General features: G+C 59.9%; 60 protein-coding genes and 1 tRNA gene (2 of these 61 cut by a window edge). 22 read left to right on the top strand and 39 right to left on the bottom strand.

The annotated features are described in order from the left end of the window. A protein-coding gene (ligD, locus tag AC1DK3_RS07605; RefSeq protein WP_477191634.1) for a non-homologous end-joining DNA ligase crosses the window boundary here: on the top strand, window positions 1-555 show its 3' portion. 516 nt of this gene lie to the left of the window's left edge; only the last 555 of its 1071 coding nucleotides appear in the window; its start codon lies off the left edge, out of view; it ends in the stop codon at window positions 553-555. 240 nt (window positions 556-795) lie between these two features. Here the strand turns inward: ligD and ku are convergent, their stop codons facing one another. The 4 genes from ku to betB all read right to left on the bottom strand — a co-directional run bounded on the left by ku (window position 796) and on the right by betB (window position 5284). Next, the gene (ku, locus tag AC1DK3_RS07600; protein ID WP_477191633.1) at window positions 796-1701 is read right to left on the bottom strand and encodes a non-homologous end joining protein Ku; all 906 of its coding nucleotides are present in this window, start codon (window positions 1699-1701) and stop codon (window positions 796-798) included. Window positions 1702-1809: 108 nt separating this feature from the next. After that, window positions 1810-2004, bottom strand: a complete 195-nt coding sequence (locus AC1DK3_RS07595; RefSeq protein ID WP_477191632.1) for a hypothetical protein — start codon at window positions 2002-2004, stop codon at window positions 1810-1812. A 111-nt stretch (window positions 2005-2115) separates the two neighbouring features. Beyond that, window positions 2116-3777 carry a choline dehydrogenase gene (betA, locus tag AC1DK3_RS07590; RefSeq protein ID WP_477191631.1) on the bottom strand — a complete coding sequence of 554 codons (1662 nt, stop codon included), beginning with the start codon at window positions 3775-3777 and terminating at the stop codon, window positions 2116-2118. Window positions 3778-3823: 46 nt separating this feature from the next. Continuing rightward, window positions 3824-5284: a betaine-aldehyde dehydrogenase gene (gene betB / locus AC1DK3_RS07585; RefSeq protein ID WP_477191630.1), complete on the bottom strand. Its 1461-nt coding sequence runs from the start codon at window positions 5282-5284 to the stop codon at window positions 3824-3826. Window positions 5285-5704: 420 nt separating this feature from the next. Between betB and AC1DK3_RS07580 the strand changes: the two genes are divergently transcribed. The 4 genes from AC1DK3_RS07580 to choV all read left to right on the top strand — a co-directional run bounded on the left by AC1DK3_RS07580 (window position 5705) and on the right by choV (window position 10035). Then, window positions 5705-6700 (top strand): GlxA family transcriptional regulator, encoded by a 996-nt coding sequence (locus tag AC1DK3_RS07580; protein ID WP_477191629.1) that lies wholly within the window; start codon window positions 5705-5707, stop codon window positions 6698-6700. Between the two features lie 272 nt (window positions 6701-6972). Continuing rightward, complete coding sequence (choX, locus tag AC1DK3_RS07575) at window positions 6973-7902, top strand: choline ABC transporter substrate-binding protein (protein WP_477191628.1); 930 nt, start codon at window positions 6973-6975, stop codon at window positions 7900-7902. Between the two features lie 91 nt (window positions 7903-7993). Then, window positions 7994-8848 (top strand): choline ABC transporter permease subunit, encoded by an 855-nt coding sequence (gene choW, locus AC1DK3_RS07570; RefSeq protein ID WP_477191627.1) that lies wholly within the window; start codon window positions 7994-7996, stop codon window positions 8846-8848. Beyond that, a complete protein-coding gene (choV, locus tag AC1DK3_RS07565) occupies window positions 8845-10035 on the top strand; it encodes a choline ABC transporter ATP-binding protein (protein WP_477191626.1) in 1191 nt (396 codons plus the stop codon). Before choW ends, choV begins: the two co-directional genes overlap by 4 nt. 10 nt (window positions 10036-10045) lie before the next feature. Here the strand turns inward: choV and AC1DK3_RS07560 are convergent, their stop codons facing one another. The 11 genes from AC1DK3_RS07560 to AC1DK3_RS07510 form a co-directional block, all read right to left on the bottom strand. Continuing rightward, a complete protein-coding gene (locus AC1DK3_RS07560) occupies window positions 10046-11161 on the bottom strand; it encodes an FAD-binding oxidoreductase (RefSeq protein ID WP_477191625.1) in 1116 nt (371 codons plus the stop codon). Window positions 11162-11167: 6 nt separating this feature from the next. Then, window positions 11168-12448 (bottom strand): aromatic ring-hydroxylating oxygenase subunit alpha, encoded by a 1281-nt coding sequence (locus AC1DK3_RS07555; protein ID WP_477191624.1) that lies wholly within the window; start codon window positions 12446-12448, stop codon window positions 11168-11170. A 25-nt stretch (window positions 12449-12473) separates the two neighbouring features. Beyond that, window positions 12474-13259, bottom strand: coding sequence for a hypothetical protein (locus AC1DK3_RS07550; RefSeq protein ID WP_477191623.1), 786 nt, complete (start codon window positions 13257-13259; stop codon window positions 12474-12476). After that, window positions 13256-14389 (bottom strand): electron transfer flavoprotein subunit alpha/FixB family protein, encoded by a 1134-nt coding sequence (locus AC1DK3_RS07545; RefSeq protein ID WP_477191622.1) that lies wholly within the window; start codon window positions 14387-14389, stop codon window positions 13256-13258. The genes AC1DK3_RS07550 and AC1DK3_RS07545 overlap by 4 nt, the downstream gene beginning before the upstream one ends. Further along, window positions 14386-16266: a (Fe-S)-binding protein gene (locus tag AC1DK3_RS07540; RefSeq protein ID WP_477191621.1), complete on the bottom strand. Its 1881-nt coding sequence runs from the start codon at window positions 16264-16266 to the stop codon at window positions 14386-14388. Before AC1DK3_RS07540 ends, AC1DK3_RS07545 begins: the two co-directional genes overlap by 4 nt. Window positions 16267-16268: 2 nt before the next feature. After that, a complete protein-coding gene (locus AC1DK3_RS07535; protein WP_477191620.1) occupies window positions 16269-18335 on the bottom strand; it encodes an oxidoreductase in 2067 nt (688 codons plus the stop codon). Further along, window positions 18335-18967 carry a sarcosine oxidase subunit gamma gene (locus tag AC1DK3_RS07530; protein WP_477191619.1) on the bottom strand — a complete coding sequence of 211 codons (633 nt, stop codon included), beginning with the start codon at window positions 18965-18967 and terminating at the stop codon, window positions 18335-18337. Before AC1DK3_RS07530 ends, AC1DK3_RS07535 begins: the two co-directional genes overlap by 1 nt. Then, a complete protein-coding gene (locus AC1DK3_RS07525) occupies window positions 18960-22007 on the bottom strand; it encodes a sarcosine oxidase subunit alpha family protein (RefSeq protein ID WP_477191618.1) in 3048 nt (1015 codons plus the stop codon). The genes AC1DK3_RS07530 and AC1DK3_RS07525 overlap by 8 nt, the downstream gene beginning before the upstream one ends. Further along, complete coding sequence (locus AC1DK3_RS07520; RefSeq protein ID WP_477191617.1) at window positions 22004-22303, bottom strand: sarcosine oxidase subunit delta; 300 nt, start codon at window positions 22301-22303, stop codon at window positions 22004-22006. The genes AC1DK3_RS07525 and AC1DK3_RS07520 overlap by 4 nt, the downstream gene beginning before the upstream one ends. A gap of 14 nt (window positions 22304-22317) precedes the next feature. Then, window positions 22318-23571 carry a sarcosine oxidase subunit beta family protein gene (locus AC1DK3_RS07515; protein ID WP_477191616.1) on the bottom strand — a complete coding sequence of 418 codons (1254 nt, stop codon included), beginning with the start codon at window positions 23569-23571 and terminating at the stop codon, window positions 22318-22320. Window positions 23572-23751: 180 nt separating this feature from the next. Next, complete coding sequence (locus AC1DK3_RS07510; RefSeq protein WP_477191615.1) at window positions 23752-24240, bottom strand: hypothetical protein; 489 nt, start codon at window positions 24238-24240, stop codon at window positions 23752-23754. A gap of 749 nt (window positions 24241-24989) precedes the next feature. Between AC1DK3_RS07510 and AC1DK3_RS07505 the strand changes: the two genes are divergently transcribed. Both AC1DK3_RS07505 and AC1DK3_RS07500 read left to right on the top strand, forming a co-directional pair. Next, on the top strand, window positions 24990-27029 hold the full coding sequence (locus AC1DK3_RS07505; RefSeq protein ID WP_477191614.1) for a TonB-dependent receptor family protein: 2040 nt from the start codon (window positions 24990-24992) through the stop codon (window positions 27027-27029). Between the two features lie 76 nt (window positions 27030-27105). Further along, window positions 27106-27282 carry a hypothetical protein gene (locus AC1DK3_RS07500; protein WP_477191613.1) on the top strand — a complete coding sequence of 59 codons (177 nt, stop codon included), beginning with the start codon at window positions 27106-27108 and terminating at the stop codon, window positions 27280-27282. On the opposite strand, the gene AC1DK3_RS07495 is transcribed toward AC1DK3_RS07500, so the two are convergent. The 8 genes from AC1DK3_RS07495 to AC1DK3_RS07460 form a co-directional block, all read right to left on the bottom strand. After that, window positions 27261-27337 (bottom strand) — tRNA-Arg (locus AC1DK3_RS07495). The genes AC1DK3_RS07500 and AC1DK3_RS07495 overlap by 22 nt on opposite strands. Window positions 27338-27447: 110 nt before the next feature. Then, window positions 27448-28236, bottom strand: a complete 789-nt coding sequence (locus tag AC1DK3_RS07490; protein WP_477191612.1) for a glycosyltransferase family 2 protein — start codon at window positions 28234-28236, stop codon at window positions 27448-27450. A 199-nt stretch (window positions 28237-28435) separates the two neighbouring features. Continuing rightward, a complete protein-coding gene (locus tag AC1DK3_RS07485; RefSeq protein WP_092866680.1) occupies window positions 28436-28690 on the bottom strand; it encodes a GlsB/YeaQ/YmgE family stress response membrane protein in 255 nt (84 codons plus the stop codon). 268 nt (window positions 28691-28958) lie between these two features. Further along, entirely contained in the window at window positions 28959-29462 is a 504-nt protein-coding gene (locus tag AC1DK3_RS07480) for a TlpA family protein disulfide reductase (RefSeq protein WP_477191611.1), read from the bottom strand. Between the two features lie 10 nt (window positions 29463-29472). Continuing rightward, window positions 29473-30693, bottom strand: a complete 1221-nt coding sequence (locus AC1DK3_RS07475) for a sialidase family protein (protein WP_477191610.1) — start codon at window positions 30691-30693, stop codon at window positions 29473-29475. A 3-nt stretch (window positions 30694-30696) separates the two neighbouring features. Then, the gene (locus AC1DK3_RS07470; protein ID WP_477191609.1) at window positions 30697-33147 is read right to left on the bottom strand and encodes a TonB-dependent receptor family protein; all 2451 of its coding nucleotides are present in this window, start codon (window positions 33145-33147) and stop codon (window positions 30697-30699) included. Between the two features lie 150 nt (window positions 33148-33297). After that, window positions 33298-33672, bottom strand: coding sequence for a DUF2946 family protein (locus tag AC1DK3_RS07465; RefSeq protein WP_477191608.1), 375 nt, complete (start codon window positions 33670-33672; stop codon window positions 33298-33300). 129 nt (window positions 33673-33801) lie between these two features. Then, window positions 33802-34314 (bottom strand): hypothetical protein, encoded by a 513-nt coding sequence (locus AC1DK3_RS07460; protein ID WP_477191607.1) that lies wholly within the window; start codon window positions 34312-34314, stop codon window positions 33802-33804. 377 nt (window positions 34315-34691) lie between these two features. Here AC1DK3_RS07460 and AC1DK3_RS07455 point away from each other — a divergent pair, with 377 nt between their 5' ends. The 5 genes from AC1DK3_RS07455 (at window position 34692) to AC1DK3_RS07435 (ending at window position 38722) form a co-directional block, all read left to right on the top strand. Further along, window positions 34692-35207 carry a hypothetical protein gene (locus tag AC1DK3_RS07455; RefSeq protein WP_477191606.1) on the top strand — a complete coding sequence of 172 codons (516 nt, stop codon included), beginning with the start codon at window positions 34692-34694 and terminating at the stop codon, window positions 35205-35207. A gap of 76 nt (window positions 35208-35283) precedes the next feature. Then, window positions 35284-35805: an isopentenyl-diphosphate Delta-isomerase gene (gene idi / locus AC1DK3_RS07450; RefSeq protein WP_477191605.1), complete on the top strand. Its 522-nt coding sequence runs from the start codon at window positions 35284-35286 to the stop codon at window positions 35803-35805. Between the two features lie 238 nt (window positions 35806-36043). Continuing rightward, entirely contained in the window at window positions 36044-37399 is a 1356-nt protein-coding gene (locus AC1DK3_RS07445) for an ammonium transporter (RefSeq protein ID WP_477191604.1), read from the top strand. Window positions 37400-37607: 208 nt separating this feature from the next. Continuing rightward, entirely contained in the window at window positions 37608-38273 is a 666-nt protein-coding gene (locus AC1DK3_RS07440; RefSeq protein ID WP_477191603.1) for a UdgX family uracil-DNA binding protein, read from the top strand. Between the two features lie 80 nt (window positions 38274-38353). After that, complete coding sequence (locus AC1DK3_RS07435) at window positions 38354-38722, top strand: response regulator (protein ID WP_477191602.1); 369 nt, start codon at window positions 38354-38356, stop codon at window positions 38720-38722. A 24-nt stretch (window positions 38723-38746) separates the two neighbouring features. On the opposite strand, the gene AC1DK3_RS07430 is transcribed toward AC1DK3_RS07435, so the two are convergent. Both AC1DK3_RS07430 and AC1DK3_RS07425 read right to left on the bottom strand, forming a co-directional pair. Next, window positions 38747-39112, bottom strand: a complete 366-nt coding sequence (locus AC1DK3_RS07430) for a hypothetical protein (RefSeq protein WP_477191601.1) — start codon at window positions 39110-39112, stop codon at window positions 38747-38749. 113 nt (window positions 39113-39225) lie between these two features. Beyond that, window positions 39226-39423: a CsbD family protein gene (locus tag AC1DK3_RS07425; protein ID WP_339084392.1), complete on the bottom strand. Its 198-nt coding sequence runs from the start codon at window positions 39421-39423 to the stop codon at window positions 39226-39228. A gap of 205 nt (window positions 39424-39628) precedes the next feature. Here AC1DK3_RS07425 and AC1DK3_RS07420 point away from each other — a divergent pair, with 205 nt between their 5' ends. Together AC1DK3_RS07420 and AC1DK3_RS07415 are read left to right on the top strand one after the other, a co-directional pair. Beyond that, entirely contained in the window at window positions 39629-39883 is a 255-nt protein-coding gene (locus tag AC1DK3_RS07420) for a hypothetical protein (RefSeq protein ID WP_477191600.1), read from the top strand. A 620-nt stretch (window positions 39884-40503) separates the two neighbouring features. Then, complete coding sequence (locus tag AC1DK3_RS07415) at window positions 40504-40794, top strand: hypothetical protein (RefSeq protein ID WP_143111363.1); 291 nt, start codon at window positions 40504-40506, stop codon at window positions 40792-40794. Here the strand turns inward: AC1DK3_RS07415 and AC1DK3_RS07410 are convergent. From AC1DK3_RS07410 to AC1DK3_RS07380, 7 genes are all read right to left on the bottom strand, one after another. Continuing rightward, window positions 40778-40933, bottom strand: a complete 156-nt coding sequence (locus AC1DK3_RS07410; RefSeq protein WP_477191599.1) for a hypothetical protein — start codon at window positions 40931-40933, stop codon at window positions 40778-40780. The genes AC1DK3_RS07415 and AC1DK3_RS07410 overlap by 17 nt on opposite strands. Before the next feature lie 127 nt (window positions 40934-41060). Then, window positions 41061-41276 carry a hypothetical protein gene (locus AC1DK3_RS07405; protein ID WP_477191598.1) on the bottom strand — a complete coding sequence of 72 codons (216 nt, stop codon included), beginning with the start codon at window positions 41274-41276 and terminating at the stop codon, window positions 41061-41063. 655 nt (window positions 41277-41931) lie between these two features. Then, entirely contained in the window at window positions 41932-42213 is a 282-nt protein-coding gene (locus AC1DK3_RS07400; RefSeq protein ID WP_477191597.1) for a hypothetical protein, read from the bottom strand. A 30-nt stretch (window positions 42214-42243) separates the two neighbouring features. Continuing rightward, entirely contained in the window at window positions 42244-42771 is a 528-nt protein-coding gene (locus tag AC1DK3_RS07395) for an HD domain-containing protein (protein ID WP_477191596.1), read from the bottom strand. Window positions 42772-43023: 252 nt separating this feature from the next. Further along, window positions 43024-43983, bottom strand: coding sequence for a patatin-like phospholipase family protein (locus tag AC1DK3_RS07390; protein ID WP_477191595.1), 960 nt, complete (start codon window positions 43981-43983; stop codon window positions 43024-43026). A 153-nt stretch (window positions 43984-44136) separates the two neighbouring features. After that, window positions 44137-44343 carry a hypothetical protein gene (locus tag AC1DK3_RS07385; protein WP_477191594.1) on the bottom strand — a complete coding sequence of 69 codons (207 nt, stop codon included), beginning with the start codon at window positions 44341-44343 and terminating at the stop codon, window positions 44137-44139. A gap of 77 nt (window positions 44344-44420) precedes the next feature. Further along, a complete protein-coding gene (locus AC1DK3_RS07380; protein ID WP_477191593.1) occupies window positions 44421-44615 on the bottom strand; it encodes a hypothetical protein in 195 nt (64 codons plus the stop codon). 273 nt (window positions 44616-44888) lie between these two features. On the opposite strand from AC1DK3_RS07380, the gene AC1DK3_RS07375 reads away from it, so the two are divergent. Continuing rightward, window positions 44889-45119 carry a hypothetical protein gene (locus AC1DK3_RS07375; RefSeq protein WP_477191592.1) on the top strand — a complete coding sequence of 77 codons (231 nt, stop codon included), beginning with the start codon at window positions 44889-44891 and terminating at the stop codon, window positions 45117-45119. Between the two features lie 16 nt (window positions 45120-45135). Here AC1DK3_RS07375 and AC1DK3_RS07370 read toward each other — a convergent pair whose 3' ends face one another. The 6 genes from AC1DK3_RS07370 to AC1DK3_RS07345 form a co-directional block, all read right to left on the bottom strand. Continuing rightward, on the bottom strand, window positions 45136-45378 hold the full coding sequence (locus AC1DK3_RS07370; RefSeq protein WP_477191591.1) for a hypothetical protein: 243 nt from the start codon (window positions 45376-45378) through the stop codon (window positions 45136-45138). Between the two features lie 94 nt (window positions 45379-45472). Then, complete coding sequence (locus AC1DK3_RS07365) at window positions 45473-45817, bottom strand: cupin domain-containing protein (RefSeq protein ID WP_477191590.1); 345 nt, start codon at window positions 45815-45817, stop codon at window positions 45473-45475. 25 nt (window positions 45818-45842) lie between these two features. After that, complete coding sequence (locus tag AC1DK3_RS07360; protein WP_477191589.1) at window positions 45843-46202, bottom strand: PRC-barrel domain-containing protein; 360 nt, start codon at window positions 46200-46202, stop codon at window positions 45843-45845. A gap of 76 nt (window positions 46203-46278) precedes the next feature. Continuing rightward, on the bottom strand, window positions 46279-46632 hold the full coding sequence (locus tag AC1DK3_RS07355) for a low affinity iron permease family protein (RefSeq protein WP_477191588.1): 354 nt from the start codon (window positions 46630-46632) through the stop codon (window positions 46279-46281). 266 nt (window positions 46633-46898) lie between these two features. Next, window positions 46899-47234, bottom strand: a complete 336-nt coding sequence (locus AC1DK3_RS07350) for a hypothetical protein (protein WP_477191587.1) — start codon at window positions 47232-47234, stop codon at window positions 46899-46901. Window positions 47235-47317: 83 nt separating this feature from the next. Then, window positions 47318-47647: a hypothetical protein gene (locus AC1DK3_RS07345; RefSeq protein ID WP_477191586.1), complete on the bottom strand. Its 330-nt coding sequence runs from the start codon at window positions 47645-47647 to the stop codon at window positions 47318-47320. Between the two features lie 770 nt (window positions 47648-48417). On the opposite strand from AC1DK3_RS07345, the gene AC1DK3_RS07340 reads away from it, so the two are divergent. Continuing rightward, window positions 48418-48768, top strand: coding sequence for a hypothetical protein (locus AC1DK3_RS07340; protein ID WP_477191585.1), 351 nt, complete (start codon window positions 48418-48420; stop codon window positions 48766-48768). Window positions 48769-48838: 70 nt separating this feature from the next. Then, the gene (locus AC1DK3_RS07335) at window positions 48839-49102 is read left to right on the top strand and encodes a hypothetical protein (RefSeq protein WP_477191584.1); all 264 of its coding nucleotides are present in this window, start codon (window positions 48839-48841) and stop codon (window positions 49100-49102) included. 51 nt (window positions 49103-49153) lie between these two features. Here AC1DK3_RS07335 and AC1DK3_RS07330 read toward each other — a convergent pair whose 3' ends face one another. After that, a complete protein-coding gene (locus tag AC1DK3_RS07330; protein WP_477191583.1) occupies window positions 49154-49507 on the bottom strand; it encodes a hypothetical protein in 354 nt (117 codons plus the stop codon). 559 nt (window positions 49508-50066) lie between these two features. Here AC1DK3_RS07330 and AC1DK3_RS07325 point away from each other — a divergent pair. The 5 genes in view from AC1DK3_RS07325 to AC1DK3_RS07305 are tightly spaced (at most 37 nt apart) and all read left to right on the top strand, a layout consistent with a single transcriptional unit that may run on beyond the window. Then, on the top strand, window positions 50067-50156 hold the full coding sequence (locus tag AC1DK3_RS07325) for a K(+)-transporting ATPase subunit F (RefSeq protein ID WP_477191582.1): 90 nt from the start codon (window positions 50067-50069) through the stop codon (window positions 50154-50156). Between the two features lie 12 nt (window positions 50157-50168). Continuing rightward, the gene (gene kdpA / locus AC1DK3_RS07320; protein ID WP_477191581.1) at window positions 50169-51872 is read left to right on the top strand and encodes a potassium-transporting ATPase subunit KdpA; all 1704 of its coding nucleotides are present in this window, start codon (window positions 50169-50171) and stop codon (window positions 51870-51872) included. A 20-nt stretch (window positions 51873-51892) separates the two neighbouring features. After that, window positions 51893-54004 (top strand): potassium-transporting ATPase subunit KdpB, encoded by a 2112-nt coding sequence (kdpB, locus tag AC1DK3_RS07315; protein WP_477191580.1) that lies wholly within the window; start codon window positions 51893-51895, stop codon window positions 54002-54004. A 12-nt stretch (window positions 54005-54016) separates the two neighbouring features. Next, window positions 54017-54622, top strand: coding sequence for a K(+)-transporting ATPase subunit C (locus tag AC1DK3_RS07310; protein ID WP_477191579.1), 606 nt, complete (start codon window positions 54017-54019; stop codon window positions 54620-54622). Window positions 54623-54659: 37 nt separating this feature from the next. Further along, window positions 54660-55664, top strand: the 5' portion of a protein-coding gene (locus AC1DK3_RS07305; RefSeq protein ID WP_477191578.1) for an ATP-binding protein. Its footprint extends 1719 nt past the window's final position; the window shows 1005 of its 2724 coding nt (coding positions 1-1005); its start codon is at window positions 54660-54662; the stop codon falls past the right edge of the window.

Genomic DNA, 55664 nt, shown 5'->3' with positions numbered 1-55664 from the left:
TTTTCGGGCAAATCAAAGACCGAACAAATCCGCTACAGCGATCACCTTGCGGCGGACGGAGCGCAGATGCTCGCGCATGCCTGCAAGCTCGGGCTCGAAGGCATCATTTCCAAACGCATCGACCGGCCCTACCGCTCGGGCCGCCATGACGACTGGCTCAAATCGAAGTGTGTCCAGGTCGATGAATTCGTCATCCTCGGATATCTCAAGTCCAAGGCCGCACCCAATGCGATCGGCGCGCTCGTCGTCGGCTATTACGATAAGAAACGGCTCATCTATGCGGGGCGTGTCGGCACGGGATACACGAACAAGACCGCGAGCAGTTTGATGCGTACGTTGAAGCCGCTACACATCGATGCTCCTTCTTTCGTCTCGTCGCTCACGAGCCTGCAGCGACGAGACGTGACGTGGGTTACGCCCGCACTTGTTGCGCAAATCGAATATCGCGCTTGGACCTCCGATGGCCTGCTGCGACACGCGGCCTTCAAGGGGCTGCGTGAAGACAAGCCCGCGACCGACGTTCGCCGCCCCGTCGTCAAATCCATCAGCGGTTGAAGCTGGCTAGAACGGCAGAAACAGCTGCTGGGTGAAATGCGGGATCATCATCATCCACATCCAGAGCGCAAAAATGGGGTGCATGGAAACCTCCTGAAATTGCCAACGCAATCAGGCAACAACGCTTCGTGTACTCACATTTATTGATAAGACGCGGCGTTCATGGACATCGATAATATGATCGAGCAGCGAACTTCGCGACGCACACAAAGTAGCACGAGTCTGTTGGATTCCGTCTTTTTATCCGCGTGCGCGCGATTTTTTCTTCGGCGTCTTTGCAGGAGCGCGCTTCACCGGTTCGCGCTTTTGGCGGGACGCTGCGGTTTTGGTTTTCGATGCCGCCGCCGGCTTCGATCCTGATTTTTCAGTGGAGCGGCGTAAAGCCTCCATGAAATCGATGACCGTTCCACCTGACGGCTGTTCGTCGCCACCGGAAACTTCGGTCGAGAGGCCGCCCTCAACCTTCTCCTTGACGAGCTTGCGCAACGCTTCGGCGTAATGGTTCTTGAAGTCGGCCGGATTGAATTTTCGCGTCCGCTCGTCGATCAGCTGTTTCGCCATGTCGACGAGCTCGGGACGAAGCTTCTCATTGCCGATCCCGTCGAAAATCTCGTCGGCGTCGCGCACTTCACTGGCGTAGCGCAGCGTTTCGATCATCAATCCGTCGCCGCAAGGCTTCATCGCGATAAGGTTCTCGCGGCCTCGCAGCGTCAGCTGGCCGACACCGTATTTCTTGGTGGCCCGGAGCGCGTCGCGGATGATGCGGTATCCCTCCTCGGCGACGTCTCCATCGGGCAGCACGTAATACGGGTTGTCGAAGTACAGCGGATCGATGGAGCAGGCTTCTACGAACTCGGTCAGCTCGACGGTGTGGCGCGTCGAGAGCTTCAGCTTGTCGAGTTCATCCGCATCGAAGAGAACGTAGTTGCCGTCGTCGAGCTCGTAGCCCTGCACGATGTCGGACTGCGGCACGACCTTGCCGCTTTCGCCCGCAACTTTCTGGTATCGAATACGCTGCTTCGATTTCTTGTCGACCTGATGCAGGGCGATCTTGTCTTCGGATGCGGTCGCGCTAACCAACCGAATGGGAATGGTAACGAGCGCCAGGCGCAGATGTCCTTTCCAGAAGGACCGCGCGGTTGCCATCGTCAAACTCCTCGAGAACGCAGTACACGGTAACAGGATAGCACGCTTTGGGCTTCCGTCGGAACGCAGTCGGAACGTTCGGGGTTCCCTGGTCGCGAGTTACAGGCGTCAACTCCCGGCGGTCGTCGCGACCCAATCATACGGGTGCTTCAAGTGCCGGCGGTGGGCCTCCGCCGCTTCGCGCGTCTGGAACGTCAGCGCCGTGGCTGGATCGCCTGTTTCCTCGCCGTTCGAGCCCAGATAGACGTCGGGCCGTCCCGCATACACGACGTCGGGCTTTCGCTCGACCAGCAACCATCTCATCACGCATCTCCGGCCGGGGAGGTAAGCTTAATCCGGCATTCATCCTAGAGCATAACGCGTGTGACTCGGCCAGCGATGCGCCAGCCGTTTCGCCGTTTCAGGAAAAATTTGTTAACGCTGGCTGGTTTGGTAGTTGGGATTGACCCACACCGGAACTTCTTCGCGCGGCAGCGGCGCCCGGCCCCGTATAACATCGGCCAACTTCTCAGCCATCATGATCGTCGGGACGTTCAGATTGCCGCTCACGACGTCGGGCATGATCGAGGCATCGACGACGCGTAAGCCCTCGATGCCGTGGACCCGCGCTTTGCCGTCGACAACCGCCATGTCGTCCGTCCCCATCCGGCAGGAGCAGGATGGATGGTACGCGCTTTCCGCCTTCGCCCGAATGAATGCATCGATATCCGCGTCGCTGGTGCTCGCCGGGCCCGGCGTCAGCTCATCACCGCGATAACGATCAAATGCTTTCTGAGAGAATATCTCGCGCGTCAGGCGGATCCCCGCGCGCATTTCTTTGCGATCCTGTTCCGTCTGCATGTAGTTGAAGAGCACGCGCGGGTACTGGCGCGGATCGGAAGATTTGAGTTTCACGTAACCGCTGCTCGTCGGACGCATTGGTCCGATGTGCGCCTGGAAACCGTGGCCCTTGGCGGCTGAGGTCCCGTCGTAGCTGATCGCCATCGGGAAGAAATGATATTGCAGGTCGGGGTGCAGGACTCCGGGCTCGCTGCGAATGAAGCCGCCCGATTCAAAATGGTTGGTCGCGCCGAGGCCCTTCCCCGTCAAAATCCATTCGATGCCGATCTTCAGCTTCGCCAGCGGATTGTTGGCGCTGTAAATCGAGACCGGCTCTTTGCATTCGTATTGTACGTAGGCTTCGATATGGTCTTGCAGGTTCTCGCCGACGCCGGGCACGTGCTGCACGACCGGGATGCCGAGCTTCTTCAGCTCGTCGGCATTGCCGATGCCCGACAGCATCAAAATTTGCGGTGAATTGATCGCGCCGCCGCTGACGATCACTTCGCGCGTGGCGCGGGCGGACTGAAGACGGCCACCCCGGCTATATTCGACGCCGACCGCTCGCTTGCCTTCGAAGAGGATGCGCGTGACCAGAGACTTCGCCTTGACCTCGACGCCTCCGCGCTTTTGCGCCGGGCGCAGGTGAGCTTTCGCGGCACTCCATCGCCGTCCTTTGTAGACGGTCATGTCCATCCGGCCGAGGCCTTCCTGCTGGCGGCCGTTCATATCGTCGGTGACGGGATAGCCCGCCTCAGCGCCCGCCTTGATGAACGTGTCGTACAATGGATTTGTGCACGGTGCCGTGGTCACGAAGAGCGGCCCAGAATTGCCGCGATAGGCATCACCGCCTTTGAGCCGCGTCTCGGATTTCTTGAAGTATGGGAGGCAATCGAAATAGCTCCAGTCTTGGAGACCCTGACGCCGCGCCCACGCGTCATAGTCGAAGGCATGCCCGCGAATGTAGATCATGCCGTTGATCGATGACGAACCACCGACAACGCGGCCGCGCGGACAGTACATCTTCCGGTTATCGAGAAACGGTTCCGGCTCCGACTCGTACCACCAGTTATATTTGGTGCCAGCCAGCGGATAGGCGAATGCGGACGGCATGTGAATGAAGATGCTGTGGTCCTGCGGCCCCGCCTCCAGAACCAATACGCGGACACCCTGATCTTCCGTCAAACGATTGGCGAGCACGCATCCGGCGGATCCAGCGCCGACGATGATATAATCGAAGTCTTGGGTGGTGCTCATCTCTGGACAGATCCCCAGGTCTTAGGAGTGGAGCCTAATATTCTTATCATTCATAGGGGCATTGGACGTCGCCGAGTTCGACGTAAACGCTCTTCAACTGCGTGTAATGATCAATCGCGGCTTGTCCGTTTTCATGGCCAAAGCCCGACTCCTTGATGCCGCCGAACGGCATCTCGACTGGAGTCACATTGTAGTTATTGATCCAGCAGATCCCGGCTTCGAGACGGGCGGCAACACGATGCGCGCGCGAGAGGTCACGCGTGAAGACGCCGGCTGCCAAGCCATAGCGGGTGGCGTTCGCCCGGGTGACGACGTCATCTTCATCGCGGAACTTCAGAACCGACATAACCGGTCCGAAGATCTCCTGGCGGACGATGCTCATATCGTCAGTGCATTCGGTAAACACGGCTGGACGTACGAAATTCCCGCGGGCGAGTTCGTCCGCGTCGACGCGCTCCCCGCCGTAGCGGAGTCGCGCTCCCTCCTTCTGGCCCGCCGCGACGAAGCCCAAGACGCGATCCATGTGCACTTGCGAGATCAAGGCGCCGACCTGCGTCTCAGGCGCCAAAGGATCGCCGATGCGCAATTTCTTCGTGCGCTCGACGACCATGTCGACGAAACGATCGTGAATGTCCTCGTGGACGTAGACGCGGGTGCAGTTCGTGCAGATTTCGCCCTGCGTATAGAAATTGCCGAGCATCGCCGCCGATACGGCCTGGCGCAGATCCGCATCCGGAAAGACGAGCAGCGCCGACTTGCCGCTCAGTTCCATCGTCGTTCGCTTCAAGGAGGCTGCCGCTGCCGCGAGGATTTTCTTCGCCGTTCCGACAGAGCCCGTCAGCGAGATCTTGGCGACACGCGGGTCGGTCGTCAGAAGCGTTCCCGTCCGCGCGTCGCCGTGCAGGACGTTGAAGACGCCATCGGGGACGCCTGCCTCCGTGTAGATTTCGGCGAGCTTCGCGGATGTCGTCGGCGTCAGTTCGGAGGTCTTGAAGATCATCGCGTTGCCACAGGCCAATGCGGGCGCCGATTTCCAGCACGCGATCTGGATCGGATAATTCCACGAGCCGATGCCGACACATATGCCGATGGGTTCGCGGCGCGTATAAACAAAGGCGTTATTCAGCGCGATCTGCTCGCCGCGCAATGAGCCGGCGACGCCTGCGAAATATTCGATGCAATCGGCGCCGCTCACGACATCGACAGCTTCCGCCTCCTGAATTGGTTTGCCGGTGTCTTGGACTTCGAGGCGAGCTAGCTCGTTATTGCGGTCGCGTAATATGCGGGCGGCCTTATTCAGAATGCGACCGCGCTCGGCGCCCGATATGGCGGACCAAAGCTTTAATCCTTCCTCAGCCGAACGCAGTGCAGCATCGACCTCCGGCTCAAGCGCGATTTCAACTCGCGAGATCAGCTTCCCGGTTGCGGGATTCGTGTTGTCGAAAGTCTCGGCGGCTTTGGAGGCGGTGAACCTGCCCCCGATGTAGCTCTGCAGCACGTGCACCATGAGTACTCAATTGCCTAGGAATTCAGCTGAGCGAGATGTCTTTCTCGCCCATGGTAAAAGCTATTAGTGCGCACGTTTCCGCCGCTTCCCAAAGCGCTCTTTCCTATGCCGCCTGTGCCTTTTCCGAGCTATCTCAGATACGACGCAAATGACTTCGGCGGCGACAACGAACGTAAACTCAACCGGCGTCGACCGAATGTGTCCGGAACGCGCTATCTGAACTTGTCAAAATGCGACTTGGTGCTACTATTTGATATCGGGGTTACGCTCGCAAACCTTGTCGCCTTGGTTTTATGCCGGGAGCGGCAAGCCCCAGACGCACCGATCACGACATAATCTAGCCTTCCCGTTTGACGTGGGAGCTTTTGCGACGTGAACGAAGTTCCGGCAAAGTTGAGCGCGATCCGCAGGATCGGGTTCTTGACTTTAGACGAATACACCATGATCGCCGTCTCAAGCGCGATCGAAGTTCTTCGGATGGCCAACCGCTTAAGCGGCCAAACCCATTACTCCTGGACAATTCTTACACTCGATGGCCGGCCTGTGCCGTCGAGCAACGGCATGTCGTATTCGAGCGCCGCCACCTACGATGCAGCGGACGACCTCGACATGGTGCTCGTTTGCGGCGGCACCAACGTCGCGAACTTCGTCAACGACAAGGTCGTCAATCTTCTCCGCCGCATCGCGCGTGACGGGGTCGTGCTCGGCGGGCTGTGCACCGGCACTTATGCGCTCGTGAAATCCGGTCTTCTCGACGGCTACAAGTGCACGATCCATTGGGAAAATATGGCTGGACTTCGCGAGTTTCACTCGCGGGTAAAGTTCCAGGAAGAACTGTTCGTCATCGATCGCGATCGCATGACCTGCACGGGCGGAATAGCGCCCATCGACATGATGCTCGCCCTCGTGCGCAGCAGCTTCGGCAAGACGCTAGTCGCCGAGATCTCCAATCAATTCATTCTCGAGCGCGTGCGAGATGGCTATGACCGGCAGCACATTCCGTTGGCAGCACGCCTCGGATTTAACCACGGCGCCCTGGTCGACATCGCGGCGCTCATGGAAGCCAACTTCGAGGAGCCGTTGAGCGCTGTCGAACTCGCCAAGCTGGCGGGACTGTCTTTGCGTCAGGTTCAGCGGATGTTCCAGGAGACGCTCGATACGACGCCGACGAAATATTATCTGCAGCTTCGGCTACGGCGCGCGCGCGAATTGCTTCTCCAGTCGCAGATGTCCATTACGCAGATCTCCGTTTCCTGCGGCTTCCAATCGACCTGCCATTTCAGCAAGTCCTATCGCGCCCTTTACGGACGCACGCCGCGAAGCGAGCGTCAGCCGCAGAAGTCCGAGCCGCAGGAGTTCAACGCCTCGCCGGCGCTCCGACGCGAAACGAGCCGCGCGAGACTGCCGTCGATCTGAGTTTGCCATTCTGGGGAGGCCGCGATTTTCAAACCCGGCAGTGCAGAAACTACTTTCAAAGTGAAAGGAGTATCCCGTTAGGCGCGTAAACGCTAGATCGCGTCGCAATTGTGAAATCGACGGCTAGTGGCCGTGCTTAGCTTCAGGGGTTACCATCTCGGGTGACGCCTTCAACAGATTGCCAGCGCAGGAGGATCACCGGCTGTTGCTCCGATCCCGATCAGGGGGTCTGTTGTCCGTAACACCTGGTCCCGCCAACAACAGGAGTTGTCATGACACGCATCGCGATGGGGGTCGCCCTTGCCCTGGGTCTGGCCGCAACCACGGCCCACGCAGCAGAAAGTGCGAGCTGCAAGAAAGTCCGCTTCGCCGATGTCGGCTGGACTGACATTCAGGTCACGACCGCTACCGCTCAGAACCTTCTCGAAGCCCTCGGCTACGAGCCTGAGGTCAAAACGCTGTCGGTTCCGGTGACCTACGCTTCATTGAAGAACAAAGACATCGACGTATTCCTCGGCAATTGGATGCCGAGCATGACGGCCGACATCAAAGCCTATGTGGACGACAAATCCGTCGAGACGATCGGCGTCAACTTGAGCGATGCTGGTTATGGCCTGGTCGTTCCGCAGTACGTGGCGGATGGGGGCGTGAAGAGCCTGAAGGATCTCGGCGCGCATAAGGATAAATTCGGCGGCAAGATTTACGGCATCGAAGCTGGCAACGACGGCAATCGCATCATCAGCGCCATGATCGCCAAACCGGAAAACAACTTGGCAGGCTTCGAGCTCGTCGAAAGTTCGGAAGCCGGCATGCTGACGCAAGCCGAAAAGGCGATGAAGAAGAACGAGTGGATCGTGTTTCTCGGGTGGACGCCGCATCCGGTCATGGGCGAAATGAAGATCGCCTATCTCGACGGCATGGGCGACAGCGGCTTCGGCGCCGCGACCGTCAGCACGAACGTGCGCGCGGGCTACGAGAAGGAATGTCCCAACGTCGGTAAATTCCTCAGCAATCTCAAGTTCAATCTCGCTATGGAAGGCGCGATGATGGGCCCGGTTCTGAAGGACGGCGCCGACCCCAAGGCAACCGCTCTCACGTGGCTAAAGGCCAACCCCAACGCCGCCACGCCATGGCTTGAAGGTGTCACGACAGTCGATGGGGGCGACGCCAAGGCTGCCGTTGCAGCCGCGCTCGCGAAATAGCATCATCAACGAAATTCACCCGACAAGTCCGGACGGCCGCATCTAGCGACCGTCCGATGCGGGGATGAGCTTCAGCTCAGGGGGAGCGCCGATGGATCCCGTATCGAAGCTGATCGCCGCCTGGAAAATTCCGATAGGCCAGCTCGGCAAGTCCGTATTCGATTTCGTCACGGACTATTTCCAGTGGCTGTTCGATGCCATTTCGGGAATTCTCGGGACGGTCGTCGACGGGACATCCGCGCTCCTTCTGCAAATCCCGCCGATCATTCTTGCCGTCGCTCTCGCCGGGTTCGCCTACTGGCTAAGGCGATCCAAACCGCTAGCAATCGGCGTGCTCCTCGGCTTTCTTTTCATTCTGAACCAGGGCCTTTGGAAAGAGACGGTCCAGACATTGGTTCTCGTCGTCGCGGCCACGGCTCTCTCAATGTCGATTGGCGTGCCGCTCGGCATATGGGCTGCTCATAACCCAAGGGTCTGGAAGGTGGCGCAGCCGCTTCTCGACCTGATGCAGACGATGCCGACGTTCGTTTATCTCATTCCCATTCTCATTCTGTTCGGGCTCGGAGCCGCGCCCGCACTCATCGTGACGATCATCTTCGCCATGCCGGCGCCCGTGCGCATGACGTATCTCGGCCTGACATCCATTCCGAAGCCGATGCTCGAAGCCGGCGAAAGTTTCGGCGCGACGAAGCGGCAGCTCTTGTGGAAGGTGGAGTTGCCAGCGGCCCTTCCCTCCATCATGGCCGGCCTGACGCAGTGCATCATGCTTTCGCTGTCGATGGTCGTCTTTGCGACACTCATCGGCGCGCCGAGCCTCGGCAATCCGGTCAACAGGGCGCTCGCCAACCGCAATATTCCGCTCGGCATCGAAGCGGGTCTCGCGCTCGTCATTCTCGCCATCATCCTCGATCGCGCGCTCTCCGTTAACGCGGGAGTGCGAAAATGAACATCGCGGTCGACTTCAAGAACGTCGATATCATATTCGGCAAGGACATCCCGAAGACGTTGGCTATGGTGGATGCGGGCGCGACACGCGCTCAAATCCTTGCCAAGACCGGCGCCGTGCTCGGCGCGGCCGGCGCCAATCTCACCGTGAATGAAGGCGAAATATCCGTCCTGATGGGGCTTTCGGGCTCCGGCAAATCGACATTGCTGCGCGCCGTCAACGGGCTCAACAAGGTGTCGCGCGGCGCTGTCCTGGTGAAGGACGGAGACCGGATGGTGGACATCGCCTCGTGTGATGCCGCTACGCTTCGTCATATGCGGCAGAAGCAGGTCGCGATGGTCTTCCAGCAGTTTGCGCTGCTGCCGTGGCGGACCGTGCGGGAAAACGTGGGGCTCGGCCTCGAACTCGCCGGCGTGCCGCATGCGGAACTCACGGAGCGCGTGGACCGTCAGCTCAAACTGGTCGGACTCGACACGTGGGCCGATAAGTATGTGCATGAGCTTTCGGGCGGTATGCAGCAGCGCGTCGGCCTCGCCCGCGCATTCGCGACGGACGCCCCGATCCTGTTGATGGACGAGCCGTTTTCGGCGCTCGATCCCCTCATCCGCACCAAGCTGCAAGACGAACTCCTGCAATTGCAGAAGTCGATCAAGAAGACGATCATTTTCGTCAGTCACGACCTCGAGGAAGCGCTCAAGATCGGCAATCGCATCACCATCATGGAAGGCGGGCGGATCGTGCAGTCGGGCTCGCCGGAAGAGATCGTGCTGCAACCTGCCGACGATTACGTCCGCGATTTCATTGCCAATGTTAATCCGTTGTCGGTGCTGACCGCATGGAACGTCATGCGCGACATGCGGGACCTCGAGCGTACGGCCGATGACTGGATCTGGCTCGACCGGCGAAAGACCACGCGATTCCAAATCGATGCCGGGGGCAAAGTGCAGGCGGCGGAGTGTGACGGTCGCCAAGCAGCCTGGGTGACATGCGGCGAGTGCGAAAAGCACGTCGGCGAAGACTCTTCGCCCGTTTATTGGGCGAGGCCCGGCACGAGCCTGAAAACAGTCATTCTCGCCATGCACAAGTCGGGCACCGCGCCCGTCGCACTGTTCGACGACGAGGATCGCTTCGTCGGCGCCATCGGCATTCGCGACGTCCTGCAGGCTATCTTGCGACGCAAGGACTGATGAGCGCGGATTACTTTTCGATCGTGATGTTCTCGAGCGGCTTGCTGCAGCAAATCAGGATCATCCCGGCGTCGATCTCGCGCTGGCGAATTCCGCCGCCGTGCTTCATCTCTACTTGACCGGAGAGCTTCTTGCTTTTGCAGGTGCCGCACACGCCCTTGCTGCAGGAAAACGGAAGCCGCATTCCGGCGGCTCGCGCCGCATCGAGAATAAACTGGTCGGGCCGGCAATCGATCGTGCGACCCGATCGCGTGAATTCTATCTTGAAGCTGGCAGCCGGCGCTTCCGCTCCCGCTGCTGCGGCGCCGGCTTCGATCAGCGGCACGCCTTGGCGTTCGAACGAGAAGCTTTCTTCGTGGTAGTGCGCCATATCGAAAGCGGCGTCTCGCAGCATCGCGCGTACGTTCGCCATGTAAGCTTCCGGCCCACAGCAGAAGACCTTGCGTTCAGCCAGATCCGGGACGATCGACTTCAGAAGCGGCAACGTGAGATAGCCTGTCGGTGCGCTCCAGTCACGCGCTTCGCCCTGCTGCTCGCAGACGAACGCCGTTCTGAAGTGGCTCGTGCCGTGGGCCATCATCGCCAGCTCGTGGCGAAAAATGATATCGCGTGGCGATCGCGCGCTGTGGACGAAGACCACATCGTGATCCTCGCCGAGTTCGTAGAGTGTGCGCGCCATCGACATCAACGGCGTCACGCCGGAGCCACCCGAAAGGAACAGGTATTTCGGGGCTGAATGCAGCGTGCAACTGAAGTCGCCCGAGGGTCCGAGCGCCTTTATCTTCGCGCCCGGTTTCAAATTGTCATGCAGCCAGTTCGAGACCTTGCCGCCTGGCTGGCGCTTCACCGTAATCGACAGCGTGTCGGGTCGCGTCGGCGGCGAAGAGATCGTGTAGCAGCGATTGATCACCGCGCCATCGATCTCGAGTTCGAGCGTGATGAACTGGCCGGGCCGGAAGCGGAAGAGACGCGGCGACAGCGTGCGGAACAGGAAGCTCTTGACGTCGTGCGTCTCCTGGCGCACGTGCGCGCACACGAGCGTATCGTCCTCATCGGCGTTCCACTTGCCGGGCGTCGCGTCCCAAAGTTCCGGCCCCAGGCGGCTCGGCCGCCCCTTATCACTCATGATCGATCAGGCGCTCGCTGCAAATGGGCTGACGATTGCGGATTCCTGCCCCGTTTCCGTACGGAGCCGCTTGAAGTACCAGGACATGAATTTTTCCACCAGCTCCTCCGTGTAGGGCGAATACGGTCCGGGCTGGTAGGCTGCACTTTGCGAACCGATTTGCGTGCGCTCAACAAGCGACCCGTCCTGCTTGTTAGTTGCATGCCACACTTCGCTCAGCTCCTTCGGATCGTAGTCCCGGCCTTCGACCGCATCCTTGTGAACGAGCCACTTCGTCCTGAGTAGCGTGCGCTCGGGATCGATCGGCAGCACGCTGAAGGTCACGATATGATCGCTCATGAAGTGATGCCAGGAATTCGGCTGGGTCCAGAACGACAATCCGCCGAGATTGCGTTGCGTGAGATCACCCAGCAATTTCTGGCATGCGACTTTGCTGTTCATGGTTTGCGATTCACCGGCCTTATCGAGCGGCAGACGCTCGGTACGGAAGGCCGTGGCGCGACTATCGAGGAATTCGAGTTCGACGGAGGGAAGTCCGCACGATTCCCACCGCGTGTGCTCGCGTTCTATCAACTCTCGGAACGCCTGGACCTCATCGGCATTTTCCGGGGACGGCTGGTAGCCAAAGCCAAATTCGTAGAGCGAGACAGTGAGCTCGGGATGGTTCGCCTTGCAATGGTAGCATTCGCGATTGTTCTCCATCGTGAACTTCCAATTGCCGTTCTCGATGAGATCTTCCTCGTACGCGATTTTGCAGTCGCTGATCCGATGCGGGAGAATATAGGGCTCCATTTCCCGGCGCATCTGTTCGAAATCGGCTGGCGGCTCGTCGGCGAGGCATATGAACAGGAGGCCCGCAACATTCCCGACATGCACCGTCTTCAGGCTGAATTGGCTGCGATCGAATTCGTCGCCCATGTGCTCGGTGTGAATGAGCTTGCCCGTCAGATCATATGTCCACTGATGATAGGGACAAACGACGTTGCCGACGCTGCCTTTGTCGCCGTCGCAGAGGCGTGCGCCGCGATGGCGGCAAACGTTATGAAAAGCGCGGATCGTCATATCGTCGTCGCGCACCACGACGACCGACGCGCGACCCAGCGGAACCGTGAAATAATCTCCGGGTTCCGGAATGTCCGGTTCAACACCGGCATAGATCCAGTGGCGCCCAAAAATGACGTCCATATCGAGGTCGAACACCTCTTTGTCCCGATAGAACGGCGCTTCGAGGCTATACCCCGGCCGGCGGCGTCCGATCATCGCCCGCAGTTCGTTGGATATTTGCATGTGATCCTCCCTTCGCACGGGCATGCTAGAAATCGATGAGCCGATGTTCTCTCAGATAGTTCAGCATCACTTGTGCTTTATCGACGGTTGAGCCTTCAAAAGCGACAATGCCACCTTTCGCCTCGGCGACGACGGCCGCCTGCATGCGCGCGTGTCCGGACTTTGTTTCCCGCGCCTTGAGCCGAACGGGACGGCGTGACGCCGTTTCTACGGTCCAAGCGGGCTGAACGACGGAAATGTCTGTGGGCGTTTCCGGAAACCGTTCGATGTGGCCGGAGACGCGCCGGGCATATGCATATTTGAGTTGAACCGGCGCGAGCGGATGAACGGCAATCACGAGCGGCAGAGCGCAACCGATCCGCCGCCGTTGTCCCTTCGGCAAGAACTGGCGAATTTCGACGTCCAAGGCCTCGTCTCTAGTTTTATGAACGCGCGCGTCGAGGACGTTGGCCACGACAGGGCGCGCGAGAGCCCGTGCCAGCGCATACGGCAACAGCCCGCTGCCAGCGCCCGACTCCGCGTTGCTACCCGTCAGGATGATATCGACATTCTTCAGGTGAGCGGCGAGCGCCGCGACGGCATCGTCGCTGCGATCGAGCGGCAATGCCTCAATCGTGCCTGCGCCAAGCGCCAGATAGTCCTGAAGCGATGGTTCTTGCGCGGCACCGGCGTGCACGACACGAAGGCCATCACCGGCTATTCGGCGACCCAATGCCATCGCAACAGCATCACCGCGGCAAGCTCGCGGCGCTCCGCTCACCGGATGCTGGCCGGCCGATATGAGAGCCGCGACTGTGAAGGCATTACTCATCCGTCGACCTCGGGCTTCAACCTCGGAATTTCACCCTGCTCGCGCGCTTGCGATACCCGCATGATCAGCGCCTGCATGAGTTCCTCGGCGTCGCCGATGACGGTGAGGTCGGCGCGCTTCACGATGGGCGCACCGCCGTCGCGATTGATGGCGATGACGTGACGGCAGCCCTTGATGCCTTGCAGATGCTGAACCGCTCCTGAAATACCGATTGCGAAATAGGTCGTCGCGCTCACCGATTTTCCAGATGCGCCGATTTGCTTGTCTCGCGAGAATTTGCCTTCATCGACTGCGACGCGGCTCGCGCCGATCGCAGCGCCGAGCGTGCGAGCGAGCGTGCCGAGCGTCTCGACGTTCTCTACGCCGTTCCCGGCGGAGACGATGAAGTCCGCTTCTTCGAGTGCAATGTCTGCGGTCTCCGTCGGCTCAAGCCCGAGGTCGCGGTAAGCCTCGGCTATGCTCGGCAGTTTCGGAGCCGGTAAAAGCTCACCGGCGCCGGCGAACGGCAGCTTCGCGTCCACCGCACCTGGTGCGAGGAGCACGAAACGCGGCAACGGCGCTTTCGCGATTGCTGCGCCTCCGGGCCAGCCCACCGAGACGTGTCGCGCGTCCAATTCGATCACGTGCGTTGCTGCGAAGGCTTCGTTGTTGGCGATCAAACGACGACCGAGGTCGCCATCTCCAGACATGTTGTCGGGCATGAAGATGTGCGCGGGCTTGAACTCATCCAACAGCGTCTGAACAACCGCCTCTTCTCGTTGCGGCTGAAATCGGCTGGGGTCGAGGTCTGGAACAACGACAATCTTATCTGCGCCGAGTTCTCCCACGTTCTCATGAAGTTCGCCGAGGATCAGCGCCACGACGCCCGTGTCCGCCGATGCAAGGATGCTCGCAGCGGCTATAGCTTCGCGCGCGTGATCGTCGAGGCGGCCGCGATGGGAATGGGCGACGGCCATATGCCAGCGCGTTGCCGGCTCGCGCGTGCGCAACGGTTTAACCTGCTGCCTCTCATGTGCTGTCACGCCAATGTGCGGATCACCGGGTGCGATTTCTCCCAGCACGATACGGCGCAACCCCGTTGGCGACATGCGATAGGAGCGGCGCGGATTGATGCGTTTCACGTCGCTCATGCACGAGCCTCCAGCGAGGCTGCGGCAAGTTCGGCAATATCGAGCACTTCGGCGCGCGCGCCGGCGACGCCTTCCAGCATGGCGGTGCATTGTGGGCATGCGACGGCGATGACTTCGGCACCGACATCGCGTGCATCCGCCATTCGAATGTCGGGAATGCGTTGCTTGCCCGGAATATCAGTCAGCGGCGCGCCGCCTCCGCCTCCACAGCATCTGCCGCGCAGACCTGAGCGCTGCATTTCGCGCACTTCAATGCCGAGCTTTCGCAAGAGATCACGAGGGGCCTCCGTCTCGCCGTTATAGCGGCCGAGATAGCAGGGATCGTGATAGGTCAGCGCCCTCGCCTCGGGCGATTTTGCGAACTGCAGCTTTCCTCGCTCGGCCAGCTCGGCCAAAAGCGCCGTGTGATGAATGACGGCATATTTTCCGCCGAGCGCCGGATATTCGTTGCGCAAGCTGTGCAGCACATGCGGGTCGGACGTGACGATGCGTTTGAAATCGAGCGACGCAAACGTTTCGATATTCCGCTTTGCCAAAGACTGAAACGTCGCCTCATCGCCGAGACGGCGCGCGGTGTCGCCGGTATCGCATTCGCGCTCGCCGAGGACGGCGAAGTCAACTCTCCCAGCCTTCAGAAGTTTGACGAGCGCTCTGAGGGTTCGCTGATAGCGCATGTCGAATGCGCCTTCGCCTGCGACGAGCAACAGATCGACGGGTTGGCCCGGTTCGGCCGTGCGCACATCGAGATCGACGGCCCAGTTGTATCGCGCCGCTCTCGCGTGGCCTCCCTGAGTTTCGGTCTCGCGCAAATTACTCAACATTTCGGGCGCGGATCCGGGCACCTCGCCCTGCGTGAGATTGAGGCTGCGGCGCATACCGACAATCGCATCGACGTGCTCAATCAGCATCGGGCACTCTTCGACACATGCCCGGCATGTCGTGCAGGACCACACCGTCTCGGCTTCTATGAGCTTCGGAACAATCGCCTCGGCAAGCGACCCGCGATGCGATCCGATCGGAATGCCCGGATATGGTCTGCCTGCGTACGCTACGTCGCTCGCGCCCGATAGCCCGGCGACGAGATCTTGAATGAGCTTTTTTGGATTGAGCGGCTGGCCCGCCGCAAAGGCCGGACAGGACTGCTCACATTTTCCGCATTCCACGCACGCGTCGAAACTCAAGAGCTCCGTCCATAGAAAATCAGACGGCTTACGCGCTCCAAAATCGTGATCGTTCAATGCCAGCGGTAAGAGCGCGGTCGATCGCAAGCCCGCGAAGCGCTCGGGCCGGGGATGGAATGCGAGATGCAGCAGCCCTGCAACCGCGTGCTTCATCGGACCGCCCGCACCGATGCCGAGCGCAAGTTCTGCCGATCCGGCAAGCAGAAGCGCGAGTGCAGCGATCGCTATTCCAGCGGACAGCGTCTGAGATGGGATCAACGTCAGAAGAGCAAGCCCGAGCGCGAACGCGGCTAATGTGTAAGGCAACCTGTTCCAAGCGCCGCCGGACAGCCGCAGAGGCGGATGACGCCGCCTCATCCAGACAAAATATATGCCGGTCAGCATGACGGTTCCGGCGAGCAGAATGGCCCAGTCCAATACCGGCGTATAAAGTCCGAGGCCGTAGTTGATCGCCACGAGTACCAGGGCTGCAAATGCACCGCCTGCCGTCGCGATATGCGTGTTCGCGATGTAAGGATCGCGGGCGACGACATGATGCAGATCGACGAAGTACCGTTTGGGAACAGCCAAGAGGCCCGTCCATTCGACGGTGGCTTCCCGGCCCGTTCGCCACAGCCTCGCCCGGCGCGCCAGACCTATCGCCAGCGTCGCGACAGACACCCAAAAGAGTACCGTGACGGCAACCGCGACGGACACGATCAGAAATCCTTACACAGCCGGAGTGAGTCGTAGATGGCGGCGTGAATGTTGTGCATCGAAACGCAATCGCCGACGCGAAACAGAAGGAAGCGCTCGCCGTCCGTTGCTTCCTGGAGCGCGGGTTGCGGCTCGGCGGCATACAGCGATGCGAGATCCATCTGGCCGCGATTGAGAGAGCGGTCCTTCAGCGATACGTAAAGCTCTGTATTCGGCGTGATGCCGTTTTCGATGACGACCTGATCGACGACGCGCTCTTCAAGCTCGTCGGTATATTCGTTGCGGAGCACGGCGACCTTCTTGTTGCCTTCCGCGTAGACGCGATCCAGCCAGAAATTAGGTGTCGGAATGATGCCTTGCGCATAGAGGCGCCGGTAGAAGATCGGGAACGTCGTGCCGCCGACGTCATCGGAAACCTTCGCATCCGGCGTTACGATCTCGACGGTTGCGCCGCGGCTTGCGAGGAAATCCGCGGTGCCGAACCCCGCATGCGCGCTGATGCCGTCGTAAATGAGCACGTTCTCGGCGGGCGCGACTTTCTCCGAAAGGATGTCCCAGGAGCTGACGGATAACCCGTCTTTCGCGCCCCAGTTCGCGACTTGATCCGTGAAGCTTCGGCCGCCCGTCGCGAGGACGACGATGTCGGGCTGCTCGCTCAGAACCATCTCGGGCGTCGCTTCCGTATCCAGTCGCCGGTCGACGCCCAGGCGTTTCGTTTCGAGATCGAACCAGCGGACGATGCCGGCCATCTGCTCGCGTTGCGGCGCCTTCGCTGCGAGATTGATCTGTCCACCGACCGCCGAATTGCGCTCGAACAAAACGACGTCATGGCCGCGTGATCGCGATACGCGCGCGGCCTCGAGCCCTGCCGGACCACCGCCGACGACCACCACGCGCCTTTTCCTCGCGCCTTTGGCCGGTGTAATGACGTGCGGCATCGTTGCTTCGCGCGAGGTCGCAGCGTTTTGTATGCATAGCGTATCGGAGCCAGAATACATCCGGTCGATGCAATAGTTGGCGCCGACGCATTGGCGGATCTGTTCCTCGCGTCCTTCGCGCACCTTCTTCATGATATGCGGATCGGCAATGTGCGCGCGGGTCATGCCGACCATATCGACGAGGCCGTTCGCGAGGATGCGCTCCGCCTGCGTGATATCTCGGATGCCTTGGGCATGCAGGATGGGCACGTCCACGACGGACTTGATTCCGGCCGCAAGATGCACGAACGGCTCGGGCGGCAACGCCATCGGCGGCATGCAATTCGCCAGCGTGTTATGCGTATCCGCACCTGAACCGATCACGCTGATGAAATCGATCATGCCCGTTTCGGACATGCGCTGTGCGATCTCCTTGAGGACTTCGTGATCAAGTCCGTCCTCATGGAACTCGTCGGCGCACATCCGGAGGCCGACGCAGAAATCGCGGCCGACGGCTTCGCGCACGGCGGTCAGCACCTCCAAGCCGAACCGCAGGCGGTTCTCAAGGCTGCCGCCCCATTCGTCCGTGCGCATGTTTGAGCGCGGAGACCAGAATTGGTCGATCAACTGTTGATGGGCGGCCGAGATCTCGATGCCATCGAAACCCGATGTTTGCACGCGCTTCGCGGCTGCCGCGAAATCGCCGATGATGCGACGGATGTCTTCGATTTCGATGGCCTTGGCATTGCCTCGGTGCACAAACTCGCGCACGCCTGACGGCGAAACGAGATGCGGCCATGGATCGCCGGCATAAGCCGAACGGCGACCCATATGCGTCGCCTGGATCATGATCTTCATGCCGTGGCGATGGACCGCTTCCGCGAGCCGCGCCATCGGTTCGATGACGCGATCGGTCGTCAAATTGACGGGCCGCCACGAGCCTTGTGGAACGTCGATCGACACAGGGCTCGACCCGCCGCAGATCGCCATGCCAAGGCCGCCCTTGGCCTTCTCTTCGTAATAGCGAATGTAGCGGTCGCCCGGCATGCCTCCGGCTTCCGCATAGACCTCGGCGTGCGCTGTCGAGTAGATGCGGTTCGGCAGCGTCAATTGGTTGAGCTTGATCGGCGTGAAGATCGAAGGGTAGCGCATTATGCGGGCGCTCCCTCTTCAGTGAAACGGCTGTTCGCGAGATCGGCGATGCCCAATCCGTAGGGCGTTGCAGCGCGGACGAGAGAGCGCCAAATGTAGTCGGCGAAGCTGCGCCGGATCACCAGGCGGTAACCATCGCCGTGGCGAAATGCATAGACCGACGACTTGCCGAATGTCGTGCCGACGACGCGTCCCGGTTCCAGGCTTGCGAAGTCATAGACGCTGACGTGCTGCAGAACGTCGACGGCGTTCCGACCTTCGAGGATGACTTGGGTGTAGCCGCCGGAGTTATCGACGACCTGGCTGCGCACGTCCGTCAGAGCTTGACGCAGACTTCCCTGCAGCGCGGACAATTGAGCGCGCGGACAGACGATCATCCACTCGTCCGGTGAGAGCCACAAAATCGTTTTCCCGTTCGATGAAGCGAGCGTGCATGGCAGGAGCGGAAGCGAAACGCCGAGCGATGTCGATGCAGCGGCGAGGAATGCGGGATCGACACCGTTGCCGCGAAGACTGATGTAGCCGAGATATGGCATCTCGTTCGCCCAGACGCCGCAGCTGCCGTCGATGGGCTTTGCCTCCTCTCCCAGACCGAACGAATGGAGCGGCGACCGCATGGTTGGCTCAGACATTCTGCCGATCTCCTTTCGGGTCGACGAAAACAGGAGAGACGACCGTCACCTTGTGCGTTTTGCCGCCGGCGTATGCGTAGAGCAGGTCTCGTCCGGATTTGCGTCCGTCCTCGCTTCTTCGCGCGATGCCGTCGCGGACGACGGCCATCGCAATCGAGCGGCCGAGTTCGGGACTGTAGTAGCTCGACGTGACGTGGCCGAGCATCGCGGCCGGTGGCGCGACATCGGCGCGCTCGATGATTTGAGCGCCTTCGGCGAGCACGATTTGCGGATCGTCCGTCAGGAGACCGACGAGCTGCTTGCGGTTGGGGCCCGCCGTATCGCTGCGCGCGAACGAACGTTTGCCGATGAAGCTGAATGGCTTCTTCATGCCGACGGCCCACGCCATGTCGAGATCGAGCGGCGTCATCGATCCGTCCGTGTCCTGGCCGACGATGATGAAGCCTTTCTCGGCGCGCAGGACGTGCATCGTCTCGGTGCCGTAGGGCGTGATATCGAACTCGCGACCCGCGTCCATCAGCGCTTCCCAAACGTGATGGCCGTAATTTGCGTCGACGTTGACCTCGAACGCCAGTTCGCCCGAAAAGCTGATGCGGAACACGCGCGCGGGAACGCCGGCGACGGTTCCCTCGCGCCAATCCATGAATTTGAAAGCCGACGGCGACAGGTCGATGTCGCTGCAGATTTTCGCCAGAACTTGCCGGCTCTTCGGTCCGACGGCGGCAGCGGTCGCCCAGTGATCCGTAACCGACGTCATGTAGACGTCGAGATCGGGCCATTCAGTCTGATGCCATTTCTCGAGCCACGTCATAACGCGCGCGGCGCCGCCCGTCGTCGTCGTCATGAGGAAGTGGTTGTCGGCAACGCACGCGGTCACGCCGTCGTCCATCACCATGCCGTTCTCATCGAGCATCAGGCCGTAACGGCATTTGCCGGGCGCAAGCTGAGTCCAGGCGTTGGCGTAGACACGGTTGAGGAATTCGCGAACGTCCTTGCCGCGAAGGTCGATCTTGCCGAGCGTGGAGGCATCCATGATGCCGACCCCTCGCCGCGCTGCGAGGCATTCACGGCGCACCGCCGTGTGCAAGTCTTCGCCCGTCTTTGGAAAATACCAGGGGCGCAACCATTGGCCGACCGGCTCGAACTCAGCCCCGCGCGCATCGTGAGCTGCATGCATTGGCGAATAGCGCCGCGGCTCGAAGGTATCGCCTGCGTGAGCGCCTGCGAGCGTGCCGAACGTGACGGGCGAATAAGCAGGTCGATACGTGGTTGTCCCGACCTCGGGGATGCTCTTGCCAAGAACATCGGCTGCGATGGCGAAGCCGTTGACGTTGGAGAGCTTGCCTTGATCCGTCCCGAACCCGAGCGCCGTATATCGCTTGATATGTTCGATCGATCGATAGTTCTCGCGCACCGCTAAATGTATGTCGCTGGCCGAGACGTCGTTCTGGAAGTCGACGAAGGCTTTCTTGCCGTGCCCCTCGGCTCGTCCGTCCGGTACTCGGAAGATGCGCCGCGCCGGAATCGCATCCGGTTCATCGGTGCTCAGATTGACCGGCGACGCGGGTGCGGACTTGCCGAGCGATGACAGCAGATCGCGCATCACGCGCGCAGTCTGCTCGAGCGCGTGATGCAAGCCGAATTCGCCGGTCACCGCGCCAACGCCGTAGATGCCCGATTTCGCGCGGCCCGCTTCTGGCACGACGAAGGCCAATCTCTCTTCGTCCCAATGGGGCCGGCCGCCGTCATGGCAGTAGAGATGGACCGTTGGCGATAAGCCGCCCGAACTTCCCAACGCATCGCAGTCGATTGACGGGCCGCTGCCGACAACGGCATTTCGTTTGGCGTCGAGCTTTACCAGCTGCGCGCCGGTGACCGCGCGCCCTCCCCGCGCAAAGGCGATGCCGTAGCCTGTTCTGACATCAACGCCGGCGGCACGCACACGTTTCTCCCAGGCGGGATTTATGCGCGTGCGCGTATCGGCAAGCACGACTTCGCAGCCGGCGCGCGCAAGATCGGACGCGCCCTGATAGACGTGATCGTTGCTCGTTTGCAGAAGAACGCGTTTGCCGACGGCAACCCCGTAGCGATTGAGGTATGTCGTCAGCGCCGACGCCGTCATGATGCCCGGAATATCGTTGTTGCCGAACACCAGCGGCCGCTCGATCGCGCCCGTCGCCAATACGACACGCTCAGCTCGGATGCGATGCAGTCTCTGGCGCGGTTGATGGGCGACGCGCTCGGCTAACGGCAGATGATCCTGAAGCTGCTCGACGGCGAGCACCAAATTCATGTCGTGGAGCGCGAAGGCGCTCGTGCGCGTCAGCACCTGCACGTTCGGCAGGCTTTGCAGTTCGCCGACCGCAGACTTCAGCCAAGCACTTGCCTGTTCCCCGCCGATGACGCTTTGCGGCGACGACAGGAGCCAGCCTCCGCATTCGTTCTGCTCGTCGAGAAGCACGACCTTCAGCCCGGCGCGTCCTGCCAGCAGCGCCGCGAGCAATCCAGACGCACCTCCGCCGACGACGAGCACTTGCGCGTGCCGATGGCTATGATCGTACGTTTCCGGGTCCGGGTCCGAAGGCGCGCTGCCATAGCCCGCGGCCTGCCTGATGATGTGCTCGAACTTCGGCCAGAGTTTCTGGTTTTGAAACGTCTTGTAATAGAAGCCCGCCGGCATGAACCGCGAAAACAGTCCGCCGATGCTCTTCAGATCGAATTCCAGTGACGGCCAGCCTGTCGTCCGGCGCGCGACGAGCCCGTCGTAAAGCTCGACCTGCGTCGCCTTGAGATTGGGTATCGTATGCGCGCCGGTTTCGATCTGCATCAGCGCGTTCGGCTCTTCGGGGCCGCTCCCGACGATGCCGCGCGGGCGGCCGTACTTGAAACTGCGGGCAAGCATTCGCGTGCCATTCGCGAGCAGCGCCGAGGCTAGCGTATCGCCAGCAAAGCCATCGTAGTTCTGGCCATCGAAGGAGAACGTCAGCGGCTTGTCGAAATCTACCCGCGCGCCAGGGCGGCGGACCCGATAACTGGTCACGTCGAGCCGCCCTCCGCATCATAGGCCTTGCGGCCGTCGGCCAGCGTCCACGATCCGGCAATGGCATTCGTCGCGGTGTTGCGCTTCACGACGAAAAACTTGCGGCAGCCCGTGTTGTGCGACCACATTTCCCAATGCCAGCCCTTGGGATTTTTGCGCATGAAGAGATAGTCGCCCCAAGCTTCGTCATCGAGCGTTTCGGGAATTGCGGGACGCGGAATGAACGCCTCGCCGCCGTATCCGAATTCTTCCTCTTCACGTTTTTCGCCGCAGTGCGGGCAAAACAACACAAACATCGTGCGGTCCTGAATTAGTGAGCGACGCCGGCTGCGCCGTGCTCATCGATAAGATGCCCTGTCGAGAAGCGTGCGAGATCGAATGCGCGGTTGAGCGGATGCGGCTCGTCGCGCGCAATCGTATGGGCGAAGACATTTCCCGATCCCGGCGTTGCTTTGAAGCCGCCCGTTCCCCAACCGCAGTTGAAGTAAAGGCCCTTCACTTTGGTCTTGCTGATGATCGGACACGCGTCGGGTGTCGTATCGACGATGCCGCCCCATTGGCGGTTCATGCGCACGCGCGAAAACATCGGGAAGAGCTCGATGATCGCGGCGGCCGTATGCTCGATGATGTGCGGGCTGCCGCGCTGCGTATAGCTCGTGTAGTGATCGATGCCCGCACCGATGACGAGTTCGCCCTTGTCCGACTGGCTCGCATAGCCGTGCACCGCATTCGACATGACGACGGTATCGAGGACGGGCTTCATCGATTCCGATACGAATGCTTGGAGGGGATGGCTCTCGATCGGCATGCGAATGCCCGCCATTTTTGCGAGGACGGACGAGTGGCCTGACGCAACACAGCCGACGCGCTCGCTTCTGATCGTGCCGCGCGTCGTCTCAAGCCCCGCGATGCGGCCGTTCGCGATATCCATGCCGGTGACTTCGCAATTTTCGATGATATCGACACCGTATTTGCTGGCCGCGCGCGCAAAGCCCCATGCAACCGCGTCATGGCGAGCGACGCCGCCGCGCGGTTGAAAGCTTGCGCCGAGGACCGGATATCGCGCCGACTTCGATGTATTGAGGATCGGGATACGGCGCTTCACCTCGGCGGTGTCGAGCACCAGTGCGTCGATGCCGTCGAGGTTGTTGGCATTCACGCGGCGTTCGATATCGCGCATGTCCTGCAGCGTATGTCCGAGGTTGAACACGCCCCGCTGGCTGAACATGACGTTGAAGTTCAGGTCTTCGGTCAGGCCTTCCCAAAGCTTCAGCGCGTGCTCGTAGAGAAGGGCCGCTTCGTCCCAAAGATAATTGGAACGGACGATCGTCGTGTTGCGCGCGGTGTTGCCGCCGCCGAGATATCCCTTCTCGATGACCGCAATGTTGCGAACGCCGTGGTCCTTCGCGAGGTAATAGGCCGTTGCCAGTCCGTGGCCGCCTGCACCAACGATGACGACGTCGTAAGACGGCTTAGGCTCGGCGCTGCGCCACGCCGGATCCCAGCCTTCGTTGTGCCTGAGGCCCTTCGTGAAAAGCGACCAGGAAGAGTAATCTTTCCTCATCAAAACTCCCCACAGGCATCACGCGACGCGCGTGCTAGGCCACCATTTGTCGAGATGCATGCGTTAGTTAGGCGGCGGGCGCAATTTCCGTGCTGCCGCAGAAGACGCAAACTTTGCTAATTGCGACACGTTTCGATCCGTTGCTTCGGGACGCCCGCGGCCTCAGTACGCCCGCCCGTTCTAGGCCGCGCGCATCTTGGCGATCAGCTCGCGCGCCGGTTCAATGGAAATATCGGACCTTCCCGCTAATTCCAGGTCGCAGAAGGTCTTGGTCACGACTTCATGCTCCGTCAGGAACCGCAATGTCTCAATGTCTTCCGGCGCGCATCGCTCTTCGAGGGCGGCATAGCGCTCGATGATCGGATCAAGCTCGCGGCTAAAGACTTTCATGAAATCGGTCCACGGCATGCTGGCATATTTGTGAACGTGATCGGCGCCCTTCTGACGGTAGGCGTCGCTCTCGCGCGGGTCGCCGCCGAGCTTGGCCACGAGGTCGCGCATACGGGCCTTCGTCACCACCTCGAGTTCGGTCAGGACGCGCCATTTCTCGGCGCGGGCCGGATCATCCATCGCGTCGGCAATGCCGCGGTAGAGCGCTTCGCCGTAGACTTCGCCCTGATAGGCGCGCTCGACTTTTTTGGTGAAATCGTCTTCTGCATTGACCGTCATGGACAGTCACCCTCCCCCGCCGGCGGCCCGCATCGCAACACCAAGCCGAAAGTAAAATTGTGCTGCGAAGACACTTGGCGTCAAGGGCGGCGCGAAAGGCGGCGCAAAAACTGCCCGCGGAAATGGCCGGCGTTTTCACGCCCGCCAATGACGTTTGAGACGCTGCTGCTAACCCGAAGCGTCCACGTTACTGGCAGCATTGACTGCAGCATCGACGATGATGGTCCCGAGACCGTCGCGCCCCGTGCCCAGCGCATTCAACCAATTGTGATGTCGCGTGTGGCGTGCAGACGGCCGAGCTGCGTTGATACTTTGTAATGTTATCTTATATCTCAGCATGTCTTGGGCTTTCGCCGGCATCAGACGCGGGGGGATTTATCCAGGACCAATAAGGAGTTAATCGGGGAAGGGGACTGAATTTTGAAACGTAGGAAACTGAAGCTTACGGTTATGGCCGGTACGGTCGGACTTATGGCGTCGCCCGGGGGGGCGCAGACAACCGCCGAGCCTTCCAACCAATCCGAACTGCCGCACGTCGAGGTTGTTCAGCAAAAGAAAACGCCGATTCCAACGGCAAAGAAGAAGACTGCACCGGTGCAGGCTGCGACGCCCCAACCGGCGCCCACTCCGACCGCTGCGGCCGCACCGGACGCACAGTCCTCGAAAACTCGCCTTATGGCGCTGCAGCAAGCGGCGGGGCGGCGGCACGTGCCGAGAGCGGAGCGATTTCGCCTATCAACGCCAAGGCGATGCTTCCGGAAAATCCGGCGGATTTCGCTGGCTCCGCCACCCAGGTGACGGCCAGCGATATTGAAGGGCAGCGCCCGCTGACAACCCATGAAGCCCTGGCCAGCGTGCCGGGCGTCGTAACCGTCACGGACGACGGCATGTCGCGCCACAGCGGCATCGGTGTTCGCGGCTCTCCCTTCCGCCGTTCGCGCAAGGTCCTCGTCATGGAGGACGGGGTGCCGATCAACTTCGCGACCTATCTCGACTCGTCCACCCACTACACGCCCCCGCTCGAGCGTATCGACAGCATTGAGGTCATGCGCGGGCCGATCGTCAACTACGGCCCACTCACCAACCACGGCGTGATCAACTTCCGCAATCTCTCTCCGTTCGGCGCCAATGAGACCGTGATCAAAAGCGCGATCGGCACGACGGAAGGCAGTGACCGGGACATCAACAACTACCGCCACATTCATACGCGGCAGAATCTTGGAAACGTCGGCGTCGTCGCCTCGTACTCCGGTGCTGACGCCGGCGGTTCGTGGAATGTCGAGGATCTCGGCTACAACGACTTCTACGGTGCGATCGGATTCAGGGGCACTAACCAGGATCTCACGATCTCAGGCGGCTACTTCCGTCAGCGCGATACCTACGACGAAGACAACTTCGGCGGCTCGTACGCGGACTTCTTCAGGTTCGGCCACAACAAGACCAGAGGCGTGGCGGCGGGCAACTTCGAGGCTCCGTGCTGCCACGATCTCAGCAACTACAATGCTGATTTCTACCGTCTTCAGGTGGCGCACAACTACTACGTCGACAAGAACACGACGGTTTCGTCTCGCTTCTTCCTGAGCGATCACGAGCGCGCGCGCTTCTATAACAGCGAAGACGCTGAGGGCGACACGCGGGCCGACATCCTGATGGAAGGCCGTGACCGCCGTTATCAAAACTACGGGGCGGATTCACGCGTCGAGTTCGCCAATTTGCCTCTGTTCGGCGGCATGCGGCACGACGTGCAAACCGGTATCCGCTACGAGCAGCAGTACTTCAACAATCAGAACCGAATCGGTTCGGTTGGCGAGGCTCTCAACTTCAACAGAAGAGGCGAACGCGACGGCGATCCGACAAAGCTCGAAGCGCGTTCATTTGCAGCCTTCATCCAGTCAGCGATCCACGTAACGCCGACGTTCACGGTTACGCCCGGCGTGCGCCTGGAAAACTACGAGATCGAGTTCAACGATCTCGATGAGGGGATCAGGGGAAGCAAAAGCTACGACCAAGTGCTGCCGATGCTCGGCTTCGCATGGGAGGCAGCACCGCGGACAACAGTCTACGGCGGCTATCACCGTGGTCTTACCCCGCACATCATCCGCGACGCGAACGAAGATCTTGAATCCTTCCTCGCTCCCAAGGAGGAGATCGGCGATAACTTCGAAATCGGTGTTCGCACGACTGCGTTCCGCGGTTTGACCCTTGATGCCGCGTATTTCTACAACCGGATCGATAATTATCAGTTCGGTGAAGCGTTCCAGAACGAGGCCGGGGACCGCGTGTTCACGTCGCTCGACGAAGTCTCGATCAGCGGCTTCGAACTCTACTCCAGGCTCGACAGCAAGCCCTTCACGGGCGGGCCGTGGAACGTCTTCGGTGAGGCGACCTATACGTTCGCCGACGCGGAGATCGAAAAGGGCTCAGGGCTGAACGACGACGACGAACTGCAGAACGTTTCCGGAAACAGCGTACCGGAATCGATCCGGCACTTCGCCAACCTCACTGTCGGCGTGGAGCATCGCATCGGATGGGACGCTAGCCTGACCTGGACCTATCGCGGCGCATTCCATACGGACGCTTTGAATATGTCCTACGAAGACGGAGGCGAGATCCCAGACGTCTGGCTGCTGTCTGCTCGCTCCAACCTCAAGGTCACGGATCAGCTCACGCTGTTCGTGTCCGGCCAGAACTTGACGGACGAGCTTTACATCACGGATCGCTCGGACGGCATCAAGCCGGGCCTCGGACGCACCATCATGGGCGGCTTCACTTTGAAGTTCGACGGCTGACGCTGACGAAACGTCTGACGACCTGATTTCGGGCTCAACGCTGGACCTCCAGTTTGAGCCCGAAGTTTTTAGCGCGATGCGCATTATCTCCGCGGCCAAGCTCGGCATGAAAAGCCCGGTGGTGGCTGGCATCCACTGGGCGTCGCACAGGACGACCGCCGTTGGCGGCGTCGCGGGAAGCAGGTCCGTCGTCTTCTCGTTCACGTCGCGGATAAAAATTGCCGAAGTGGGTGGCGACCCCGGCAGGATTTGAACCTGCGACATCGAACTTAGAAGGTTCGCGCTCTATCCAGCTGAGCTACGGGGCCAAAGGTGGCTAGTCTATACTCGTAAACGGCCGCCGGATGAAAGACCCCTCTTCACGCCGATCCCGGCTGCTGCCGGAGGAATTTGCGCGTGAATTCGTTGCTCCAGCCGTTCAGGCTGTCACACCCCGCGCCGATGTCTTCGTTTTGTCCGACCGCCAGACGCGGTAGACTTTCAGAAATCTGAAGCCCGCCTGGATCGATGCGTATCTCAGGCCCACGAGACCGCCGGTCCAGTGGCGCCTGACGATGTAATATTTGAAAAAATTCATCGGCAGCTCGACAACCAAACGCGATGCGAGCACGCCCTGAGAGGTCGCTCCGGCATTTTTGACCATGAGCCACGTACGCTCGTCGAGCTTGCGCTTCATATCGGCAAAAGAGCGCATCGAGTAATGATAGATGGGGGATTTGAGCGCGCCCACCTCGACGCCGTCGGTCACGACAGCATCATGAACGTTCGAATTCCTGAACCTGATGAACCGTCGGTTGTAGAGCCTCACGTACCAATGATCTCGCGCCAACGGCCGCGGTGCCTCGGCCCCGGGATACACCAAATCTATCGGCAGTCCGTAAGCCACGAATTTCGGGTTGCCGTTCTTGAACGTGGCGATGATTTCCCGCGCGAGTTCCGGCGTGACGACTTCGTCGGCGTCTATATTGAAGACCCAGTCATTGCGGCATTGCTCTTCGCCGAAGCGCTTTTGCGCACCGAACCCCAGCCACGGCTGCGTGATGACCCTGCATCCTTCGGCGAGCGCGATGCTCACCGTATCGTCCGTGCTTTCGCTGTCGATCACGACAACTTCGTTCGCCCATGGGCGCACGGATCGTATGGTTTGGGCGATACGGTCGCCCTCGTTCTTAGAAATGATGAAACAGGAAATTGGTACCTTAGGCATCACTCTGCCGCTCACCCTGCCTCGCGATTCGCACAACCCGTACGCACGTTCAAGCCGAGATGCAACTTCGCAATACGATGTTTGCACAGGTTGTAATTATGGTGGCACATGCGACAGCGTGTCAGGAACCGCAGAAACAATAACGGGCCGTCACCGTCGCCGCCGACAGCCCGTCTAAACGTTCATCAGATCCGCGCCGCTACGCTCGTCGTACCAATCGCGCGACGAACAGCAAAATGATCGCTCCGATGGCCGCAGCGATGATCTCACCAATGATGCCGGCACCTAGATGAAGCCCAAGATATGGGAATAGCCAGCCGGCGATGAACGCTCCGATGATACCGACGATAATGTCTCCGACTAAGCCGAAGCCACCGCCACTCATTATTTGCCCAGCCAGCCAACCGGCAATCGCGCCGATGATCAACCAGACGATCAGTGCTTGGAGATCCATTTTTATTTCTCCCTGTGAGCACGCTCACGAATCGCGATACGCCACACGGTATTATCATCCGCGTCAAAACGTCTGCTGGCAAGTTTCTCTCGTTATCTCGCGACTGGCGCAAAACCGGCGACGTCCCGAAGGTCATCGCGCGACAGCGATTTCTTCGGAAGTGCGGAGCTTTCCCGTGGGATCTGATGCCCCGGAGCCACAACCAACGACCGCGCAGCCTGCCAGCCGCGTCCGCCGACGACAGGAACACTTTACCGCTGTTGCCCGATTATTGCGATTGCTTCGCGAGCCACGATTCGAGTTGCTCGAAATCCGCCGGCCCGGAGAACGCCGTGACGGACCCATCGCCCGCGATGAGACGCGTGTAGGGTAGCTCACCCATCCAGTCCTGGCCGACGGCGAACCTCAGCTTTTCTTCAAAACCCTTGCCGAGAGCGAAGCTCGACACTGAGCCGAGACCTGCTTTCTGAAGTGCGGGGCTGATTTCAGCCGGCCGCGCGCCGCGTTGGTCCCAATTCACAAGAACGAGCGTGGCATCGGGGTGGGCGCCCGTGAACGCGCCCCAGTCCTTCAGCTCGGGCATGCAATTGCTGCAGGTCAGTCCCCAAAAGTGGACGATGAGTGGACGGCCCTGATGCGCGTCGAGGATTTGCTTCAGGCTATCCGCCTCGAACGGACGGGCAGCTTGAGGAGCGGTTTCCGGGCTCGCCGCTGAACCGGCAATCGGCATCGCGGCGATGAACAGCGCGACGAGTATCGAAGCAAGCCTCATGACTTGTGCCTCATGATTGGGGCTCCAACGGGATGAGCCGATATCCATCCTGCAGCGTCAGCCACGACAGGTACGCGCCCGCCGGACTTGCTATCAGCAACGGATGATCCGACGCGTCGTGCGTCATCGCTACGCTGCGGGGCGCGCTCCAGGTTTTTCCGGCATCGTGCGACGTGATGAGATCTATTGTCGTCATAGCGCCGTCGAAAGATTTGTAGGCGAGATAGACGACGCCATGCGTGGCCAGAACGTACGGCCGCGACGTCTGCGCGTTCGGATCGCCGAGGCGCATCGGCTCCGAAAACGTTTTTCCGCCGTCGCTCGATTGGGCGTAGTAGAGGCCCTTCAATTTGCGTCCGAGCGCAAACCACGTCGCATGGTAGACGCCGTCCGGGCCGATCGCGAGGCTCGGGCCTTGATGGGGACAGGCGTCGATCTTCGCATCGTCGTCGCTCACCCGGTAGAGCGGACCTGGCGTCTTTGGGTCCGCAAAGGTGATGACGGCGTGATCGCGAATGCCGCCGTCGAAAATATTGCGAAAGAGAACGACTGGCCTTCCCGGCCCTGCGAACGCGACGGCGATGCGGCAGCACTCGCAGGAATTATCACGCGCGATCGTTGCCGCTTGAAGCGTTCCGCCGGGCCGATCATCCCATGCAAAGGCGAGCGCGGCTCCGGCGTAGGGTCTGCCATCCATCTTTGCTTTCGCCACGTTGCGCTTGTCGATCCAGGCGACGAACGCGCTGCCATCCTGATCGAGCGCGGCCGTCTCGAAGCGCTGGCTCGGAGAGCCCGACGTAATCGGCTGCGGGTTCGAGAACGTCTTTCCGCCGTCACCCGATCGCACGATGAAGGCGTGACCATTGTATTTTTCATCGCGCGACGCATACGTGACGATCACTCGGCCGGCTTGTCCGATAGCGATCTTCGGACGGGCGTCGGGCCCCTCATCGAGCGGCAAATCGGTTTTCGGCAGCGTCACCGGATCGGTGAATGTCTTGCCGAGATCGGCTGAACTTCCAACCGATACACGGCCGCCTGCGACCCATGTCACCCATAACTTTCCGTCCGGGCCGAAAGCGCCCGTCGCGACGCTGGCGCATGCGAGCGCCGTCGTGTGGCAAGCTGCGGGGGCGCCGTGATGGGCGTTCGCATCGTGTGCGACCGCGGCACCCGATCCGGGGATGATCGCTGCGAGCAGCAATATCGTCATTCGAAAATGATCGCGCATGACTCAAAACCTCACTTTCATGCCGGTGAAGAACGTGCGCGGAGCGCCCGCGTAGATCGAGCCTGAAAGATCAGCCAGATCGCCAGCTGTCGCGCCAACGCGATCGGTGACGTTGTTTGCAGATGAGATGTACGTTTCGTCGAATAGGTTCCGGATCTCGAAGTAAGTCATCAGCGATCGCACCGGTCCGCTGCTGAATTCCGTCTTGTAGTGAACGTTGACATTGACCAGCTGGTAGCCGGGAGCTTTGAGGGCGTTTGCGTTCTCCATGAAGAAGCTGTCGTGCCATTCGTATTCCGCAAACGCACCGACGCCTTTGAATGGTCCACTCGCCAGATCGTAGCTCAGGCGCGTCGTGAACTCGTTCGGAGAGACACCCGGAATTCTGTTGCCGCCTCTGTCGTAAGGAATGAGCTGAGACGGCGTCTGCGGAGGCGAATTGGGCGGAACGCCGGTCAACGTCTCGGTATAATCGGTATAAACTTGATCATTGAGGAGATAGCTGGCTGTAAGGCGTACCCCGCCTCCCAGTGCGATATCGGCAGTGGCTTCGATGCCGCGATGCTCGGATGCCGGAGCGTTAAACGTGAAATTCTGCGTGCCAGGACCGGCAGACTGCGAAACGAGTTCATTTCGGAAGAACTCGTAGAAGCCGGTTACGCTAAAGGTCATGCCGGGCGCTGGCGTCCAGTCTCCACCCACGTCAAAGCCGACGTTCCTTTGCGATTTGAGATCCGTGTTGTTGCCGGGCTGACCTTCGGAATTGACGAACAGATTCGAGAACTGAGGCGTGCCGTAACCGGTGCCGACACGTGCACGCCATTGCCATTCGCGCGACGGTGTATAGAGGACGCCGATTTCAGGCGCGACGTTCGTCATCTGACGTTCGGCTGACAAGATCGCCATGCTCGTCAGATCGCCGTTGGCGTTATACTTGAAGCTCGTTTGCCCACCGTCGAGAGTTGTCCGCTCGATGGCGGCGCCTGCGATGACGGCGACGTCGTTCGCAACGCGTACTTCCTCGCGCGCCCGGACGCCGAAGTTCGTGGTCGAGCCAGTGGTCTCGGACTGGAGCAAACCCAATCTTGCATTTCCGCCCGGCGCGACGTTGTAGGTTTTGCCGTCGACGGGCAGATAATTCCAATAAGCGCCGAGGTAGGAAAGCGTCGGCAGTCCGGCAAACACGGAACGATTGGTGAGGCCCGTGGAGACATTATAGGAAAGATAATCGCCGACCGCGCTCGTCGTTCCCGTCGGCTGGTTGATGTTGCGGTCGTCGACGACGACTTGCACCTGCCCCGTCGTCGCTGCGTCGAAGGCGTGCTCCCACCGGAAACCGCCGATCGTGCGACGGTCATCGCGGTTCGCGCCGGCTTCCTCAGCGGTTTGTTTCACGAACGTTCCGGAGCCCGTCGCCGAGAAGTTGTTCGTCGCGCATCCAGCGGCGGCCGTTGCCGCGGTCGCGCAGCCCTTCTGTAATGGGTTCTGCTTGAACTGATTGAGCGACATCCGGAACGGCAGTTCCGTTTCAATCGTGTTGTTGATGAACTTGAAGGTGAACGTGTCGGTCGCAGACGGCTTCCACGTCATGAGCGCATTGACGGTTTGCGTATCGAAGGCGCTGTAGCCGAAGTAGCCGTCGCCGCGGACATCGCTCGTGAAGACCGACGCTTCCCAGTTGGCTCCGCGTTTGCCGCCGATCGCGTAGTTGTTGAGGTAATTGAAACTGCCGACGTCGATGCCGTACTCGACGCCGTCTATGGCGCCGCCCGGAAAGGTCCGGAAGTTGATCGCGCCGCCGGTCGCGTAGTTTCCGAACAGCGCCGAGGATGGTCCGCGCCAAACGTCGACGCCGGCGTAGGCGTGCGGGTCGATCAGGTCGCTGCGTGAAAGCCCGTCGGGCTGCGTGACCGGAAAGCCGTCGTCCAGGATAACGATATTGCGGATACCGAAGCCGTTCCTGGCGTTCGATCCGCGGATCGAAATGCCCATGTCGCGCGGGCCGTTGCCTTGTTTCAGCGAGACACCTGGGACTTCGCGGAGAATGTCGGTGACTGAGAATACCGGCGCGCTTTCGAAGCGTTTCATATCCACGGCGGCGGCAGCTTGGGCGCCAGCGCCGGATGCGCCGGGCACGCTTGCAACTGCCGCAGACGGCGTTCCGGGATTTCCGGAAGTGGGTTGAGGTTGCGCGGCAATCGGCGGCGATGCGGCGACGATCGCTGGCGGGGACGTGGCGCTTGCCGGCGGCTTCGCAGCGTTCGGCGGCTTTGCTGCGGCGGTTGCCGGCTTGGGTCCCGTTTTCGCTTTCGGCTTTCCAGCAGCAGCCGGCCGGGCTGAAGGCGAGGCCTGATGCACAGTAACGTCCGGCAAATCGATTGTTTGCGGATCCGTGTCATGATCGGCGCGTACGTGTTCGCTGAAGCTGATGGCACATACGGCCACGGAAGACATGACGGCGATGCGTTTTAGGCGAGGCGTCGCCCGAGCACGGGGTGCGAAGAGTTGCATTTGCAGAATTCCCAACTGATCTGAGCTTGGCGAGATCGCGGGGCAACGGCTCGAGGCTCGTCGCGGCGCTACTCGTCAGAAATGCCGAAGGCTTCAGGTCAGTGAGGACGGGGGACCACGCGCGGATTGTGCTCCGGGCTTCGGAGTCGCGCGGAAGATCTCGGTCGCGATCGCATAGGTGACCGAGGCGTAGCGTACGCTATGCGAAAGCAGATGCAGCGTTTCGTGATTGACTGCAACAGCGCCAACCGGTGCATACGGACACGTGCTGTTGTCCGCTATTGGCGGCTTTGCGGGCTGCGGAACGCCCTTCTCGTCCAGAATCAAATTCTGCGGGCCGTGGCCGGTGCAGATGACGATCTCGACCGGTCCGCCGTGGGCAGGCGTTGCCGCGAGCATGAAGCCCACAGGCAAAAAGCTGCGTACCGCGAACGCAAAAACGATCAGAAGATTGACGTAGCGGTGCATCGACGATCGTCTATTGTTAGCTGCGTTCCGCGGAGAAACATCGCGTAAGCCCATTTAGTCGCATCTTGGCTATAACGCAACGTCCCCTGAGCGGAAGACGGACGGAAGTCCAGCGCGGCGACTGAAAGATCACACGGTGCCCCGCACAACTACGGGTGCTCCTCTGCCCGCGTAGAAATTGCGAACGGCCAACCACCCCAGCACGAGGAACACGAGCAATGCGACGGTTTGGGCTGCGATAAACGGCGGATCGCCCATCGTAGGTGCCAGCGCGTGGAGGGCCGGAACTTTCTGGAAGAGTTGGACGATGAGCACGAAGACGTTGAGATAGAGCGCGGTCGATGCTGTGACGACATAGACCCAGCGCCATGCGCCTCGGAGGTTGGCTCCGTAAAGGGCGTAAAGCGCTATCGCCAAGATAACGAGCGATATGATCCCGACGATATGCGACGGGAGCAGATTGGTGAACGGAAACCCGAAGCCGGTGACGCTGGTCAGAACCGTCGTCAGCAGAAAGAGAGCCGTCAACCCGGGCAATGCGGCGTCCGCAATAAATCCCAGAAAGACGATGACGCCCGCCGCGATGGCGATCAGGCTCAGCGCGACGTGTATGAAGGTGAATGTATCCATTCCCAAGATCATCGACGTATCTCCAATTGTCCGTTGGCGTTCGGTTCCACCTGCAGGCGACGCGGACCGATAGCACCTCCGTCGCTTCGTCTAAAGATGATGATCGTAATAAATACGATCGCGGCTCGGCGGCTCATAGCCGCTGCCAGTCCGTGCTCTGGCTCACCTCCTTCGGCGACGCCGCTGCGGGAAAGACTGCCTCAAATTCCGGCAATGACGCTGTGGACGGCCTATGACTTCAGCAAGTTCTGAGCGTCAGGCCCAGCGCTCACCCCGCGCCTCGAAAATTGCTTGAAATCGATCAGGGGGTTAGTTGTCATTCGCAGCGGTGGCACATAATTTGAGTCCGCTCGCTACAATTGAAATTTGAACATGCAGGTGCGTCACCCGTGAGCCAGGACGACATGCATGGCTACACGGTGGCCTACGAACGAGAAGAAATCCAATTTCCCGTCTATGTCGTTTGCCTGATCGGTGCGTGCCTGGGGACGATCGGCATCGCGATCGACAACATCATTCTCATCGCTCTTGCGCTTTTCGCGTTAGGGTTCGCGTACTACAATTATCCGCTGCTCGAGACGGGGAAACCGCGGATCGGGTCGGGGCAATACGGCGTCTTCGCGGAAGGCCTCGGGATCGTTACCTGGCGGTCGATCAAGCAAATCGAGTTGATCGCCGTCGATATCCGCGGATCGACAAACAACGAGTTGCGCATCACCCTCGAAGACCCGTTGGATCGGGCATTGCTCGTCGACTGGCGCCGCCGCCCCTTTTACCGCTTCCTGATGCGGCTTCCCTGGACCATATCCGGCAACATCATTCGCATTCCGCTCGACGTTTTCGATCGGCCCGCCGATGAGATCATGCAAAGTTTCACGCGCATGATGACGTTCTATAAACATTGAGCATAGGGGGTTATCCCGCAGCGGCCGCGGCGCTATGTTGGGCGCGGGTGGAATGCCATGCGGGGAAGTGCCAAACATGCTGCAGGAAGACGTCATCCTCGTCGACCAGGATGACAACGAAATAGGCGTTGAGGAAAAGCTCGAGGCTCACCGCCAGGGGGTCCTTCACCGTGCCTTTTCCGTGATGGTCTGGGACCGTAACGATCGTCTGCTCCTGCAACGGCGGCAGATCGGCAAATACCACTCCGGCGGTCTTTGGACCAACACGTGCTGCGGACATCCGCGGCCGGGCGAGACGCCGCTGGCGGGCGCAACACGGCGCCTCAATGAAGAGATGGGCTTCACTTGCGCCCTGACGCCGATCGGCACCTTCACCTATCGCGCGGAACTCGACGCCGGATTGACCGAGCACGAGTTCGTACATGTCTTCCTTGGCCGCTACGATGGCGTGATCGCGCCTAACCCCGTCGAGTGCGATGGTTACAGCTGGACGAGCCCGGATGTCTTCCGCAAGCAGGTGGAGGCCGAGCCTCAGTGCTTCAGCGCGTGGTTCAAGAAATACGTCGAAGCGGAATGGCCGATCGCGCCGCCAGGCTAAAACATCGTCGAGCTGGATATCATCCGCTCACTGCCTTTGCCTCCGGTTTAGTCAAAGTGCCTAGGCATTGACCTATCTCGCCCCCCTCTTGGTACAGACATACCAATGAAACGCGAATTTGTTTCATTTGGCACATTCCTTGCGAACATCCCCCTGCCTGATGAGAAAGCAGCAAGAACCCGCACAAGCTGTGGTCGGACGGCATGGAACGATCGGGACCAACATTGGGGGACTAGGAATGACTTCAAGACTTCGACCCTCGCTTGGAGCCACGGCTCTCAGCGCAGTGACACTCCTTGCGACGTCGGCAATCGCGCTTGCCCAGGAAGCGGCACCCGCTGCTGCCGAACCGGCGGCGGCCGCGGCACCAGCTTTCAACTCCGGCGACATCGCATGGATGCTGACGTCGTCCGTGCTCGTGCTCATGATGCTCGTCCCGGGCCTCGGACTCTTCTACGCCGGCATGGTGCGCAAGAAGAACGCGCTCGCTGTTCTCATGCAATGCGTGTTCGGCGCCGGCCTCCTATCGATCGTGTGGGTTGTGGTCGGTTATTCGATTGCCTTCACGGAAGGCAGCCCGTTCTTCGGCGGCTTCTCGAAGGTCGTGCTCGCCGGCATTGCGCCGGATACCCCAGCGCCTGCCGCTGCGGGCATCCCTGAGTTCCTCTTCGTCATGTTCCAGATGACGTTCTTCATCATCACGCCAATCATTGCCCTTGGCGGACCGGCTGACCGCATGAAGTTCTCGGCGTCCATGGCGTTCGTCACACTCTGGGCAATCTTCGCCTATGCGCCGATCGCCCACATGGTGTGGGGCCCAGGCGGCTACCTCGGCGGCGCAGGCGTTCTCGACTACGCCGGCGGCACCGTCGTTCACATCAACTCGGCTATCGCTGGTCTCGTCGCTGCCATCATCGTCGGCAGGCGCAAGGGTTACGGCACCGAGCAGATGGCACCCCACAACCTCGTGCTGACCATGATCGGCGGCTCTTTGCTGTGGTGCGGCTGGTTCGGCTTCAACGTCGGCTCCGCACTGGGCGCTGGCGCAAGCACGGGCATTATCATGCTCAACACGCAGATCGCGACTGCGGGTGCTGTCGTCTCGTGGACGCTCGTCGAGTGGATCATCAAGGGCAAGCCGAGCCTTCTCGGTGCTGTCTCCGGCGCGATTGCCGGTCTCGTGGCGATCACGCCGGCTTGCGGCTTCGTCGCTGTCGACGGCGCATTGATCATCGGTCTTGCGGCGGGCGTCGTCTGCTACTGGGGAGTCACCGGCCTGAAGCGTGCTCTCGGCTATGACGATGCACTCGACGTCTTCGGCGTCCACGGCATCGGCGGCATCCTCGGCGCAGTGCTCACCGGCGTCTTCGCCGTTCAGGCAGTCGGCGGCGAAGGAAAATCCGGCTGGATCGAAGGCAACCTCAATCAGGTCTGGGTACAGATCGAAGGCATCGGCTTGACCATCGTCTGGTCGGCGGTTGTCAGTGTCGTGGCCTTGCTCCTCATCAAGTACACCATCGGTCTCAGGGTCAACGAAGCTGAAGAATTCGAAGGCCTCGATCTTGCTCTCCACGGAGAGACCTTCCACGACTGAAGGTTTGGCCACGACTGAGGTGGCAGTGGGTGCTCCCTGACTTGCCTCAGACGCGGGCGCCGGAACCCCAAGTTCCGGCGCCCAACCTTAGGGTTCCTGAATTGCACTCCCACATATTTTGAACTTCCAGCAAGCGAGCAGAAACGGGCCGGCGGAACTAAAAGTTGTGATCGCGCGTCGGGCAATAAAGCCAACCAGCGAGCGCATCATGACACCCATGCCGAAGCACTCGACCGGGCCGTCCGCTCACTCCGCCGCCGCGAACGGCGATCTCTTTCCGGCTCCTGACGCCGCGGAACCCAGAAGCCTTACCGAACTCAACAAGATCATCACCGCCGCCAAGCCCATGGTTCCCGGCGGCAAGAAGGCCGTGCTTGGCGAAGGTCCGGCCGGCGCCGCCCTGGCTTTCGTTGGCGAGCAGCCGGGCGATCAGGAAGATCTGCAGGGCCGGCCGTTCGTCGGGCCCGCCGGGCAACTCTTGGACAAGGCGCTAGTGGCCGCCGGCATCGATCGGAAGGCCTCCTACGTGACCAACGCGGTCAAGCACTTCAAGCATGAAGAGCGCGGCAAGCGGCGCATTCATCAGAAGCCCACGATGGGCGAGGTGAAGCGTTATCGCTGGTGGCTACTGAAGGAGCTTGGCTTCGTTCACCCTCGCCTCGTCGTGGCACTCGGGGCGACGGCGGCTGCCGCTCTCGAAGGCGCGCCGGTCGCCATCGGAAAATCGCGAGGAAAACATCAGTTCGGCGAGATGCCGGGCTTCGTCACCGTTCACCCATCTGCCTTGCTCCGCACGCCGGATCATGATGCACGCACACACGCATTCGCCGACTTCGTTCGCGATTTGAAGGCTGCGCGAAACCTGGCGCATTGATTTTTCGTCTCTGCCTACGGCGGCGGCAAACAGAAGTGCAACGAGCCGCGATTGGGCGGTACTGGACGAGAGAAAGTGTCTTGACGATCACCAAGGTTCTTATTGTCGAAGACGAGATGCTCATTCGAATGGCACTCGTCGCCGATTTTCAAGACGGCGGTTATGAAGTCGTGCAGACAGGCACCGCTTATGATGCGCTGCATATTCTGCGGACCATGCCGGGCATCAAGGTCGTCTTTACGGATATCAATATGCCGGGCGATATGGATGGCCTGACGCTCGCGCATTACATCCGGCAGCACTGGCCACACATGGTGATAATCATCAGCTCGGGAAAGCTTCTACCGAGCGTTGCGGCGTTGCCCATCGGCGCGCGCTTCTTGGCAAAACCTGCAACTCAAGCCACCATGGCGGTTCTCTGCAACGACATCAGACGAGAGCTTTCTTAGAGTCGTTACCGATTTGGCCGCGCTCTATTGGCGAGCGGGATATTTCACTTTCGTCATCGCGCCGACTTCGTCGATCAGCGCCTCGCCGAGATCGAGTGCCTGATCGGCGGTCAGACCGTATGCCGGCTCATCCTCGAAACGCAGCATGACCACGGGCTCGTGGCGTCCGTGACCAACGGCATAGCGGTCAGGAATTTTCGTAAGGTCGCCAAAAGCCGAGGCTGCCTGAAAATGATCGCCGAGTACCGAGGAAAGCGTTTCGGCGATACGCGCGTTGATGGAGATCGTTTGGCTCTCTCCAGCGGCGTTGCAAACCGTGATTTCCAACCGCCCGTTGGCGCGGTCGAATTCGGAGCGCGTCAGCATCTCCGCACAAAACGTCTTGGACATTCCTGCTTTCCTCAACACTAGTATCGTGCGCGTTCATACGCATTCTAGCCGGTCGAGGCAAAAAGAAAGGCCCAAAAATTGGGCCTTCCTTCGTCAAAGTGCTGATAACTCTATCAGAGCGAGCCTGACCAGGTGTCGATTTCCTTCTTTGCCTGATCCTTGGCGTAGCCATAGCGCTCCTGAAGGATGCCTTCGAGCTGCTCGCGGTTGCCGTTCACCTTCGCGAGGTCGTCATCGGTCAATTGACCCCACTTCTCCTTCACCTTGCCCGAGAACTGCTTCCAATTGCCTTCAACGCGATCCCAATTCATGAAATTCCTCCTCTGTTTTGTGCGGCGTTCGGGCTGGTAACGTGCGGGCCGAAGCTCCGGTTCCGACGATATTTCACATTGAGAGGAGCGGGACACTTGGGGCGAGTTCGAGGGAACGAACCCTGCCCGCGTGTGTACTGCTCGCGTATCGTTTCGGTCCTCGCGAGGTCGTTCCATGAGAAATCTGATTTTATCTGCGCTGTTAATGACGTCGCTTGCCGTTGCTCCGGCCGCGTTCGCACAAAATGCGGCCGATGACGATGCCAGCCCCGTGGATGCTCCATATTATTCGGACGAACAGTTCGGGACGCCGTCAGAGGACGAACCCGATGAAATCGCGACTGCACCCGACCCTTACGGTATCGACATCAGCGGAGAAGGCGCCGGTTCAGGCGAAAGCGGTCTCGCCGAAGATGATTACGACGATGCGTCACCGGGAGCACCTCTGCCAGAGGAATAATCAGCGCGCCCGATCGGCTCTCCCGGCCGGTGGTGGCGACCACAACGCCTTTCGCAATTGAGCCAAATTTATTTATCCAGCCGTTGCCAAGAAAAAGGCCCCGGTCCCCGCGTTTCCGCAGGTCCCGAGGCCTTCCACGACCCCACGTCTAGGAGCCATGCGCCAGCTCTTCGCCGGCGATCAGGTGTGTTCTCACAAGTATCTTTCCGCCGAAGCGAAGTTTGTGAAGACCGATACTCTCTAGAACTCCTGATCCCACGTGCAAGGCACGCGGTATGACTGCATTACCTCACAGCGACCGGATGGTTTCCTCTCCGTAGCGCACTGTGGCGCGGCGGGACTTTGCCGGGAATTTGCGGAGTTCGCCGGAACCAACACCGATGGTCGCGCGTCATCATCACGTTCACCGCCGGGCCGCACTGGCACCGGCGGTGAACGCCCGAAGCAATCAAGCCACGGGGCAAGACACTGGGAGCGTCGTCATGGCGGCGGATGGAGATCGGTCAGGCCCCCGGGCTACTGGCTCTCGCCCTAGTTCCCTGCTCCACTGGCTCAGCGATCGCGTGAATTTTCGTCTGTTCATCCATACGCTCGCAGCGAAACGCACGGTTTCAAGGAACATGTCGAAAGACGAAAAACTTCCTGCCACGATCAGGGCCAGCGACTATCTCGAAATATGTCGCGAAAAGGCGCTAGACGCCTATACGATCGAAGAAGCGATCTACTGGCACAATGAGATCATCACCGAGCTTTCGATCGAGCTTCATACCGTCCAAACGATGCACTGGCCCGACACGGTCAAGGCCAGCATGATGATTGCTTTGGAAGATCGCTTGAGTCAGCACGCTGGCGCCGTCACGCGTCTGGCAGGCATTCTCGAAAGAAACGAGCAGCTTATCTGGCAGCCTTAACGGCGGCCCGGGCGGAGACGTTCACGCCTTCGCTGTTACGTGCGCGCTTGGCGGCCTTTTCCGTGCGCTTCTCAGCATTCTCGAGCTTCTTCTGACGGGCGACAATGCGGCGCCGGCGATTATCGGACATGTTAGGCATAAGTTCACTCCTCGGCTTGTGGTGAGCGATCCCGAGCCGCCATAGCTGTCAGCCCGGGATCTTGCGGGGCTCTAGTAGCAGACCCAGATGAATTCGGCATAATAATTTGACCAGCGCCAGCAAGGCCCTATGCCGTAACCGTACCACCTTCCGTGCCAGAAGCGGCGGCCGTGACCGCCCCGCGGGCCGTGGTCTCGACCGCGAAACCGTTCTCCGCCGCGAAAACGTTCTCCACCATGTTCTCCCCTGCGAAAACCTTCGCCGCCTCGGGGTCCGCCTTCACGGAATTGACCATGAGGGCCACCACCGCCGCCCCCACGAAATCCACCACCACCGCCGCCACCCCCTCCGCCCATCATGTGACCACCGCCGCCACCTCCTCCTCCACCCATCATGTGACCACCTCCTCCACCGCCGCCACCCCCGCCGCCTCCTCCTCCACCGCCATGTCCACCCATTGCCGCCAGCGGCATGCACAGAGTGGCAATTAGAGCGAGCGCAAATGAAAGGTGACGCGTCATCATTGGAGGCCTCTCCTTGTGTTTTTCCGATTATGTGTTTCCGAGTTTTTCTTTCGAGTGAGCTAATCGCTCGCGGCCTACCACACTCATCGCTGCGCGTTCCAAATAGAGCGCCGGGTGGTGAACCAATCAGAATGCTTCGTTCCGCTTTTTTCGCGCGCGATATCGCAAATTTCACTCGGCTCGCCGCACGAGATTTGAAATAATTTTGTCCTCAGTCGGAATGTTTTTTAAATGAGAGTGCTTGATGTGCTGTTCGTTTGCACGCAGCTCTAAACTCAACGGCCATTCACTGGCTCGTAAGGCCGTGCGCGACGCGCAATCGCAAACTAGAAAAGCACCCTGGCGGGGGGAGCCAGGGTGCTTAGGTTTTCACGGCTGAAAGGAGCACACGGGGGGGAAGTGCTACCGCGATACCGATACTACTTGCGGCCGAAAAACACGTTCCCGCGACATTCAGTCGACACGCACAGAAGCTCAGTGGTCACCTGTCGAAGGCGATGCCGGCTTGGAATTGTTCGTCTTCTTGTCGCTCGATTTATTTTCGTCGTGCGGTAGCTGCTTGGATTGTTCCGAGGGCAACGTCCGCTCGGTTGTCGCTCCGCCCATCGTATTCGCGTCACCGCCCTGCGATGCGGCTCCCGCTTTGCCCGAATCGTTCGCCTGCGGTTGACCGGTGCGATTGACATCGTCGGCGAATGCGGCCGAGCCCGTCGTCATCATCAGGCATGCAGCAGAGATAATCGCGGCGCGTCTCATTGATGGTCTCCTATTTTAGACTTTACGTATTCAAAGAGACGCAGATTCCGTCACGATCGCCGCCTTCTGGAAAAGCGGCAGCCTCAGCAAGCGGCTGGTTTCCACCTCCGCCATCTTCTTCAGACAAAGCCGCTTCTCCTCGAGAAATGTCGGGCCGAAAGAGGGATTGTGAAGCACGATCTGCGAGCCGTTATCGATGATGTCCGCGAGTTTTATGAGCTTTGCGTCCCACGGGGCGCGCGACAGTCTCCACGCGGCTTGTATTGCCCGTGACGCGCGACTTCCCTTCTCGGTATCGGTCAGCCAATAGACCAGTTCAGCAACGGCCTCGCCGAATTTCTGATGGATCTCTTCTATAGTCGTGTCGCTTTTCTCTATCGTATCGTGAAGAAACGCGGCCGCGATAATTTCTGAACTTTTATATCCGTACTCTTCGAGGATGGCCGCCACCGCATCGAGATGCACGATGTACGGGCGCCCGTCATGCTTGCGCACTTGTCCGCTGTGCTTCGCATTCGCGAAATCTCTCGCATCATGTATGGTGGCTGATACCAGCATCGGGGGCCGTTAAGTCTCTCCTCAAAGCCATCGTCAGTGTCCGCACGATTGCTCATCCAATCGCCGGATAGTAGACGCTGACCGAGCGGGTACGGTTTCGAAACGGTGGCAATGTGCCCTAGTTTGGAGCGGGAACTGTCAGCACAGCGACAATAAAGCAAACGGGTCACCCGTTCGTTGCCAAGGCGTACTTAGTTTGAAGCGCTTTGGACGTTGTCCGAGATTTCCCGAGGCCCGCGTCGTGAACTGTCGTTATCCAGCAAACAGCCGCGTGTTGAGAAGCGCCGGCGGGGGCGTTTTCAAATATCTCTCGATCATCGGGATGTGCGGCTCGATAGCTGCTCGTCCGGCGTCCATCATTTCTTCAGCACGATGAAAGTCGAGAACGCCTATATCGGCGAGATCGGGCGTAACGAGCAAATCCGGCGGGTCGCCCATAAGGCGGGCTCGCGCGATGCGGTCGTGAAATATACTGAATGAGTTCAGGATAACGGACGTAATGCCCGGCGCGCCGTCTTGCCGCTGTCCAAAGATTTGCCGATGGAGCAGCTGAAGCGCGCCGCTGCCGTTCCATCGCGTGATCGGAGCTTCCTCGACGACGATTTCGCCCGGGATGTCCTCGTCGTCTTCGTCATCGCCAATACAGATCCCGCCCCGCCCGAATTCGCTCGTCAGGTTGACGCCGACGACGATGCGCGCGCCGAGAGCACGACACACGGAAACAGGCACCGGGTTGACGAGGCAGCCGTCGACCAGCCAGCGGCCATTGAGGTGTAAGGGCCGAACGATCCCCGGGATGGCGGACGATGCGCGGACGGCTTCGGAGACGCGACCCCGCCGCAGCCATACTTCATGGCCCGTTGCGAGGTCGGTCGCGATTGCGGCGAACCGAACCGGGAGTTGCTCGATCGTCAGGCCGCGCAAATGATCGTCGAAGCGATCGAAGAGCCGCTGTCCGGCAATCAGGCCCGAACCCGAAACACTCAAGTCCAAAAAGCTGAAGACGCGCCGGCGCGTGAGTTGGCGCGCAAACTCCGCGAGGTCGTTCAACCGGCCCGCCGCGTAATGCCCGCCGACGATTGCGCCGATAGAGGTTCCAACAACGATCTCAGGCTCCAGTCGAGCCTCGGCCAACCCTTGAAGAATGCCTATGTGTGCCCATCCCCGAGCCGCTCCTCCGCCCAAGGCTAACGCGAATTTCTGCTTCGCCATTTCCGCCACCTCTTGCCGCGACCCAAAGAACGGCGTTCTCACAACGCGCGAAGAGGCATTTTGTTCGACGCGGTTGGAGCGCTGAGTTTCGAGCGCGGGAAGGTTGCTATGGCGAAACGGAGCACTAGCGGAGCGTCCGCGGCGGGACCGATCTCAGGCGGCGACTTTGCGGTTACGGAAGTCGGAAGCGTAGACTTCGTCCAACACCTGATGCAGCTGGTGTCGAGCCTCCCGCAGGTGCCTCGTGCAATCGACAGGGTTGGCGATATCGAGATAAGCCGGCGCTGCTTTCAGCTCTTTCTCGAGCTCGTATACCGCCTTCAGAACGTCGTAGACTTGATTGACGGCCTTCTTGCGCATAGCAGGCACCTCCGTTTGCTCGGTTCGACGTGGTTAACCACGGCTCGCAAACTGAGTTCCAGCGAAGCGATCGAATGTCAGTCGAGCTTACCGTTCTGTTGCAGCTCGTGAAGGAACTGACGCAAGTCATAGCATTCGTCGTTGATCGTCTTAAGCGCCATCTTGGCTTCGAAGGACTTGCCTTCGACCCGCGCGGAATCGAGGCGCGACGCCTCTCCCCGAATTAAGTTCAGGCTTTTGACGATCCGATCTGCGGCTTTAACTGTGGCCATGACACACACCCCGTTTTGTGCGTTCGGACTTTTTTCGCGCAAAATGCGGCAACGAGTTGGCAAGCCAACGTCACGTTCGGTTGCCGGACGTACACATTTGGACGCGAGCACATTTGGAGCGGGGCCGGGCGGCGCACGCCGTCAATCGGTTGAGGGCGCGGGATCGCGGTCGCTGGCGGCAGCCACAATCGCCGTCGTCTCGACGGCGGTGCTTCGCTTGCTACGGGCGGCCAAAACCACGCGGGAACACTGATGGTATGCGTACGTTACGAAATGAGTGGGAAGCGCAAACAGAAAAGGAAAGTGACAGTTGTGGCGCGCGATATTGATGATTGGATGTTTCATTTCGAGCGGCAGGTCGCACCTCGCCTGAAAGAGCTTTTTGAACTCAATCTCGATGGCTTACCGCCGGCAATCGCGTCGCGCCTAAAGAAATTGCGAGCGGAAGAAGATCCTCAAGCCGATGATCTTAACGCCAAAGATGTGTCACCGCGCAAGCGATGAGGTTTGCGCGCTATCGCTAAATAGCAAGATCGGCGTCTCGCTCCGTCCAATACAGGTCGGCGAGACGGTCGAGGATAGAATCGGGAAGCGGATTTTTCGCGACCTCTGAGTAGAGATAATTGTTCGCTCTTACAAAAGCCGGGTCCGCTACCCTCGGCTTCTCGTCCGGTCGCGGCAAGAATTGTTCACCCGAAAGCGATGTCTGCCAAACTCGAGACATCGATACGGACCAAATCCAGAGTGCCATTGCGGGGTGCATTTGACGTTCTCCTAGAATGCCAGGAGATAAACGCACAGCCGTTCCGCTAAGTTTCGATTCCGCTCCATTCTGACCCGCGACAATCGCGCCGTATTCACCCGGCCTTGCCTGCCCGGCGTTCCTCTCCGTCGCGGGTGTAGGCGGGCGGCACGTAGAAATTCAGAGTCTTCATTGGAACGCTTGAGGTATTGCGGATCTCGTGGGACTCACCGTGGGAGATGAGGATGAGCGACCCCGGCTGAAGCGGATAAGCGTGTCCGTTGACGATCGCCTTTCCGCTTCCGCTTTCGACATAGAGCCACTGGTCGGCTCCTTTGTGGAAGTTATCTTTCCCACCTTCGCTCTCGCCGGGTTCGATCACCATGGAGGCGGCCTGCGAGCGGCCGTCTCCAGTGAGGACGTGAAAACCCTTCGAGTACTTTACGTTCACGTGTTCCATCGGAGCCGGTTTCCATTGCGGCGGGCTAGCGCGGCTCGAGTTCCCAGTACCCCGGTGCACCATATGCTTCGTGCAGACGGCCTTCCGCATCGCGATTTCGCAACGATAGGGGATCAAGATCGGGCGAGGCCTGGAGCTGTTGCTCCGTGATGCCGGTCACATAGCCTTCGAGTTCAGAGTCCCAGCGAAGCGCTGTCCACGGAACCACGTACTGGCTTTTTCCGAGACCGAGAAATCCGCCGAAGCTCAACGCAGCATAGCGGACTTTTCCCGTCATCGTGTCGATGATCAAATCATCCACACTGCCGATTTCCGCGTGGGCTCCATCATAGACGGCAGTTCCTGCTACCCTGCTTGTCTCCAAAAATCTGCTTTCGGCTTGCATTTTGTTGGTTTCCTTCTTCCGTATCCGGAGGCTCAAGGCCAACGCCGCCTGCAAGACATTGTTCCGATAGCGGGGCCTAGGTGTGCCGCCGCTTTGTAAATTCCGCTTCGAATTTGGCGATCTCTTCCTCGGTCGCGTGCTCGAGATCTATCAGAATATTGCGCGCACTTTGGGTGCTGCGAATGAGCTCATCAAGCTTCAGCTGAATAGCTTTGCCGTCTTTATTCTGACTGTGCTGGATGAGAAACACGGCGAGGAACGTCACCAACGTCGTGCCTGTGTTCACCACGAGCTGCCACGTATCGGAATAATGAAAATAAGGACCGGTTACAGCCCAGAGGAGAACTGAAATCGTCGCGACGACGAAAGCCGAGGCCGAGCCAATGACGATTGCGGATCGGCCCGCAAATTCTGAAAATCCGCGCAACATTTTTTGGCGCCATCCAAGCCGCACGGCTTGAGTGCGTTCGGTTGGCTCAGCCGGAATGTGTTGAGTTGTGATGGTCATGTTGGTAGCACCGGCGAGCGAGGCGCACCCTCAGCGCATAAAGTCCGCGCATCGAGAGGCGCGCCCGCCACGATCTTTTTTAACGTCTTTTGAAACGCCGGATGCGCCCGTGTTGTTCCGGGCCTGGTGTTGTTCGTCCTCGGAGGCAACAGCCCTATTGAATCGACCAGCCTGCTCTGTTTTCCAACTCAAACGCCAGAGGCGTCTTTAACGCATTTCTTTGTGAAACTCGTCTGTGCGGCTCCGTGCAAATTCTTGGCCTTGGCATCGGCGTCGCATTTCGCCGTCGCGTCTTTCTCGCATTTGGTTATGAAGCTCTTGAGCGCCGCACCTGCTAGCTTTTTATCCTTTGCAGTTGCACTGCAGGACATATCGGCAGCCAGTGATGCGCCGGTCAGACATACGCTCATGATGACCGCAAGGATGATTCTCATAGTTTCCTCCATCATTGCCGAAGGACGATCGGCGATGCCGGCCGTCACTTTGATTGGTGCACTTATTAATACGTCAATTTGATCCGGCATCGTCAATTCGCGCGAACGAGCTTACCGAAAAGTAAAGTCGGACATCCGCGAAGAGTTCGCCCTGTATAGGCATTCGCTTGTCGCTATTTGGGCTGGATACTTTGATCGCCGCCCGGCTCGCCTGGCGGCACGATAACCGGCATCTTGTCGCCTGTTTGCGCGGGCGGTGGCTGATGAATTCCAGGATCGACACCCTGTGGAGGCTTCAGAACACCCTTGTTCTCGTCGAGCTTTTTGCTGAGCGGGATATCGGCCGATTTCGCATCCGCAGCGTCATTGGCCTTTTGAGGCGCCGCTGATTGAGCAGGCGGCGCGGTCGCGTCCGCGCTTGCAGCTTTCACATCCGATGAGATCGAACAAGCGGTCAATGCCATGAATGCATAGAACACGACCGACCAACTATGACCGCGCATTATCATTCCTTTCGCGACCACCGTAGGGCCAGAGATCAGCTCACCTACTGGCCGTATACAGGGCAACGAGATCTTCCCGGTTCGAGTTCCGAACAATTGCAACCATCGGATTGATGGAAAGTTTGCAAGCAGAGGGAATTTGAAAGCGGAGGGAACTTGTTGGACCACGCGATGGTAAAGTCCCCGCCACGGCACGCACTTACCCTAGTGCGGCTGCCCCCAATGCCGTGGCTAAAAGGAGCACCCCGGTTTGGCAGGGGATCGGGGTGCCTCCCTTTTTCCCGTTGGAAATACTCTAGTTTCGCGTAGGAAATACTCTAGGCGGTTCGCGATGAGCCGGGTTCCGACTCGGACTCGGAAGCCGATTTCCTCATGAGCGAATTCAGCTGACCGAAGAGCAATGGTCCCTCGACCTGGTCATCTTGATAGCCCTCTTCGCGAAGCTTGCGCTTAATATCCGCGACCGACGTGCAACGCCCAGAGCGCGCAAGTTCAAAGGCACGTTCCAATTGCGAGACCCGAATTTCCACAGCAATGCTCCTCAATGGTCCATTGTATTTTTCGCCGGTCCAGCGCTCCGAATTGCCGACACCAATACTTGCAGTTTAGTATTCGGCGCCTTTGCCTGCCATTATTCGGCCACTTCGCCTTGCGTTCAGCTTCATCGCTATGCCTCCAATCCGCGCGTCTCTCCGAGACGCGGCGACAGCCATGCGCAAAATGGCTGAAGGCGGTTTGGGGTTCCGACCACTTTTTGGAATTTACTTAAAATGACCGATCAGCAGCCTATCGCCGCTCAAACTCGCGTGTTCATTGCCTGCAGTGAAGAATACCGGAACCGGAAAGCCATTATGGAAGCCTTGGGTTCCATTTTCCTCGACACCATCGATGGTCAGCGCGAATATTTTTACTTTGATTGCCCGGCCATGACCGAGATATTCGAAGACGGCGTCTTCAATCGGTCGGCCTTTCGGCGGTTTCTCTCCGGTGACCCAAAGGACGCGGCCACCATCAGATCCTTGAGCTTTACGCATATCGTAGCGGGCGGCAACGACACCTTCGTAAAAACCCTGATATCCAATCTCGGCGCGCCGGAGGCATCCCTCGTCCGCCTTATGTGAGGCTTGGTGCGAACCCCGATCGCCTCGAAGCGTTATCGAGCGAGAGACATCTTGAGATCGAGGACCATCAATGGGTAAACGCAAAGCGCAAATCGTCGAGCCGGAAGCATTCGATCCGGACGAGCCGTCGCCGGTCCGGGCGCCGCTACCGGGAAGGCCCGAGAGCGTGCCATCATATCCGGGAGATGATGACGATTCCGATGATGAGCGGGAAGACGAGAACGAGGCTGTTCCCGACGAAGAGACGGACCCTCACTCCGTCGCGATCGACGTCGAAATCGAGAATCATGATGCTGAGCGCGATCGCTTGAGCGACGATATCGACGATCGATAGAAACCGGGCGGAGGGCCACCCGGTTTCGCTTCTCACCTATGACCGACTTCGCTAATGGATGGCGCGGTATGTCTGTGCGCTCTGCTCTGCGATGAGCCCCTTGACTGCGATGATTGCGCTCGACATCCGGCGGTTTGCCGAATAGCGCGCAGGCGGCTCCGACGTAAAGACGGCGGGAATGTTCCGCTCGGAAATCGCTCGGCAGAAGGCGATGGTTTCCGGATCTTGCGAATAAGGAAGAATGACCGCGTCGATCGCTTTTAAATCGAGCAGTTTTCCGGCTAACGCGAAGCTTGCGGCCACGTGGGTCGCGGCGCCTGCCGCGATGAACGATTGGCGCAAGTCGAAAGCCACTTCGCCGTTCGGATCGATGATGAGCACGGAGAGATTTTTCAGAGACGTCATAGTGGGTACCTTGCGGCGCGATACGGTCGCGCTTTCCGCTTGGAGCTCGAACCGATGTATTGTTCGAGCCGTCCCAGGATGACAGCAACGCGACCGGGTAACGTGCTGACAAAACTTTTCAACGGTCCCGGTAAGAGAAACTATGCATCTGCACGGAGTTCAATCAAGCCCAATTACATCACCACACGAACAATCGTCGCTGCATCGCACATGCTAAAGGCGGTCTGAAGAACTGTGTGCGATTTCGAGATCGGGCAGCTCCTGCACCTTTCAGAATTCATCATATTTCCATTGGCGGGCGACGGCTGGTTGCATGGCTCGGGGAAGTCAAGCCCCGGCATCATTATGAGATTCCTATAAGTCCTTCCGCCCTGTCAGCTCGAATTCATATGCGGCGAGTGGCACCTAACCCCGTGCTCGCCCATCCATCCTTGCGCGAGATCATTAGCTCAGGATCGGAAACATCAAATGTTCGACACCATCCTTGTGGCAGGCGGTATGGCGCTCTTCGCGGCGTCGATTGCCTACGCCTTCGCATGCGACCATCTGTGAGGGTCCCATGATATTCGATTACACATTGGCGGCGGTCGTCACCGCGGGCCTCCTCGTCTACCTCATCTACGCGCTCGTGCGTCCAGAATCCTTCTGAAAGACACCCCAAATGACCCTCGTCGGTTGGGCGCAGATTGCCCTTTTCTGCGCAGTCGTCATTGCGCTCGTGAAGCCTCTCGGCTGGTATATGAACCGCGTGTTTTCGGGCGAGAGAACTTTTCTTTCGCCGGTTCTTCGGCCGGTTGAGAACTTTCTTTATAAAATCGCCGGGGTCAACGAGCGCTCCGAGCAGGATTGGCTGACATACGCCGTCTCGATCCTGATGTTCCACATCGGCGGCTTTCTTATCCTCTACGTGCTGCTGCGCACGCAGGGCTTTTTGCCGTTCAACCCGCAGGGTATGACGGCAGTCGCGCCGGATCTGTCGTTCAACACCGCCGTCAGCTTCATCACGAATACGAACTGGCAGAACTACGGCGGCGAAACGACCGTTTCGTATCTCACCCAGATGCTCGGGCTGACGCATCAAAACTACCTGTCGGCCGCGACAGGCATCGCCGTCGCCATTGCGCTCATCCGCGGTTTCGCGCGGGCGTCAACGCGCAATATCGGCAACTTCTGGGTCGATATCACGCGCTGCACGCTCTATGTCCTCTTGCCAATTTGCATTCCCTTGACGCTCTCCCTGGTTTGGGACGGCATACCGCAGACGCTCGGCGCGTACGTTGACGCGACGACGCTCGAAGGCGCCAAGCAGACGATCGCCGTCGGGCCCGTCGCGTCGCAGGTCGCCATCAAGATGCTCGGCACAAACGGCGGCGGCTTTTTCAACGCCAACGCGGCACATCCCTTCGAAAATCCGACGGCCTTCAGCAACTTCATCCAGATGGTCGCAATCTTTGCGCTCGGCGCGGGGCTTACGAACGTCTTCGGCCGCATGGTCGGCAATCAGAAGCAAGGCTGGGCCATCTTTTGGGTGATGGGCGTGCTCTTCATCGCGGGCGTGGCCGTTTGCTACTGGGCGGAAGCGGCGGGAACTACGGGCATCAATGAGCTCGGCTTGGCGGGCGGCAACATGGAAGGCAAGGAAGTTCGCTTCGGCATCGTCGCTTCTGCGCTCTTCGCCGTCATCACGACCGCGGCGTCTTGCGGCGCCGTCAATGCCATGCATGACAGCTTTACTGCGCTCGGCGGCATGATCCCGATGATCAACATGCAGCTCGGCGAAATCATCGTTGGCGGCGTCGGCGCGGGCTTCTACGGCATGCTGATCTTCATTGTGATCGCCATCTTCGTCGCCGGTCTCATGGTCGGCCGCACACCGGAGTACGTCGGCAAGAAGATCGAGGCGAAGGAAGTGAAGATGGCGATGCTCGCGATCCTCGTCCTTCCGCTCATGTACCTGGGCTTCACGGCCGTCGCGGCGGTGCTTCCGTCCGCCTTGGCATCCATCGCCAACCCTGGACCGCACGGCTTTTCGGAGATGCTCTATCTCTTCACATCGTCGACGGCGAATAACGGCTCGGCGTTCGGCGGCATCACCGGCAACACCCCGTTCTACAACATCACGGGTGCTATCGCGATGTTCGTCGGCCGCTTCTTCATGATCATTCCGGCGCTCGCGATTGCGGGCTCCATGGCCGAGAAGAAGACCGTTCCACCGTCGGCTGGCACATTTCCGACGACCGGCGGTCTCTTCGTCGGAATGGTCGTCGGCGTCATCCTCATCGTCGGTGGCCTGACGTTCTTCCCTGCCCTCGCCCTTGGCCCGATCGTCGAGCAGATCTCGATGACCAGAAACATGCTCTTCTGATGGTTCCGGAGACACTCGCTATGGAAACTACCGTGCGCAAGAAGCGCTCGACCTCAACGATGCTCGATCCCGCTATCGTCCTTCCCGCGATTGGGTCGGCATTCGTGAAGCTCGATCCCAGAACGCTGATCAAGAACCCGATCATGTTCGTGCTCGAGGTCGTGTCCGTTCTGACAACGATCATTTTTGTCCGGGACGTCATCGAAGGTGGACACGACCTCTCCTTCACGTTCCAAATCATCGTTTGGCTGTGGTTCACCGTCCTCTTCGCGAATTTCGCCGAGGCGATCGCCGAGGGGCGCGGTAAGGCGCAGGCTGATGCCCTTCGCCAGCAACGCACAGAGACGCAGGCGAAGCTGATGGGCGGCCAGGCCAAGAACTTCAAGCTCGTCCCGGGCACATCGCTCGCTGTCGGCGATGTGGTTCTCGTCGAAGCCGGCGATACCATTCCGTCCGACGGCGAGGTCATCGAGGGCATCGCTTCGGTGAACGAATCCGCGATCACGGGGGAATCGGCCCCGGTCATTCGCGAATCCGGTGGCGACCGTTCGGCAGTGACCGGCGGCACGCAGGTTCTGTCCGACTGGATCGTCGTCCGCATCAGCGCGGCGCAGGGATCGACATTCCTCGACCGCATGATCCGGCTCGTCGAAGGCGCGGAACGCCAGAAGACGCCGAACGAGATCGCTCTCAATATTCTGCTTGCCGGCCTGACGATCATTTTCGTCTTCGCCACGGCCACAATTCCGAGCTACGCCAATTATGCCGGCGGCACCATCCCGGTCGTCGTGCTCGTTGCGCTGTTCGTGACGCTCATCCCGACGACGATCGGCGCGCTTCTCTCGGCAATCGGCATCGCGGGCATGGATCGCCTCGTGCGCTTCAACGTCCTGGCGATGTCCGGCCGTGCGGTCGAAGCAGCTGGCGACGTCGACACGCTGCTTCTCGATAAAACCGGCACGATCACGCTCGGCAACCGGCAGGCAACCGAATTCCTGCCGCTGACGGGCATCAGCGAAGCCGAGCTTGCGGATGCCGCGCAGCTTTCGTCTCTGGCCGACGAAACGCCGGAAGGCCGTTCCATCGTCGTGCTCGCGAAGGTGAAGTATGGACTTCGCGGTCGTGAGATCGGCGATGTCAAGGCGCGCTTCATACCGTTCACCGCGCAGAGCCGGATGAGCGGTGTCGAGACCGACGATTCATCCATCCGTAAGGGCGCTGTCGATGCCGTCATTCGATACGTCAATTCCCTTGGCGCCGCGCCGCTATCGGCCGGATCTGCTGCGCAAGCGCTCCGGCCGGCGATCAGCACTGAAACCGCGCGCGAGATTAAGGCAATAACCGACGCGATCTCCAAATCGGGCGGCACGCCGCTGGCCGTCGCCAAGGATGGCAGGCTGCTCGGAGCCATCCATCTCAAGGATATCGTGAAAGGCGGTATTCGCGAACGCTTCGCAGAACTCCGCAGGATGGGCATCCGCACGGTCATGATCACCGGCGACAACCCGATGACGGCGGCGGCGATCGCGGCAGAGGCCGGCGTCGATGACTTCCTCGCGCAGGCGACGCCTGAGGACAAGTTGCGCCTCATTCGCGACGAACAGGCCAAGGGCAAGCTCGTTGCGATGTGTGGCGACGGCACCAACGACGCGCCTGCGCTCGCGCAGGCCGACGTCGGGGTCGCGATGAACACCGGCACCGTCGCCGCGCGTGAAGCTGGAAATATGATCGACCTCGACAGCAACCCGACCAAGCTCATCGAGATCGTGGAAATCGGCAAGCAGCTCCTGATGACCCGCGGCGCCTTGACGACGTTCTCCATCGCAAACGACGTCGCAAAATACTTTGCGATCATTCCCGCGATGTTCCTCGCCTTCTATCCGCAGCTGCAAGCCCTCAACGTCATGAACCTCGGCAGCCCGCAAAGTGCGATCCTGTCGGCGATCATCTTCAACGCGCTGATCATCATCGCCTTGATCCCGCTCGCGCTCAAAGGCGTCGCCTATCGCCCGATCGGCGCGGGCCCGCTGCTTCGCCGAAACTTGCTGATCTATGGCCTCGGCGGCGTCTTGATCCCCTTCATCGGCATCAAGGCCATCGACATCGCGGTCAACGCTCTGCACCTCGTTTGATAGGGAACTCCAATGCTCAAACTCTTACGCCCCGCGTTCGCATTGCTGGCCGCTCTGACGATCATCACCGGCCTCATCTATCCGCTCGCGATGACAGGGCTCGCCGGAATTCTCTTTCCAAAGCAAGCGCAGGGAAGCCTTATCGTGCGCGACGGCAAGGTCATCGGATCGGAACTGATCGGTCAGAATTTCACGAGCGACCGCTATTTCCGGGGCCGGCTGTCGGCGACAACCGGCACCGATCCGTCTGACCCGAGCAAAACCGTGCCGCAGCCGTACAATGCTGCGAACTCGATGGGCTCGAATCTTGGCCCGACGAACAAGGCGTTGATCGATCGGGTCAAGGGCGACGTGGAAAAGCTCAGGGCTGAGAATCCTTCGGCGCCCGTCCCCCTCGACCTCGTGACGACGACTGCCAGCGGGCTCGATCCGGATATTTCGCCGGCCGCCGCATACTTCCAGGTGCCGCGCGTCGCCAAAGCCCGCAATCTGCCGGAGGCCGATGTTAAGCAACTCGTCGATAGGCATATCGAAAGCCGCCTTTTTGGTTTAATCGGTGAACCCCATATCAATGTTCTAGCGCTAAACCTCGATCTGGATCGCGTAGCGGCGCGATGAAGGTGGAGCGGCGGCAGTCGCTCTCGGAATAGCCTCGATGGCGGAAGATACCCACGCACAGCACAAACGGCCATCGCCAGACGCGCTTCTCGAGATTTCGCGACGAGAAGCGCGCGGCCGGGGCCGGCTCAAGATCTTTCTCGGCGCCGCGCCAGGCGTCGGAAAGACTTATGAGATGCTGCGCACGGCTCGCTCGAAGATAAAGGACGGCGCGGATGTCGTCGTGGGCGTCGTCGAGACGCACGGGCGTAAGGAGACGAAGGCGCTCCTGCGCGGGATGACCATCATCCCGCCGCGAAAGATCGAATATAAGGGCAAGGAGCTCGACGAGCTCGATCTCGATGCGCTTATCGCGCGCCGCCCGCAAATCGCGCTGGTCGATGAACTCGCTCATACGAATGCGCCGTCGAGCCGGCATCCGAAACGATATCTCGATGTCGAGGAATTGCTGGATCAGGGCATCGACGTCTACACGACGGTCAATATTCAGCATATCGACAGCCTCAACGAAGTCGTCGCGCAGATTACGGGCGTCCGCGTGCGCGAGACGGTTCCCGATTCCATTCTCGCCCGCGCCGACGACGTCGAGCTCGTCGACATCACGCCTGAGGATCTGATCCAGCGGCTGAAGGAAGGGAAAGTTTATGTTCCCGAGCAAGCGCAGCTCGCGCTCGAGAACTTCTTCTCGCCGGTCAACCTCACGGCGCTGCGCGAGCTAGCGTTGCGGCAAACCGCTGAGCGCGTCGACGAGCAGCTTGTCACGCAGCTGCGCGCTAAAGCCATGTTGGGGCCGTGGGCCGCCTGCGAACGCGTGCTCGTTTGCATCAGCGACGATCCGCGTTCGGCGGGGCTCGTGCGGTACGCGAAACGGGCCGCCGATCGCCTGCACGCACCGTGGACCGCGTTAACGGTCGAGACGCGCCGCAGCATCCGCCTTTCCGATGAGGAGCGAAACCGCATCGCCGAAGCGCTGCGGCTCGCCGAGCAGCTTGGCGCGGAAACTCTCACCATTCCGGGAAGCTCGCGGAGGATCGCCGACGAC

The organism is Hyphomicrobium sp. 01T421, assembly GCF_056398805.1.
This window is presented reverse-complemented; position numbering and strand designations above follow the sequence as displayed.

Coding starts and splice junctions, on each gene's coding strand:
- ku (WP_477191633.1), bottom strand. CDS start 1,701: ATGGCAACCGCGCGGTCCTTCTGGAAAGGACATCTGCGCCTGGCGCTC.
- AC1DK3_RS07595 (WP_477191632.1), bottom strand. CDS start 2,004: ATGAGATGGTTGCTGGTCGAGCGAAAGCCCGACGTCGTGTATGCGGGA.
- betA (WP_477191631.1), bottom strand. CDS start 3,777: ATGAGCACCACCCAAGACTTCGATTATATCATCGTCGGCGCTGGATCC.
- betB (WP_477191630.1), bottom strand. CDS start 5,284: ATGGTGCACGTGCTGCAGAGCTACATCGGGGGCAGGTTCACCGCCTCC.
- choX (WP_477191628.1), top strand. CDS start 6,973: ATGACACGCATCGCGATGGGGGTCGCCCTTGCCCTGGGTCTGGCCGCA.
- choW (WP_477191627.1), top strand. CDS start 7,994: ATGGATCCCGTATCGAAGCTGATCGCCGCCTGGAAAATTCCGATAGGC.
- choV (WP_477191626.1), top strand. CDS start 8,845: ATGAACATCGCGGTCGACTTCAAGAACGTCGATATCATATTCGGCAAG.
- AC1DK3_RS07560 (WP_477191625.1), bottom strand. CDS start 11,161: ATGAGTGATAAGGGGCGGCCGAGCCGCCTGGGGCCGGAACTTTGGGAC.
- AC1DK3_RS07555 (WP_477191624.1), bottom strand. CDS start 12,448: ATGCAAATATCCAACGAACTGCGGGCGATGATCGGACGCCGCCGGCCG.
- AC1DK3_RS07550 (WP_477191623.1), bottom strand. CDS start 13,259: ATGAGTAATGCCTTCACAGTCGCGGCTCTCATATCGGCCGGCCAGCAT.
- AC1DK3_RS07545 (WP_477191622.1), bottom strand. CDS start 14,389: ATGAGCGACGTGAAACGCATCAATCCGCGCCGCTCCTATCGCATGTCG.
- AC1DK3_RS07535 (WP_477191620.1), bottom strand. CDS start 18,335: ATGCGCTACCCTTCGATCTTCACGCCGATCAAGCTCAACCAATTGACG.
- AC1DK3_RS07530 (WP_477191619.1), bottom strand. CDS start 18,967: ATGTCTGAGCCAACCATGCGGTCGCCGCTCCATTCGTTCGGTCTGGGA.
- AC1DK3_RS07520 (WP_477191617.1), bottom strand. CDS start 22,303: ATGTTTGTGTTGTTTTGCCCGCACTGCGGCGAAAAACGTGAAGAGGAA.
- AC1DK3_RS07515 (WP_477191616.1), bottom strand. CDS start 23,571: ATGAGGAAAGATTACTCTTCCTGGTCGCTTTTCACGAAGGGCCTCAGG.
- AC1DK3_RS07510 (WP_477191615.1), bottom strand. CDS start 24,240: ATGACGGTCAATGCAGAAGACGATTTCACCAAAAAAGTCGAGCGCGCC.
- AC1DK3_RS07505 (WP_477191614.1), top strand. CDS start 24,990: ATGCTTCCGGAAAATCCGGCGGATTTCGCTGGCTCCGCCACCCAGGTG.
- AC1DK3_RS07500 (WP_477191613.1), top strand. CDS start 27,106: ATGCGCATTATCTCCGCGGCCAAGCTCGGCATGAAAAGCCCGGTGGTG.
- AC1DK3_RS07490 (WP_477191612.1), bottom strand. CDS start 28,236: ATGCCTAAGGTACCAATTTCCTGTTTCATCATTTCTAAGAACGAGGGC.
- AC1DK3_RS07485 (WP_092866680.1), bottom strand. CDS start 28,690: ATGGATCTCCAAGCACTGATCGTCTGGTTGATCATCGGCGCGATTGCC.
- AC1DK3_RS07480 (WP_477191611.1), bottom strand. CDS start 29,462: ATGAGGCTTGCTTCGATACTCGTCGCGCTGTTCATCGCCGCGATGCCG.
- AC1DK3_RS07475 (WP_477191610.1), bottom strand. CDS start 30,693: ATGCGCGATCATTTTCGAATGACGATATTGCTGCTCGCAGCGATCATC.
- AC1DK3_RS07470 (WP_477191609.1), bottom strand. CDS start 33,147: ATGTCTTCCGTGGCCGTATGTGCCATCAGCTTCAGCGAACACGTACGC.
- AC1DK3_RS07465 (WP_477191608.1), bottom strand. CDS start 33,672: ATGCACCGCTACGTCAATCTTCTGATCGTTTTTGCGTTCGCGGTACGC.
- AC1DK3_RS07460 (WP_477191607.1), bottom strand. CDS start 34,314: ATGATCTTGGGAATGGATACATTCACCTTCATACACGTCGCGCTGAGC.
- idi (WP_477191605.1), top strand. CDS start 35,284: ATGCTGCAGGAAGACGTCATCCTCGTCGACCAGGATGACAACGAAATA.
- AC1DK3_RS07445 (WP_477191604.1), top strand. CDS start 36,044: ATGACTTCAAGACTTCGACCCTCGCTTGGAGCCACGGCTCTCAGCGCA.
- AC1DK3_RS07440 (WP_477191603.1), top strand. CDS start 37,608: ATGACACCCATGCCGAAGCACTCGACCGGGCCGTCCGCTCACTCCGCC.
- AC1DK3_RS07430 (WP_477191601.1), bottom strand. CDS start 39,112: ATGTCCAAGACGTTTTGTGCGGAGATGCTGACGCGCTCCGAATTCGAC.
- AC1DK3_RS07425 (WP_339084392.1), bottom strand. CDS start 39,423: ATGAATTGGGATCGCGTTGAAGGCAATTGGAAGCAGTTCTCGGGCAAG.
- AC1DK3_RS07420 (WP_477191600.1), top strand. CDS start 39,629: ATGACGTCGCTTGCCGTTGCTCCGGCCGCGTTCGCACAAAATGCGGCC.
- AC1DK3_RS07415 (WP_143111363.1), top strand. CDS start 40,504: ATGTCGAAAGACGAAAAACTTCCTGCCACGATCAGGGCCAGCGACTAT.
- AC1DK3_RS07410 (WP_477191599.1), bottom strand. CDS start 40,933: ATGCCTAACATGTCCGATAATCGCCGGCGCCGCATTGTCGCCCGTCAG.
- AC1DK3_RS07400 (WP_477191597.1), bottom strand. CDS start 42,213: ATGAGACGCGCCGCGATTATCTCTGCTGCATGCCTGATGATGACGACG.
- AC1DK3_RS07395 (WP_477191596.1), bottom strand. CDS start 42,771: ATGCTGGTATCAGCCACCATACATGATGCGAGAGATTTCGCGAATGCG.
- AC1DK3_RS07390 (WP_477191595.1), bottom strand. CDS start 43,983: ATGGCGAAGCAGAAATTCGCGTTAGCCTTGGGCGGAGGAGCGGCTCGG.
- AC1DK3_RS07385 (WP_477191594.1), bottom strand. CDS start 44,343: ATGCGCAAGAAGGCCGTCAATCAAGTCTACGACGTTCTGAAGGCGGTA.
- AC1DK3_RS07380 (WP_477191593.1), bottom strand. CDS start 44,615: ATGGCCACAGTTAAAGCCGCAGATCGGATCGTCAAAAGCCTGAACTTA.
- AC1DK3_RS07375 (WP_477191592.1), top strand. CDS start 44,889: ATGAGTGGGAAGCGCAAACAGAAAAGGAAAGTGACAGTTGTGGCGCGC.
- AC1DK3_RS07370 (WP_477191591.1), bottom strand. CDS start 45,378: ATGCACCCCGCAATGGCACTCTGGATTTGGTCCGTATCGATGTCTCGA.
- AC1DK3_RS07365 (WP_477191590.1), bottom strand. CDS start 45,817: ATGGAACACGTGAACGTAAAGTACTCGAAGGGTTTTCACGTCCTCACT.
- AC1DK3_RS07360 (WP_477191589.1), bottom strand. CDS start 46,202: ATGCAAGCCGAAAGCAGATTTTTGGAGACAAGCAGGGTAGCAGGAACT.
- AC1DK3_RS07355 (WP_477191588.1), bottom strand. CDS start 46,632: ATGTTGCGCGGATTTTCAGAATTTGCGGGCCGATCCGCAATCGTCATT.
- AC1DK3_RS07350 (WP_477191587.1), bottom strand. CDS start 47,234: ATGCCGGATCAAATTGACGTATTAATAAGTGCACCAATCAAAGTGACG.
- AC1DK3_RS07345 (WP_477191586.1), bottom strand. CDS start 47,647: ATGCGCGGTCATAGTTGGTCGGTCGTGTTCTATGCATTCATGGCATTG.
- AC1DK3_RS07340 (WP_477191585.1), top strand. CDS start 48,418: ATGACCGATCAGCAGCCTATCGCCGCTCAAACTCGCGTGTTCATTGCC.
- AC1DK3_RS07335 (WP_477191584.1), top strand. CDS start 48,839: ATGGGTAAACGCAAAGCGCAAATCGTCGAGCCGGAAGCATTCGATCCG.
- AC1DK3_RS07330 (WP_477191583.1), bottom strand. CDS start 49,507: ATGACGTCTCTGAAAAATCTCTCCGTGCTCATCATCGATCCGAACGGC.
- AC1DK3_RS07325 (WP_477191582.1), top strand. CDS start 50,067: ATGATATTCGATTACACATTGGCGGCGGTCGTCACCGCGGGCCTCCTC.
- kdpA (WP_477191581.1), top strand. CDS start 50,169: ATGACCCTCGTCGGTTGGGCGCAGATTGCCCTTTTCTGCGCAGTCGTC.
- kdpB (WP_477191580.1), top strand. CDS start 51,893: ATGGAAACTACCGTGCGCAAGAAGCGCTCGACCTCAACGATGCTCGAT.
- AC1DK3_RS07310 (WP_477191579.1), top strand. CDS start 54,017: ATGCTCAAACTCTTACGCCCCGCGTTCGCATTGCTGGCCGCTCTGACG.